The following is a 57,329-nucleotide window of genomic DNA, read 5'->3' as shown; positions in this document are numbered from 1 at the left end:
CCGGGAAGCAGCTGCGCGACGGCCTGCGCACCGTGCTGCCGGCGACGGTCGTCGGCCATCGGCCCTTCCTGCCCGGGGCGATGCTCGGCACCGTCGCCGCCCTCGAACGCGAGGTGAACCGATCGCGCGGTGGGCTCAGCGTGCGCCGGCTGCTCGAGAAGTTCGGCCCGGTGATCGCCGAGGTGACACCGTGCGTGCTGGTCAGCCCCGACTCGCTGGCCCGGTTCGTCCCGCCGGGCGCCGTGGACTTCGATCTGGTGGTCTTCGACGAGGCCTCACAGATCACCGTGGCCGACGCCGTGGGTGCCCTGGGCCGATCCGCCGCCGCGGTGATCGCCGGCGATTCCCAGCAGATGCCGCCCAGTTCCTTCGCCCGGGCCGACCACCCCGGCGACCCCGATCAGGTGGACGACGAGGTGAGCGATTACGTCATCGTCCCCGACGAGGAGAGCGTGCTCTCCGAGGCAGTCGCGGCAGGTCTGCCCCGGCTCTGGCTCAGCTGGCACTACCGCAGCCAGGACGAGTCGCTGATCGCCTTCAGCAACGGGCGGTACTACGAGGGCAAGCTGCAGTCCTTCCCGACCGTGCCGGGCCGCGCGCTCGACAGCGGGCTGAGCCTGACCCGGGTCGAGGGCACGTTCCACCGCTCGGCGCGACGCTCGGCCGACGGCGCCGACGAGGGGCTGCTGCGCACCAACCCGATCGAGGCCCGGGCCGTTGCCGACGAGGTGTTGCGCCGCTGGAGCGCCGGTGAACGCTCGCTGGGCGTGGTGACGTTCAACATCCAGCAACGCGCCCTGATCGAGCAGCTGCTGGTCGACGCCGGCCGGCCGGGGCTGGCCGAATCGCTGGACGACCGCCACGACGGCGTCTTCGTGAAGAACCTCGAGAACGTGCAGGGCGACGAGCGCGACGTGGTGCTGTTCTCGACCGCCTTCTCCCCCACCGCGAACGGCACCCTGCCGCTGAACTTCGGCCCGCTCAACCGGGTCGGCGGGCAGCGCCGGCTCAACGTGGCCATCACCCGTGCCCGGCGCCGGGTGATGGTGTTCTCCTCCTTCGATCCCGAGCACCTCCGGGTGGAGGCGACGTCCTCGATCGGCATCCGCGACCTGCGCGACTTCCTGGAGCAGGCCCGGGCGGGCGGCGACCGCACCCTCACGCCGGCCCGACCGGCTCCGGTGGATCGGCACCGCGACCAGATCGCCACCCGGCTGCGGGAGCGTGGCGTGCAGGTGCAGACCGGGCTGGGGTTGTCGGAGTTCCGGGTGGACCTGGCCGTCAGTGCCCCGGGAGCCCCGGACGGCGCGCCCGCGGTTCTCGCCGTCCTGCTCGATTCACCTGTCTGGGGCCGACGCCGCACCACCGCCGACCGCGACGCCCTGCCCGTCACCGTGCTGCGCGACATCATGGCCTGGCCGGACGTCGCCCGGATCTGGTTACCCGCCTGGTTACGCGATCCCGAACCGATCCTCGACCAGGTGATCGAGCAGGCGCGGCAGGCCGCCGGCCGGCCGATGCGCCGGCCGGAGCGGGTGATCACTCGGGTCAGCACCCTCACCGAGGCGAACCCCGCGCACCGCCTCGAACCCGAGGATCCGGCGCCGACCACGCCGATGACGACGACGGCTCCGACCGCTTCCCTCGGCGCCGGCTCACGCTGGGCCGAGCCGTTCGTGCCCTACGAACCCCCCATCGCCGGGCCGCCGTCGGTGCTGGCCCGGTTGGGCCCCGGGCGACGCGTCGAACCGGTCCTGGTCGCGATCCGCGAGGCGGTGTCCGCCGAGGGACCGATCTCACCGGCCCGGCTGGCGCGATCGGTGGTGCGCCGTTTCGGGGTGACCCGACTGCAACCGCAGCGACAGCAGGAGATCTCGGCCGCCGTCCCGCCGGACCTGGTCCGCGACGCAGAGGGGTTCATCTGGCCCCGCGAGCGCGATCCGCGCACCTGGCGGGGGTACCGCACATTCGACGGTCCGGCCCGGGACCGGCCGCTGGAGGACGTCGCGCTGCGTGAGCTCGCGAATGCATTGACCGACCTGGCGCAGGGGGCCATGGGCATCACCCCGGAGGACCTGTTCCGGGCCACTCACCGCATCTTCGGCGGGACTCGGCTGACCGAGGGGGCTCGGGCCCGCTGTCAGGATGCCTTTCGGCTGGCCGTCGCCGAGGATCGCCTGGACGTGGTTGCCGGGCTGGTCAAGGCCCGATGATGGATCGATGAGAGCGAGCCGAGCATGAGCCTGCTGGTGATCATGGGGTCGGGTGAGACCGCCCCGACCATGGTCAAGGCGCACCGTGCCGTCCTGGCGCGATCGGACGTGCCCGAGGCCGGACCGGCGGTGATGCTCGACACCACGTTCGGCTTCCAGATGAACGCCGAGGACCTGGTCACCAAGACCCGCACCTACTTCGCCGACTCGGTCGGCGTCGACGTCCAGCTGGCCACCTGGCGCACCCGCGAGATCGACCCGGTCGATCAGGAGCGGACGCTCGCGCTGCTGGCTCGCTCACGTTGGGCGTTCGCCGGCCCCGGTAGCCCGACCTATGCCCTGGCGCAATGGCGCGACACCGCCATCCCCCCGGCGCTGCTGGACGTCGCGGCGCGCGGCGGGACGCTGGTCTTCGGCTCCGCCGCAGCCTGCACCGTGGGCACCCACACCGTGCCGGTCTACGAGATCTACAAGGCCGGGGCCACCCCGTTCTGGCACGACGGGCTCGACGTGCTCGGCGCGCTGACCGGCATCCGCGCGGTCGTCATCCCTCACTTCGACAATGCCGAGGGCGGTGTCTACGACACTCGGTTCTGCTACCTGGGCGAGCCGAGACTCGCTGCGCTGGAAGCGATGTTGCCGGACGAGGTGGGCGTGCTCGGGATCGACGAACACACCGCGGTCGTGATCGACACCGAGGCCGGCACGGTCACCGTCGGCGGCAACGGCCGGGTGACCATCCGCCGCCGCGGCGCCGTCCGCACGCTGGTGGCCGGCGACCAGCTCTCGATCGCGTCCCTGGACGCCGCGCTGCGCGGAGTCGCCGACCCCACCACCGTGCCTCCCCCCGCGAGCCACGACTCCGACGAACCGGACCTTGACGACTCCGACGACTCCGACGACTCGGACGACTCGGACGACTCGGCCGATGCCGCCCAGGACGACGTACCCGAAGCGCCCGAACCCACCTCGCTCGCCGAACACACCGAACGGTCCCGCGAGGCGTTCGAGGCGGCGCTGGCCGCCCGGGACGTCGACGGGTGCGTGAGCGCGATCCTCGACCTGGACGCCGCCATCGTGGCCTGGAGCACCGACTCACTCCAGAGCGACGAGACCTCTCGTGCCCGACGCACCCTGCGCTCGATGGTCTTCCGGCTCGGCGACCTGGCCCGGGCCGGGGCCGGCGACCCCGCGGACGTCGTCCGGCCGTTCGTCGATCTGGCCCTCGACCTGCGCACGCAGGCCCGAACACACCGTGACTTCGCCACCGGCGACCTGATCCGCGACCGGTTGCTCGCCGCCGGGCTCGAGATCCGGGACACCCCCGCAGGGGTGACCTGGTCCCTGACGGAAACTCCTGATCGATCACCCACGCCATCACGAACGGGTTAGGCTCGATGACCGTGCTGGCTGCCTGGCCCCAACGCATGGTGAACCCGGTCCGAACCTACGACTGGGGATCCACCACTGCCCTCGCGCGTCTGCAGGGGCGCCACCCCTCCGGCGAGCCGGAGGCGGAACTGTGGATGGGCGCCCACAGCACGGCCCCGTCGTCGCTGGCCCAGGTCGACGGCACCGTCGTGCCGCTGGACAAGGCCATCAGCCAGCACCCCGGCACGATGCTCGGCGGTCACGTCCACGACCGCTTCGGGCCCCGGCTGCCCTACCTGCTCAAGGTGCTGGCCATCGCCCGGCCGTTGTCGTTGCAGGTGCACCCGTCGGCCGACCGAGCCAAGGCCGGCTATGACGGCGAGGTCGACGTCCTCGGTGACCACGATTACGTCGACCCCTTCCCCAAGCCCGAGATGCTCTACGCGCTCGAGCCGGTCGACGCGTTGTGCGGTTTCCGCCCGGCGGACGTGGCCGGCCGGCTGCTGAACCTGTTGGGCACCGACCGCGCCGGCCTGCTCGCCGGGCTGCTGATCGGTCACGGCAGCGAACAGCATCTGCTCGAGAACGTGATGCGCCACCTGGTGACCTGGCCGGACGACGATCGCCAGGGCTTCGTCGAGGAGGTCGGCCGCGAGTCGCGTCGCCTGCTCGCGCAGGCCGGTCCGCACGCCGAGTCCGTGCTGTCACCCGATGACCGCCGTGCCCTGACCTGGGCCAGCCGGCTGGTGCAGCAGCACCCCCACGACCCGATGGTCGCGGCGCCGTTGCTGCTCGACCTGATCCGGCTGGAGCCGGGCGAGGTGATGTTCATCCCCTCCGGCGCCCCGCACGCCTACCTGTACGGGCTCGGTGTCGAGATCATGGGCAACTCCGACAACGTGCTACGGGCCGGATTGACCCACAAGCACGTCGCCGTCGACGAGATGCTCCACATCGTGGACGGCGACAGCCGGCCGGTGCGGGACGTTCCGTTCACCTGGCTCAGCCCGTACGAGGTGGCCTGGGTGCCGGACGCCGCGGAGTTCCAGCTCAGCCGCATCTGGGTGACCGATGTCGCGCCGGTCGCGCTCTACCCGGGCATCGCCGGGCCACAGATCCTGTTGTGTACCTCCGGGCCGGTCACCGTCACCTGTCCCGGCACCGCGCTGACCTTGCAGCCGGGCCAATCGGCCTTCGTCGGCGCCAGCGGCGGCGGCACCATCTCGATCAGCGGGCCCGGTGAGGTGTTCCGCGCCAGCGCGGGCGGTCAGCGGCTACCCGGGCTCTGAAGCGCCGTCAGCGCCGCGCCGTCCAGCCGATAGCGGGTCCACTCGTCCTGCGCCCGCGCGCCGATGGACTCGTAGAAGGCGATGCTCGGCGCGTTCCAGTCCAGCACCCACCATTCGAGCCGGTGGTAGCCGCGCTCGGTACAGATGCCGGCCAGCGTCGCGAGGAGGTCACGGCCCAAGCCCAGGCCACGGAACTCGGGGCGCACGAACAGGTCCTCGAGCCAGATGCCGTTGGTGCCGGTCCAGGTCGAGAACGACAGGAACCACACCGCCAGGCCCACCACCTGCTCCTCGCCGTCCTCGCTCACGCACGCGACGTGACAGAACGCCGTGGGCGCCGCGTCGTCCGGGAACAGCGCGGCACGAAAGTGCGCCTCGGTGGCGTGGACGGCGTCCGGCTCGCGCTCGTAGGCCGCCAGGTCACGGACCAAGTGCACGATGTCGGGCAGGTCACCGGGACGCGCAGGGCGAAGGGACGTCGTCACGCGCCGATCGTAGGCACCCGCGACGGCTCGGCCTCACCGGGGTGGGTCGACCGACACCAGGGCGGCGTGACCGCGCGAGTCGACCCTGATGGTCGCCACGGCCGAGCTGTTCTGCAGCGCGAGTTGCAGACTGAGCGCCTGGTCCTGCGGCAGGAACAGGTGCTCGATCCCGCAGCGCGGTCGGACGTCCCGCTCGCAGCGCAGGTACGGCCCCGAGGCCGGTCGCGAGCTGCCCCTGGTACCGGCCCGGCTGATGCCGTCCTGGGTCACCAAGGTGACGTAGACCTGCCCCGAGGACCCGTCGGTGACGACGTCGGGTGGGAACAGCTCGGGATAGCTGAGCTCGACGTAGGCGCCGCGGAACGGGTCGATCGGGTCGTACGCCGCCACCCGCAACCGGTAGTCCTGCCCGAGCACCCGGGCCGACAGCTGACCCGAGACCGCCACCACCAGGATCGCCACCTGAGCCAGGACGACGAGCGCCACCCGGCGCCGACGCGTGGCGAGCAGACCGCCTGAGCCGGTCGTGCCGGTCATGCCGGTCATGACTGGTCACCTCCCTGCGCCAGCTCGGCCACCAGTCGCCGGCGGGCCCGGTCGAAGCCGTAGCCGCTGGCCAGCAACACTGCACCCACGATCAGGAACAGCGTGGCCCCGGTGATGATCCGTGCGAACACGGCGAAGCTCTGCACCGTGGTGAACACGATCAGGGCGGCGGTGGCCAGCCCGGTCAAGGCGGGTAGATCTCGGCGGGTTCCGATCACCGCCAGAGCGCCGGCCACCACGAGGTAGACCAGGACCGCGACCACGGCCCGCAGTGCATCAGGAGTGCTGAGTTCGTCGCCGCTGCTGCTGTCGACCCAGGTCAGCAGGCCGATCCCCGCCGCAGCGGCCGCCACGATCGCGCCCACCTCCGCTCGGTCGAGACGGTCGCCGACGAGCCCGGCCAGCGGGGCGGCGAGCCCGGCGAGCACCGCCACGACGATCGTCGTGGTCGTCCAGGGATGATCACGAGTCTCGAACCAGGGCAGGGCGGCGATGAACAAGCCGACCAGCACCAGTGTCGAACCGGCCAGCCGCCAGGGCGTGGCGTCGTGAGCCCGCCACCGTGCTGCGTGCCCGACCGCGGTGGCCGTCGCCACAACGGCTCCCAGCAGCAGCGCGAGCGCGAAGCCCCGCACCCCGTCGGCGGCTGCGGCGCTCTGCCAGGCGAACCACACTGCGGCGGTGAGAACGCCCAGGATCAGGGGCGCCACGCCGTCCACCGCATAGGCGTACAGCAAGGCGCCGAGTGCCCACCAGCCGATCAACGAGGCGGAGTAGGCCGGGACCTGCAGGCTCTGGGCGGCTTGGAAGATCACCGCACCGAACGCTGCCGTCCCCAGCAACCGGGCACCACCGACCAGGGGCGAGGCCTGCTCACCGGTGTGGCGTTCGGCGAGCAGCTCGGCGGCGATCACCAGGCCGAGCCACAACATCACCACCAGGGCGAACCGCACCAGGGGTGAGAGCTGATCGAGATTGGCGGCGACCAACCAGATCACTCCGACGGAGACGAAGGCCGCTCCCAGACTCACCACCACCGTGATGAGCGAGAGCCGGCGTCCGGCGACATATCGCGAGCGGATGGCGGTGGCGGCCTCATCGGTCACCAGACCGTCAGACCGCCAGCCGACGATTTCCTCCTCCAGCCAGGCGAGTTGCCTGGGTGACACCGTGACCATGACCCCAGTCTGGACCTGGATCAAGCACTGTGACCATGGTAGAAGGACCCGCGGGCCCTACCTCCCGAGCAACCTACGACAGCGTAGGTTACGCTAGCGTAGGTATTGTGGATCACCCATTCCGCGGTGGTCGCGTCGAGAGGTGATCCCGTGAGTCCAGCCACGCCGTCCACACCCCCCAGCTCAGGCGCGCGACCTGAGCGATCGGACGCCCTGCCGCAGATCATCCAGGGCGGCATGGGCGTCGCCGTCTCCGACTGGGGGCTGGCCCGGGCGGTGTCGTTGACCGGCCAACTCGGGGTCGTCTCGGGCACCGCGCTCGACGTGCTGTGCACCCGGCGGTTGCAGCACGGCGACCCGGGTGGGCACGTCCGGCGGGCACTGGCCGCCTTCCCGGTACCCGAGGTGGCGCAGTGGATCCTGGACGCCTACTTCGTCGAGGGCGGCATCGCCCCGGACGCGCTCTACCGGCAGGTTCCCCGCCACACCATCGAGTCCGGACGCCGCACGGTGCAGCTCACCACCGCCGCCAACTTCGTCGAGGTGTTCCTGGCCAAGGAGGGCCACGACGGCGTGGTCGGCGTCAACTACCTGCGCAAGATCGAGCTGCCGCTGCCGTCGGCGCTGTACGGCGCGATGCTCGCCGGGGTCGACTACGTGCTGGTCGGCGCCGGCAGCCCGGCCGAGATCCCCGAGCTGACCCGGACCCTGGCCCGGCACGCGCCGGTCGCCTTCTCGATCAAGGTGCAGGGAGCACGGTCCAGCGACGGCCTGGGCGACGTTCGGTTCGACCCGGCGCAGGTGCGCCCGGACGCCGCCACCGCCCTGGCACCGCTGGCTCTGCCTCGAGTACTGGCCATCGTCGCCTCGACGGACCTGGCCACCGCCCTGGCCGAGAACCCCGACACCCGCCCCAGCGGTTTCGTGGTCGAGGGGCCGAGCGCCGGTGGCCACAACGCCCCACCGCGCGGGCCACGCCGGCTCGACCCGATCGGGCAGCCGGTCTACGACGACCGCGACGTGGTCGACCTGCCCACCCTCGCCGCTCTCGGCCTGCCGTACTGGCTGGCCGGTTCGTACGGCAGCCCGGAACGGTTCCGCGAGGCCCTGGCCTCCGGCGCCGCGGGGATTCAGGTCGGCACCGTCTTCGCCTACTGCGACGACTCGGGCTTCGACCCCGAGCTGGTGGCCATGGTGCGCGCCCGGGTGCTGGCCGGTGACCTGCAGGTGCGCGCCGACTGGCGGGCCTCACCGACCGGTTTCCCGTTCCGCGTGGTCGAGTTGCCCGGAACCCTCACCGAGGCGGCCGTGCACGAGGCACGTCAGCCGGTGTGCGACCTGGGTGCACTGCGCTCGGCATTTCGTCGCGAGGACGGCGGCGTCGACTATCGCTGCCCCGCCGAACCCCTGCGGGCCTACACCCGCAAGGGAGGCCGCGAGGCCAACACCGAGGGCCGGATCTGCCTGTGCAATGCCTTGTTCGCCAGCGCCGGGCTGGGGCAACGACGTCCGGGCGGGTTGATCGAGCCTCCCCTGGTGACCTCCGGTGAGGATCTCTCCGGCGTGGCGGCACTGCTCACGGCCGCTCGAGGCGGCACGGTGGATTCGGGCGAATTCGGCTACACCGCGCGTGATGTGGTCGACTACCTGCTCAGTTGACCCGTGATCGAGGACAGCCATGCGCCTGGAACTGCGTCCCACCACCTCCGCCGACCTCTACGCGGTCTCCCGCCTGGAGCAATCGGCGGAGGTCTCGCGCCACCTCGGCACCACCGGGATCGCCTGGCACCGTGAGGTTCTCGCCGATCCGACGAGCCATCACCTCGTGGTGACACACGACGGGCGGGTGGCGGGTTTCGTGGTGTTGGCGCCCGGGCCGCGACGCAGCCTGGAACTGCGCCGGATCGTCGTCCGGCCGGAGCTGAAGGGTCGCGGCGTCGGGCGTGCCCTGCTGCGGGTCACACTGGCCCATGCCCGCGAGCGAGGGCAGCGACGCATCGTGCTGGATGTCGCCAGGGGCAATTCGCGTGCTCGAAAGTTCTACGTGGCCAACGGTTTCACCGATCTCGACCTGCCGTCGCCCTTCGTCGGCTTCTGCCGTGACGCGCGGCTTTCGCGTCATGTCACGCACCGTCGGGCGGGCTCAGCAGAAGTCCACCTCGTAGTCGACCACCACCGGCGCATGGTCACTCCAGCGCTCGGCGTAGCTCGGTGCCCGGTCGATCTCGGCCGACAGCACCGTGGCGGAGAGATCAGGGGTGGCGATCTGATAGTCGATGCGCCAGCCGGAGTCGTTGTCGAACGCCTTGCCGCGCCAGGACCACCACGAATACGGCCCGGCCACCTCTTCGGTGACGTGACGCACCACGTCGACCCAGCCGGCCGCGAACAACGCATCGAACCAGGCGCGCTCGGCGGGCAGGAAGCCGGCCTTGGTCAGGTTGCCCTTCCAGTTCTTCAGGTCCGCCTCGCGATGAGCGACGTTGAGGTCTCCGGTCAGCACCACGGCCCGGCCCTCACCCCGCAGCGTGTCGAGGCGGGCGCGGGCGGCGTCCAGGAAGCGATGCTTCTCGTCCTGGCGCGGCGTGCCCGCCTCACCGGTGTGTACGTAGGCGCTGATCGCCGTCAGCAGCCCGGACTTCAACCCGGTGATCGCATAGTCGGCCTCGACCCAGCGCCCGGCGCCCTCGAACTCGGCAGGCCCCACCCCCTGCCGGACGGCGCGCGCCGGTACCCGGCCCAGCACCGCCACCCCGGCGCGTCCCTTGGCGGCCCCCTCTTCGTGGACGCCGTGCCACCCGGCGCCCAGGGCCTCGTGCAACAGCTCGTCGGTGGCCCGGATCTCTTGCAGGCACAGCACATCCGGGCTGCGTTTGGCCTGCCAGGCGGGCATGCCGCGGCGGACGGCGGCGCGCACACCGTTGACATTGACACTCGCCACGCGGATCACCTGAGCGACGCTACCGGGCGTTGCATGGTCACAATGACGGATGAGCATCCTCGACGACGCCCGAGCGCTGGTGGGTGAGCTGACGGCGCTGCGCCATCGGCTGCACCGTCACCCCGAGGTCGGCCTCGACCTGCCGCGCACCCAGCAGGCGGTGCTCGAGGCACTCGAACCGCTGCAGCTCGAGGTCACCACCGGCACGTCCTGTAGTTCGGTGACCGCAGTGCTGCGCGGCGGTGCTGCCGTCACCGGCCCGAAACCGGGCGAGGGCAGGGACCGCCGCGGTGAGGGCGGTGCGCCGCGGCGCCCCGTCGTCCTGCTGCGGGCCGACATGGATGCGCTGCCGGTGACCGAGGACGCCGACGTCGAGTACCGCTCGCGGGTGGACGGGGTGATGCACGCCTGCGGCCACGACCTGCACACCGCGATGCTGGTGGGTGCCGCCCGACTGCTCACCGCGCGGCGCGACCAGCTGGCCGCCGATGTGGTGCTGATGTTCCAGCCCGGTGAGGAGGGCTACGACGGGGCCGGGCACATGATCGCCGACGGCGTGCTGCACGCCGCGGGACGCCTGCCCGATGCGGCCTACGCGCTGCACGTGCTCAGCAACCAGAGCCCGCGCGGCACGGTGACCTCGCGGGCCGGCGCGATGATGGCCGCCAGTGACGCGTTGCGGGTGAGCGTGCACGGCCGCGGGGGGCACGCGGCATCCCCGCATCTGGCCGCCGACCCGATCCCGGCCGCCTGCGAGATGGTGCTGGCGCTGCAGACCGCGCTGTCACGATCGGTGGATGCGTTCGCGCCGGCGGTGCTCACGGTCGGCACGTTCCACGCCGGCACCAAGCGCAACATCATCCCCGAGGTGGCGAGCTTCGAGGCCACCGTGCGCACCATCGACCCGGCGACCTCAGCGCTGATCGCCGAGGTCGCACGACGCACGTGTGAGGGCATCGCCGCGGCACACGGGGTGAGGGTCGAGGTCGACCACCAGAGCGAGTACCCGGTGACGGTCAACGACGCGGACGCCGTCGACCGGGCGATGTCGGTCGCCGCCGAGTTGTTCGGCGCGAAGGCCTGCGTACGCATGCCACAGCCGATCGCCGGGTCGGAGGACTTCTCACGGATTCTCGCCCAGGTGCCCGGTGCGATGGTGTTCCTGGGGGCCATGGTGGACGGCGCTGCGCCGGGTCGGGCGCCCGGCAATCACTCGCCCCAGGCGCGGTTCGACGACCGGGTACTACCGGACGGCGCGGCGCTGTTGGCCGAGCTCGCCCTCCGGTCGGCCTAATCGGCTCAGCGTCGAATCCGTTGCGTGACCAAAGGTTTTGGTCACCATGCGTCCAGACGGGCGTACTGCGGGTTACATGCCTTGACCTGAGCGAGGTCGAAGTTCAGGGTGAGTCACCCCGCACCCTCAGGAGAACGACCATGACCGTCACACACCGTCGACCATTGCACTTCGCCGTGTCATTCATTCGGCGCCGTCGAGCGATGGCGATCGGCGCCGCAACGTTGGCAGCTGCCACGATGCTCACCGCCGCCGCCCCGGCTCAGGCGCACGCGAACCCCACGGTGCGGGTGATGACCCGCAATCTCTATCTCGGGGCGAGTCTGACCCCGGCGCTGACCGCCACCGATACGCCGTCCTTCCTCGGCGCGGTCGCGAAGATCTACGGGACCGCGCAGTTCACCGACTTCCCGACGCGGGCCGAGGCCCTTGGCGGACGAGATCAAAGCGACTCGGCCGCAACTGATCGGGCTGCAGGAGGTGAGCGTCTGGGAGACGTCGGGGCCCGGCGTCCCGGCGACCCTGGACTTCCTGACAACGCTGCAGTCGGCGCTGGTCGCGCGCGGGCTGAACTACCGGGTGGCGGCCACCTCGGCCAACGCGAACATCGGCCCGGTGCCCTTGGTGTCCCCGTGGGTCGACCGTGGTGGGCGCCTGCCTGGTGACCCTGAAGGACCGGGACGTGATCCTGGCGGATGCCGGTGACCGGCGGCTGCGGTGGTGGGGAGCAAAGAGCGGCAACTACACCGCACAGCAGACGTTCACCCCGCCGGTGCCCGGCAGCTCGCCGGTGTCGTTCGACCGGGGGTGGGCCTCGATCGAGGGATCGTATGCGGGAGAGCGCTTCCGGATGGTGAACACCCACCTCGAGACCGAGGACTTCGCCGCCGTTCAGGAGGCCCAGACGGCCGAGTTCCTGGCCGGGCCGGCCCGCTCGCGCGGCGCGGTGATCGCCACCGGCGACTTCAACTCCGCCGCCGACGGGTCGACCACCCGCAGTTACGCGCTGTTGACCGCCTCGTTCCGCGACGCCTGGAATCCTGCGACGCTCGGCACCGGACTGTCGTGCTGCCAGAACGAGACCCTGACCAACGGCACATCGCAGGCGGCGACGCGCATCGATCTGCGTGCTCGGTCGGCACGGGGTGCGCCCGGTGACCTCACGGCTCGTGGGTGGTGTCCCGTTCCGGACGACGGCGGCGCCGCTGTGGGCCTCGGATCACGCGGGGGTGGTGGCCACGCTGCGGCTCGACGGCTGACCCCCGGCGGCGTCCGTTCCCTGCTCGCGGAACGGACGCCGCATCGTCCGGGGCCGAACGTCCCGGCGAGTCCAGACCCGGAACAGGACATCCTCCAACCATCCCCTTTGACCAGCCATCCCGAAGATCGGCGTCCTGCACTGTTGCCCGACCTGCGAGCGGAGTCCTCGGCATGACCATCGATCGGCAGCGCCCATCGCGCCGTCGATCTGGGTCGGGCCCGTCGGCGCGGCGGCACCAGGGCCGCCATCCACTCGGCGGGCTCCTCGCTCTCCTGATCTTCCTGCTGGCCGGGGCCGGCGCCGGATCGACTCAGGCGGCGCCGACAGCGCCGGCTCGGGGCGCGTCACCGTCCTGCAGGTGGCCGACGCGGCCGACGCCGCGACGACAGCCATGACGACGCCACAGCAGGCAGCCGTCGGACGCCGGGATCTGCCCGTGCGATCCCTGGCACTGGCGCCGCGCCCCAGCGACCTGATCTACGCCGTTCACCACTCCCAGCGCCTGCTGGCCGCTGCCTCCCGCCAGCACCTGACGCACTCGCGGGTTCAGGACCGTCCGCTGCTCCTGGGCCTGGCCCTGGTCGTCCTGCTGGCCACCCTCGCCGGCACCCGATCAGCGGCTGGTGCTGCCCTCATCGGTGGTCGTGCCCGCTACGGGGCCGATGTCACGCCCGCCCGGGCGCCCCCGCCGCTCATCTGAGTTCGTCCGCCAACCAGTGCACAGTCCCACTGGGCACGCCCTGGCGTGAGCCGCTACAGGGCTCACCAGCTCCGCCCAGGGTTCTCGCTCTCTTCCGGCATGCCCGAGGCCAGGTGGCCGATCTGCGTGATCGATGCCATCCGCGCCGCGCTGCCGCCTGCCATCGACACCAGGACGGTCGATCATGTCTGTCTCTTCTCATGCCCCGCCCACCCGTGACCACGGCTCGCTCCGAACCCTGCTCACCGAACTCGCCCACGACGTTCGCGACAGCGGGCGCGATCTACTACCCATCGTTCTCGTGGTCGCGTTCTTCCAAGCCGTCGTGCTGCGGCAACGGTTACCCCACCTGGAGCAGATCCTGACCGGCGCGGTGATGGTGGTGCTCGGCCTCGCCTTGTTCCTTCGCGGCCTGCAACTCGGCCTGTTCCCGATCGGCGAGACCATGGCCCACGGATTCGCCCGCAAGGGCAACATCTACTGGCTCGCCGCGTTCGCGTTCGCCCTCGGATTCACCACCACCGTCGCGGAGCCTGCGCTGATCGCCATCGCCGGCGAAGCGGCGCGCGTCGCGGCCGAGGGCTCGGTGATTCAGCAGACGGCCGAGGCCCGAGCCGGCTACGCCTTCGGCCTGCGGCTGACCGTCGCACTGTCGGTCGGCTCGGCGATCGTGCTCGGCGTCGTCCGGATCATCAAGGGCTGGCCGGTGCAGCGCTTGGTCATCGGTGGGTATCTCGGCGTCGTGGCCGCGACGTTCTTCGCCCCGCCCGAGATCATCGGCATCGCCTACGACGCCGGGGGCGTGACCACATCAACCGTGACCGTTCCGCTGGTCACCGCTCTCGGGGTCGGCCTGGCCTCCTCGATCAAGGGCCGCAACCCGATGATCGACGGGTTCGGGCTCATCGCGTTCGCATCCCTGACGCCGATGATCTTCGTCATGGGCTACGGGATGGTGGCGAGATGATGCAGTTCGTGCACGAGTTGGGCGTCGGCCTGCTCGGAACACTGCGAGACATCCTGCCGATCGCCACCGTCCTGCTCGGGTTCCAGCTGGTCGTGCTGCGGCGGCCGGTGCCACACCTGCGCCGTGTCCTGGTCGGATTCGCCCTCGTGCTGGTCGGCATGGTGCTGTTCCTGGCCGGTCTGGACGACGCCCTGTTCCCCCTCGGGCGGTTGATGGCCGAACAGCTCACGGACCCCACGTTGGTGAGCGGTGGCCGTCCGGGCCCGGTGACGTGGACGGACTACGGATGGGTCTACCTGTTCGCCGCCCTGATCGGCTTCTCGACCACGGTGGCCGAGCCAGCGTTGATGGCGGTGGCCCTCAAGGCCGAACACGTCTCCGGCGGAACGATCAGCGCCGTGGCGTTGCGGGTCGCCGTGGCCCTGGGGGTGGCGATCGGCATCAGCCTGGGCGCCTTCCGGATCGTGACCGGAACCCCACTGCCGTTCTACATCATCACCGGCTACGTGCTGGTCTCCCTCCAGACCTTGTTCGCGCCCCGTTCGATCATCGCCCTGGCCTACGACACCGGAGGGGTGACCACCTCGACCGTGACCGTGCCGCTGGTGGCTGCCCTGGGATTGGGGTTGGCCAGTACCGTGCCTGGACGCAATCCGGTGCTGGACGGGTTCGGGCTCATCGCCTTTGCGAGTCTGTTCCCCATGATGACGGTGATGGCCTACGCGCAACTGGGCCACTGGCGTGCGCAACGAGGCAGGTCGTCGGGTGCCAACGGAACGGGAACGAGCAGACTGGCTCCGGCGCTGCGGCCGCCCCGTTCGCGACCCATCCCCCACCCCGTGTTCCGGCCCGCCCCGATTCCACAGCCGGAACGCATCTCTCAGCCCCCCGCCACCCCCGAGAACAGGACGGTATGACGTTCACTTCAAACTGATCATCGCGATGGTCGAGGACGAGCACACGGATCGCGTGCTGACCGCGGCCCGCGGGGCCGGGCCACGGGGGCCACGGTGGTGGAACAGGCGCGAGGCGAAGGACTCGAGCCGGCCAAGACCTTCTTCGGCCTCGACCTGGACAGCAACCGAGACCTGATCCTGCTCTTGGTCGAGGAGCACCTGAGTCGCCGGATCCTCGAGCACATCGCCCGGGTGGGCCGCTTCGAGGAAGAGCCGGGTAACGGCATCGCCATTCAGATCGACGTCGAGGACGCCGTCGGTGTCACCCATCAGACCCAGAAGCTCCGTTACACCGTGGAGGACGAACTGTGAGCACTCACCCCGTGATCCGGGTCAACGACGTGATGAAGCGGCACGTCGACATCGTGCAGGGCCAGACCAGCGTCGCCGACGCCTTGCGCACCATGAAGCACGTCGACACCAAGTGCCTGATCATCGACAAACGCCACCCCGAGGACGAGTACGGCATCGTGCTGCTGTCCGACATCGCCCGCCACGTGTTGGCCACGAATCGGTCACCGGAGCGAGTGGACATCTACGAGATCATGTCCAAGCCGGTGCTGACCGTCTCACCCACGATGGACATTCGCTACTGCGCCAGGCTGTTCGACAAGTTCGGCCTGTCCCGGGCGCCCGTGGCGCAGCGGGGCGAGATCATCGGCCTGGTCAGCTATACCGATCTGGTCTTCAAGGGCATGCTGCGCACCCTGTGACCCGCACACAATCCAGGACGGCCGGACACCCGACGCGCCGAGTGCGCCACTGTTGACCCGTGACCTCGTCGACCCCTGTCGTCCGCATCGCCACCCGGCGGGCCAAGCCGGGGTGCGCCCCCGCCTACGAGGCGTTGCTGGCCGGCATGTTCGAGGACGTCAACAGCACCCGGGCTTCGTCGGCGCCCAGATCATTCCGCCGGCCGAGGTCTCGGGCGAGTACCAGGTGGTGCTGCAGTTCGAGTCCGAGGCGGGCATCGACAGCTGGAACCGTTCCGCCGAGCGGGCGCAGTGACACGCCCGGCTGGACATGGTGGCCGAGGGCGCACCGGAACACCGCCACTCGAGCGGACTCGAGGCCTGGTGCGCGGTTTCCGGCGCTGGCTCACCCCGTGACGCCGCGCAGCCTCGCATCGAAGAACTGCTCCACCTGCTGCCGGTAGGCGTCGCTCTCCAGCCCGCTCAAGGCGGCGTGATCGAGGTCGGGCACCCACCACACCTGGGTCCCCTTCGGTGCCGCTGCCACCATGGCCTCGGTGTCGGCCGGCGGCGTGTGGACATCGTCGAGCCCGCCGATCACCAGGAACGACGAGTGAGCCCCGGCGATCACCGTCACGGGTGACAACCGCCCTGGGGCGACCCCGAGGCGCGGGTAGGACTGATAGCTCAACGTGGGTTCGAGCGCCGTCGCCAGCACTGGCCCCAGCACGGAACGCAGGCGATGGGCCGTGGCCTGGCGCAGTTCGGGGTAGACCGCCTGCAGCACGATGGCCGGCGCCGGGATCGGCCCCTCGTCGCCGATCAGGGTGGCCGCCCCACCGAGCGAGACCCCGACGATGCCCACCGGCGCTCCGTTCTGACGTTGCTGCAGCCAGCGGTAGCCGGCCCAGGCATCACGCGACTCCAGCAGGCCGAAGGAGTGCTCGGCCGCCGCGGACTCGCCGTGACCCCGCAGGTCGATCGTCAGGACGGCGTACCCCTGGCGGGCGAACCAGGCCGCGTTGCCCGCCATCACCGCCCGCGAGGAGTTGTTGCCGTGCAGCAACAGCAGCCCCGGGGCCGCCGCGCCGGCACCGGACCGATTGCCGGACCGATCGCCGGGCCAGTAGGTGCCGGCGAGGGACAGCCCGTCCGCCGACCGCAACCGCACGTCCTGAGTCGGTGCGACGGCAGCGGGCACGTCCGAGGTGGTGGACCGGGTCAGCACGCTGCCCGCCACCCACGGCCCGCCCACACCACCGAGCAACACCAGGACGGCGAGCAGCCGCCGGATCGTCCTCCCCGAGGCACCCTCACGTGTCGTCCTCCGACGTCCCGCTCAGGCCTGGCGCTCGGCGGCCTCGACCACGTTGCTGATCAGCATCGCCCGGGTCATCGGGCCGACCCCGCCGGGCATCGGCGCCACCCAGGCGGCGACCTCCCGGACGGCGGGCGCGACGTCCCCGACCAGGCTGGCCCCGCCGTCGCGCTCGACCCGGGTGATGCCGACGTCCAGCACCGCCGCCCCCGGCTTGACCATGTCGGCCGTGATGATGCCCGGCACACCTGCCGCGGCGACCACGACGTCGGCCTTGGCCACGTGCGCGGCGAGGTCCGTCGTCCCGGTGTGGCACAAAGGTCACGGTGGCGTTGACGTCTCGGCGGGTGAGCAACAACCCCAGCGGGCGGCCCACGGTGACGCCGCGGCCCACGACACACCTCGGCGCCCTTCAGCGACACCCCGTGCCGGGTCAGCAGTTCGACGATGCCGCGCGGCGTGCACGGCAGCGGCGAGGCCATCGGCCGGCTCACGTTGAGCACCAGGCGGCCGAGGTTGGTCGGGTGCAGCCCGTCGGCGTCCTTGTCGGGATCCATCAGCTCCCAGCACGGCGTCCGCATCGAGCCCCTTCGGCAGCGGCAGCTGCACGATGTAGCCGGTGCACGCGGGGTCGGCGTTGAGCCGGGCGACGGCCTGCTCGACGTCCGCCTGGGTGGCTGTGGCCGGGAGGTCGACCCGGATCGAGGCGATGCCCACCTCGGAACAGTCGCGGTGCTTGCCCGCGACGTAGGCGTGGCTGCCTGGGTCCTCCCCGACCAGCACAGTACCCAGCCCGGGCCGGATGCCGCGCTCGGCGAGCGCGGCAACCCGTTGGGCGAGTTCGGCTTTGACGGCCTTCGCGGTCGCCTTGCCGTCGAGGATGCGAGCGGTCATCGCGTCACCACTTCTCGAGGTCGGCGTACAGCGGGAACGCCTCGACCAGCTTGTCGACCCGAGACCGCAGCGCCGCGACGTCGCAGGTCGGCTGCAGCGCGGCGGCGATGATGTCGGCCACCTCGGTGAACTCGCCGTCGCCGAAGCCGCGGGTCGCCAGTGCCGGCGTCCCGATCCGCAGCCCGGAGGTCACCATCGGCGGTCGGGGGTCGAACGGCACCGCGTTGCGGTTGACCGTGATGCCGACCTCGTGCAGCCGATCCTCGGCCTGCTGGCCGTCCAGGGTGGAGTTGCGCAGGTCGACCAACACCAGGTGGACGTCGGTGCCACCGGTGAGCACCGAGACGCCGGCCTGCTGGGCATCGCCCGCGCTGAGTCGCTCGGCGAGGATCTGCGCGCCGCGGATCGTGCGCTGCTGCCGTTCGGCGAACTCGGGCGTGCCCGCCACCCCGAACGCCGCCGCCTTGGCCGCGATCACGTGCATCAACGGTCCGCCCTGCTGGCCGGGGAAGACCGCCGACTGGAACACCTTGGCGTGGTCCTCGGTGCCCGACAGGATCATGCCGCCCCGCGGCCGGCCAACGTCTTGTGCGTGGTCGAGGTGGTGACGTGGGCGTGCGGCACCGGGTTGGGGTGCAGGCCCGCCGCCACCAGCCCGGAGAAGTGCGCCATGTCGACCATGAGCAGCGCGCCCACCTCGTCGGCGATCGCGCGGAAGGCCGCGAAGTCGAGCTGCCGCGGGTAGGCCGACCAGCCGGCGATGATCAGCTTGGGCCGGTGCTCGAGCGCCTTGGCCCGCACCACGTCCATGTCGATCCGGAAGGTCTGCGGGTCGACGCCGTAGGAGGCGACGGTGTAGAGCCGGCCGCTGAAGTTGATCTTCATGCCGTGCGTCAGGTGCCCACCGTGGGCCAACTCCAGGCCGAGGATGCCGTCACCGGGCCGGATCAGGGCGTGCATCGCCGCGGCGTTGGCCTGCGCACCGGAGTGCGGCTGCACGTTGGCGTAGGCGGCTCCGTAGAGGGCCTTGACCCGGGCGACGGCCAGCCGCTCGGCCTTGTCGACCTCTTCGCAGCCGCCGTAGTACCGCTTGCCCCCGGGTACCCCTCGGCGTACTTGTTCGTCAACACGCTGCCCTGGGCCTCGAGCACGGCGCGCGGCGCGAAGTTCTCGCTCGCGATCATCTCGAGCGTGCCGCGCTGACGGGACAGTTCACCGTCGAGGATGGCAGCGAGTTCGGGGTCGATCTCGGACAGCGGCGCAACGGTGTGCGAGACGGAAGTGGCGACGTGCTGGTCCGGCATGGGGAGCTCCTCGTGACATCGAACCTCGGCGGGCAACAGTTCACGGCCCGGGCCCAGGCGGACGACCCTCGGACACGACACGCGCCGCTCCCCGGTGGTGGCCCACCTACGCCAGTCGCGGCACGCGCGAGTCTAACCCGCCGTGGCACTCGAGCACGGATCCCGGTGTTGCTCCCGAGCACAGTGCACCAGGGGCGAGGCTCCTCGTCCACCCCAGACGTTGTGTCCATCGCAATCCGTCTCGCGATACGCAACAGGTCAGCCAAGCAGCTCTGCCGGATCTCGTCGGCCAGGTTCGACATGCCCACCACCGTGAAGGCCGGCGCGCCGGCACCTGCTGCGCGTTCCACGCCGAGCAGCACGGCCGGCGAGCGCGCCCGGGCGCAGTCCGTGGCGACGTCCAGCATCGCCGAGGCGACGTCGACCGAGCGCTGGCGCATCCCGCCCGGTTGGCGCCACCAGGGCCGGGCCATCATCCGCGCGACCGCCCCGAAGGTCGGGTCGACGACGTCCACGCTGCGGGCGGTGTAGATCTGGTGCGAGATGTCCTGAGCCACCCGGTCACCGGCCTTGTAGCGCCAGTACCCGGTAGCCGGGTCATACCCCCGACGCAGCCCCGAGCGCAGCGCGGCGATCAGGGCATCGACCTCGCCGGCGCGGTGGGTGGACAGTGCCCGAGCCTGCACCAGGAACGCCGCCGCCCCGTGGGACACGTTGTAGACACAGGGTTTCGCCCGGTCGTACCGCGAGTTCGAGTACGCCAGGCAGCGCCCTGATCGAGTCGCGGCATCGCCAGCAGGGCATCGATGGCCCCGTTCAACGCACCGCCGTCCGCATCGTTCTTGCGCGCCTCGAGCAGCACCCAGCCCACGTGTCCGGCGGTGGTCACGGTGTAGGTCGTGGACGCCGGGTTGCGGGTGCCGTCGCCGAAGGCGTCCCAGGCCGTCCCGAGGCCGTACCCCCCTGCTGCCACACCTGAGCGGCCGCGTTCGCGGCCGTGGGGGTGAACGCCGCCGCCGTCACGTAGCCGGCACCCTGAGCCCTGACCGTCGTCGCCGCCTGACCGTCGTCGCCGCCGGGGCCGCCGCTGCGCGCAGCCGGGCCACGACGGCACTCCACCGAGCTGCGGCGACCTGGTCGGCCAGGGCCGGGCCGTCGCTCAGCGCCAGGCTGGGCCGACCGGTTCGGTGGACCGTTTGATCCGGCCGGCGTCCACGCGGTCGAGGGTGACCCGCACGGCACCGGCCAGCGCGGGCACCGTCGCCGCCGCAGGCGTCGCGGCACACGACCGAGAGCCGGGACCGGCCGGCCGGGACCACGCCCGACCGGTGCAGGTCTGCCGACCCAGAGTCAGAGAGATGCTGCCCTGGGTGGCCCGCGGCACCCGGACGAAGGCCATCGCGGTCACCGTGGACCGTGCCCCGAGCCGCGGCGTGCCGTACAGCACCGCCGCCTCGATGACGCCGGCCGAACCGGGCGTCGTCCCGGCGGTCCGTGCCGAGGACGGCGGCGCCAGGGCCACCGACGAACCGGCCGCCACGATCACCAGGGCGGCCGCGGCCGTCGTCCGGCTGAGCCTCACCTGTGGGGCATCGGGCGTTGTCGCGCTCGGCTGGATGGGCCTGTCAGGGGAACTGTCGGCTCACAGCACTGCGGCCCCGGTCGGGTGACCGGGGCCGCAGGGTGATTCAGCTGATCAGATCAGACCCAGCTTGGCGACCGCGTCGCGCTCCTCGGCCAACTCGGCCACGGAGGCGTCGATCCGGCCACGGGAGAACTCGGAGATCTCGAGCCCTGCACGATCTGCCACTCGCCGTTGACGGAGCGGCACGGGAACGAGGAGATCAGACCCTCCGGCACGCCGTACGAACCGTCTGACGCGATGGCGGCCGAGGTCCAGCTGTCGTCCGGGGTGCCGAGCACCCAGTCGTGCACGTGGTCGATCGCCGAGGACGCCGCCGAGGCCGCGGACGACGCCCCGCGGGCCTCGATGATCGCCGCGCCGCGCTTGGCCACGGTCGGGATGAAGGTGCTCTCGAGCCACGCCTGGTCGTTGATGACCTCGGCGGCCGGGCGGCCGTCGATGGTGGCGTGGAACACGTCCGGGTACTGGGTCGCCGAGTGGTTGCCCCAGATGGTCATGTTCTTGATCGCCGTCACCGGAGCACCGGTGCGCTCGGACAACTGGGCCAGTGCCCGGTTGTGGTCGAGCCGGGTCATCGCGGTGAACCGCGTGTTCGGCACGTCGGGTGCCGAGGCCGCAGCGATCAGCGCGTTGGTGTTGGCCGGATTGCCCACCACCAGCACCCGGATGTCATCGGCAGCACCATCGTTGATGGCCTTGCCCTGTGGGCCGAAGATGCCACCGTTGGCCTCGAGCAGGTCGCCCCGCTCCATGCCGGCGGTACGCGGCCGGGCGCCGACCAGCAGGCCGACGTTGGCACCCTCGAACCCCGCGGTCGGGTTGTCGAAGATGTCGATCGAACTCAACAGCGGGAAGGCGCAGTCGTTCAGTTCCATCGCGGTGCCCTCGGCCGCCTTCACGGCCTGCGGGATCTCCAGCAGCCGCAGGGCGACCGGGGTGTCCGGGCCGAGCAGCGCGCCGGAGGCGATCCGGAACAGCAACGCGTAACCGATCTGACCGGCAGCGCCGGTGACCGTGACCTTGACGGGGGCCTTGCTCATCAGAACTCCTTCGTTCACGGGTGGTACAGACGTCAGGGGGCATCGACCGCGGGCAGGTCGACCGAAGGGCGTGCCGCAGCGATCAGGACGAGGCCTGCAGGTTCTCGTCCAGCGCCGCCAGGAAGCCCTCGGTGGTCAGGAAGGCCTGGTCGGGACCGACCAGCAGCGCGAGGTCCTTGGTCATCTTGCCGCTCTCGACGGTCTCGATGCAGACCCGCTCCAGCCGCTCGGCGAACGCGGTGACCTCGGGTGTGCCGTCCAGCTTGCCGCGGTGCTTCAGGCCACCGGTCCAGGCGTAGATCGAGGCGATCGGGTTGGTCGAGGTCGGCTTGCCCTGCTGGTGCTGGCGGAAGTGCCGGGTGACCGTGCCGTGGGCGGCCTCGGCCTCGACGGTCTTGCCGTCCGGGGTCATCAGCACGCTGGTCATCAGACCGAGCGAGCCGAAGCCCTGCGCCACGGTGTCGGACTGCACGTCACCGTCGTAGTTCTTGCAGGCCCAGACGTAGCCGCCCTCCCACTTCATCGCCGCAGCGACCATGTCGTCGATCAGGCGGTGCTCGTAGGTCAGGCCGGCCGCGTCGTACTCGGCCTTGAAGTCGGCGTCGAACACCTGCTGGAAGATGTCCTTGAAGGCGCCGTCGTACGCCTTGAGGATCGTGTTCTTGGTCGACAGGTACACCGGGTAGCCGCGCTGCAGGCCGTAGGCGAAGGACGCCCGGGCGAAGTCCTCGATGGACTTGTTGAAGTTGTACATGCCCATCGCGACACCACCGTCGGGGCCGTAGTTCGCCACGACGTGCTGGATCGGCTCGGAGCCGTCCTCGGGGGTGAAGGTGATGGTCAGCTGACCCGCACCGGGCACCTTGAAGTTGGTGGCCTTGTACTGGTCACCGTGGGCGTGACGACCGATGACGATGGGCTTGGTCCAGCCCGGCACCAGCCGCGGGATGTTGCTGATGATGATCGGCTCACGGAACACCACACCACCGAGGATGTTGCGGATCGTGCCGTTGGGGCTGACCCACATCTTCTTGAGCTTGAACTCCTCGACGCGGGCCTCGTCCGGGGTGATGGTCGCGCACTTGACCCCGACGCCGTACTGCTTGATGGCGTTGGCCGAGTCGATGGTGACCTGGTCGTCCGTGGCGTCCCGGTGTTCGATGCCCAGGTCGTAGTACTTCAGGTCGATGTCGAGGTACGGGTGGATCAGCCGGTCCTTGATGAACTGCCAGATGATGCGGGTCATCTCGTCGCCATCGAGCTCGACGACTGGGTTGGCGACCTTGATCTTGGCCACGGGCGGCTCTCCTTCGGGCACACTTGGCGGGACGCACTTGTCGGTGGGGTGCAGCCTAGCCAGCGGGTCGATCCGCGAGCCGATACCGGGTGTGCGTTTGCGCACGTGCGGCCCGGATGTCGCCGAACGGCGGCGATCCTGCCGCACGACCACCCCAAAGAGGATCACACTGGGGCCGATGACTCACCCGGCCCACTGTCACTGATTCGAGAGGGGATCCCGATGACCACGACACCCGCCTTGTCATCGCGTCTGGGCGCCGAGTTCCTGGGGACGTTCTGGCTGGTCTTCGGCGGGTGCGGCACGGCCGTGCTCGCCGCGGCCTTCCCCGACGTGGGCGTCGGCCTGCTCGGCGTGTCGATCGCCTTCGGCTTGAGCGTGCTGACGATGGCCTACGCCGTCGGCCACGTCTCGGGCGGCCACTTCAATCCCGCCGTCACCGTCGGTCTGGCCATGGCCAGGCGCTTCGGGTGGAAGGACGTTCCGGCCTACGTCATCACCCAGGTGATCGCGGGCTCGACCGCTGCCGGCGCACTCTGGGTGGTGGCGAGCCAGCAGACCGGCTTCGACCGGGCTGCCGTCCGGGCTGCCGGCTTCGCGGCCAACGGTTTCGGCGACCACTCCCCGGGCAAGTACTCCATGCTGGCGGCGCTCGTGATCGAGATCGTGCTCACGGCGTTCTTCCTCTACGTGATCCTGGGCGCCACCGACGGGCGCGCCCCGGTGGGCTTCGCCCCATCGCCATCGGTCTGGCGCTGACGCTCATCCACCTGATCTCGATCCCGGTGACCAACACCTCGGTGAACCCGGCGCGCAGCACCGGTGTGGCGCTGTTTGCTGACCCATGGGCGCTGCAGCAACTGTGGCTGTTCTGGGTGGCCCCGTCGTCGGTGCCGTGATCGCCGGCGCCACCTACGGCCTGATCACCGGCGAGGCACAACGTGGTCAAGATCGAGGGCAAGACCCGCAGGTAATCCCTTCCACCCGTCAACGGCGGGATTCGGTGTCGCCAGAGCGCACGGAATCCCGCCGTTGTCAGTCGGGCACCCTGGGGAGGCGGCAGGTGGGGCCACACCGGTGAGGGTGACCGGTCCAGCCGCCCACCTGGAGGGCGGCCCCGACCTGACCGCCACCGTGCACGGCTGCCCGCCCACCTCGCGCCAGCCGTAGCGCAGTGTCCGATCACCGCTGATCACGAGGTCGTTGTCTCGTCGACGATCCAGCCAGGCGTCCTCTGCCGGGTGAGCCCGCGCGCCGTCCAAGTCGACGACCAGGTGGTGGGCTCGATAGCGGACATCGCGGTACCGGCGGGTCGACCCGGACGAGCCGTCGGCGACAACGGTCTCGGCGACGTTGCGCTCCCCGCGCGGCAGACCGTGACGACGCTCCACGTCACGCCGAAAGCAGTACTCGAGCCGAGATTGGACGCCGTCCGCAGCCTCTTCGGTCAGGTCGAGGATCAGCGACCGCCACCGTTGCCGTTGCCGCTCGGCGAGGGCGGCCCGCAGCCGCTGTGGGGTCGTGACGCGGCGTTGTAGCACCTGGAGCACCAGACCGACCACCGCGTCGACACTCGTCAGTGCACCGACTTCGGCCAGCAGCGCGTCCTCGGCCGCCAGACGCGGCGGGCAGGCAGCCGGACGCGGCCGAGTGCCCAGGCATCGACTGCCGACGATCAGGACGCCGGGGACCTGGACCACCGACCGGCCATGGGGAACGCCGATGCGGATGGGCTGCGGCGGCCCGTCCAAGGCCCCGGCGAGCCACAGCGCACTTGCACCCGCCACCACGGCATCGCGCCCGGAATACAGGATCGCTGCCCACAGGCGGCTCATGGTCGGCAGTGGGCCGGTGAAGGTCGCGTAGACGCCCGGGTGGACACGCTGCCATCGGCTGGAGTCGAGGAATGCCCGGACCATGCCGGGGGTCATCCCGAGGTCGAGGGCCTGTGCCCGACCGATGACACCGGCCTGGTCAGCGGCCAGACGGGTCACGACCATCCGCAGCCGCTCATCGCCCACACCCCGAACCCTGCCCGAACCACCCCGAGGCCGGGCGGCTCGCCGGAGCGCCTGTGGACAGTGGGACGACGCGCACGCAGCTGTGGATAACCAGCCGACCGTCAACGGCGGGATTCGGTGTCGCCAGAGCGCACGAAATCCCGCCGTTGTCCGCTTGTCGGGGTTGTCGGGGTTGTCGGGGTGCGACCGGTCAGGCGGGTGGGGTCCAGGCGGGGTTGCGGCCGGCGAAGCCGAGCAGACGGTGCAGCGCGGGGGCGTCGTCCGGAACCGGTACCTCGGGAGCGAAGAATCCGCCACCGCCGTCCTCGGAGCGGTACTCGGGCGCGATCATGCCCTCGAAGAACTCGCGGGCGGCATCGCACGCCGCATCGGATGGTGCCCAGTGGCGGCCGCTGGCCACCGACAGGTCCCAGCCGTGGATCAGGTACTCCCCCAGCGCCATCGCCGCCACGGCCGACCCGTCCATGCGCGAGGTCGACATCACCACCTGGCGGCCCAGCACGTCACCCACGAGGGCAGCCTCGAGGCGGGCGGCGCTCTCGCGGACCACCTCGGCGGGAGCCCGCTCGTCATCGGTGGCGCGGTAGGCATCGGCATCCGACCGGGGCGAGGTGCGGTCGGGATCGGACAACGCCACCGCGAAGTGCTGCAGCCAGCCCAACACGTGGTCGCGCAGACCGGCCACGGTGAACGAGGCGCACGGGGTCGGGGCGGGCAGCGCGGCGTCCGGCACCTCGACCGCCTCGGCCAGGTCTGCCAGAACGGGCCGGAACAGAGCGGCGGTCGCCGCCCCATCGGTGAAGACGGCCGGAGCGATGGCCGGAAAGTACGGGATCTCGTCGGTCGCATTGGTCATGCCCCCACCGTAGGCAGCACCCGGACCGACCGGATTGAAGGTTCGCGACAACCTCGCCGCCGTTAGGTTGGGGGCGATGACCGACTCGCCACCACCCCGGCTGCCGGCCGACACCCGGGGCATCGTCGACCCGGCGACCATGGCCCGCTACGTCACCCTGCACCGCTACCCCGCCGGCGTGGTGCTCGAGGGTCTGGTGGAGTGGTTCTGGGCGGTGAGCTGGCAGTTGCCCGACGGTCACGAGCACGTGCAGCAGGTGTTGAACCACCCCAGTGGCCACATCAGCGTCGGCACCACGGACGAGACGGGAGCCAGCGCCGAGCGACCCGCCGGCCGGGTCTACGGGCTCATCACCAGGATGTCGCAGCGGCACCTGGTGGGTGAGGGGTGGACGGTGGCCGCCAAGACCACCACCGGAGGGTTGGGGGCTCTGATCGATCGCTCGGCGCGCGCCGTCACGGACCACCAACTCACCCTGGACGACGCGTTGCGCCTCGACGGCGGGTCGCTGGTGGCGCGCATCGTCGACGCCGGCATCGAACCGGACCGGATCGACCTGCTGCGCGAGGCCCTGGAGTCGGTGGTGCGCCGACGTGATCCGCAGCGCGTGGCCCAAGCCCGCGAGGTGGCGCGGGTGGCGCGCATCGCCGAGACCGACCGGCGCGTGATGCGGGTCGAGCAGCTCGCCGCCGAGGCCGGGGTGAGCGTGCGCACCCTGCAGCGACTGTTCGGTGAGTTCGTCGGCGCCGGGCCGGCCTGGGTGATCCGGCGTTGGCGGATCATCGAGGCCGCCGAGCGCGCCGGTGGCTCCTCGCTCGCGACGCCCGGGCCGGGCTGGGCGGGCTGGGCCGAGCTGGCCGCCGAACTCGGCTACAGCGACCAGGCGCACCTCACGCGCGACGTCCGGGCGCACCTCGGGATGCCGCCGGGCCGGTACCGCGCCCGTCAGTCGAACCCGGCGTCAGCGGCCGATGTCCGCCCCGATCTCCCACGGGGCCACCGGGGAGTGGTCGAGCACCCAGGTCTCGACGTCCTGCATCAGCCCGGTCACCACCAGCACCCCGACCACGACGAACAGCACACCGAGTCCCCGCCGCCACGGTGAGTGCGGATCGGCCGCCCAGCGCAGCCGGCGCACCGCCCGCTGCCCGAGCAGCGCGACCAGCAGCAGGACGGCGACCAGCCCACTCACGTAGGTGGCCAACAGCACCAGGCCCCGCACGGGTTCGGCGGGAAGCACCGTCACCACGACATAGGCGTACAGCGGGCTGCACGAGGTGAACACCGGCCCGAGCGCGGCCCCGGTGAGCACCGCCCCGACCAGGCCGCCACGCCGGTGCGCCGCCGCCAACCCCCCGGCGCTGCGCGACCCCAGACCGGTGACCACCGTGATCCGGCTCCAGACGTCGGGCAGCAGCTCGGCCAGCCCGAGGGCGATCAGCAGGCCGCCGCTGAGCCACCGCCACGCCGAGACCGGGACGTCGATGAGGGCCGTGGAAGCCTTGAGCAGCAGGGTGAAGGCGGCAACCGACGCCCCCAGTGAGACGGTGATGACCAGTGCTCTGCGGACGGCGCGCGCGTCGGCCGCGCCGGACACGGCCCCGCCGACGATCACCGGCAGCAGCGAGAGTGCGCACGGGGCCAGCACGGTCAGCGCCCCCGCCACCAGCGCCCCGACCAACGCGGTGGGTACCTCCATCAGAGGGTCTTGGCCTTGATCGCCTCACCGGTCTTGGTGCCGGTCCACTTCGCCAGCTGTGCGCCGTCCGGGCCGATCTGGACGAAGGTGTGCTGCTGGGTGATGCCGTAGGTCTTGCGCAGGTCGGTGGCGGTGTCGTAGTCGACCTTGACCACGGTCAACCCGGCCGGTACTCCATCGGCGGTCAACGAGGCCTCGGTGGCTCGGCAATCGGGGCACCAGGAGGCATGGAAGAAGTACACGACCTTCGTGCCGGCGCGGCTCGCGGCGTCCTTGTCGTAGTCGGCCTGGGCCAGGTAGGCCCCGGCCGGCATCGCCGAGGCGGCAGGTGAGGGTGCCGCCGCGGCCGCCGACGTGGCCGCCGATGTGGCGCTCGCCGACGCCGCCGGGGACGTCTCGGCGGTCGATCCGCAGGCGGCCAGGGACAGGGTGGCGGCCAGCATCAGGGGTAGCACGGTGATCCGCACGGGCTCTTCTCCTCACAAGGGGGGACAGGTTCGGTGTCCCCAGGGAACGCGCAAAGCCGCCGATCCCCCAGCGCTACGGCTGATCCGTCATCACCTCGTAAGAGGTCAGGTGTCGCCAGCGGGCAGGCGCAGGGTGAACGTGCAGCCGGAGCCGTCGTCCCGGTTGGCCACGCTCACCGTCCCCTGATGGGCACCGGCCACCTCGGCGACGATGGCCAACCCCAGGCCCAGCCCACCACCGCCCCAGGCCAGGGGCAGCGATGGGCTGGTGCCGCCGCGGGCAGGATCACCTCGCCAGCCGGCCTCGAACACCCGGGGCAGGTCCGCCTCGGGGATCCCGCCGCACCCATCGTCGACCACGATGTCGATCCAGGGCCCGGTGCGGTGAGTGCTGACCGTGACCAGTGCACCGGCGGTGCCGTGCCGCACCGCGGCGCGGGCGCTGTGCTGCACCGCATTGCGCACCAGGTTGATCACCGCCCGGGTCACCGAGGCGACGTCGAGATCGGCGCCGGCGCCGCACAGGGCACCTGCCTCGACACCGACCCCGGCGGCATCGGCGAGCGGCATGACGGACTCGACCGCATCGGAGACCAGATCGTCGACGCGCACCCGTTCGCGGGGGCGCACCGGGCCGCCGGCCAGGTCGTGCATCCCGTGCATCCGGGACAGCTCGGCGATGTCGTCGACCATGGCGTTGAGCCGGTCGACCTCGCGCACGATCCGCTCCCCGGTGCTCGTCGGATCGTCGATCACGTTCTCCTGCAACGATTCAGCGAGCGCCCGAACCCCAGCCAGAGGGGTCCGCAGGTCGTGCGACAGCCAGCCGATGAGCTCCCGCCGGCTCTCCTCGACCTGCTCGGCGCGCAGCCGATCGGCCCGCTCGCGGGCAGCATGTTCCTCCATCGCCGAGACTCGCCGAGCGAGCAGGACGCCGATCAGCGCCGCCAGGGGCGCACCGGCGGCGAGCACGAACAGCACGGTGCGGTAGTCGTCCTCGGCGACCACCATGGCCCGGGTGGCCACCGCGACCCCGGCGGCCAGTGCCGCCACGACCACAGCGGGGGCCGCCCGAGCCGCGGCGGCCGGGCGCCCGAAGGCCAGGCGCCACAGCCCGAACGCCCCGGCCGAGGCGACGGCCGCGGTGGTTCCTGCGGAGACCAGGACGGCGCTCAGCTCGGGTCGCATCGCATCCGCCTCACGCGTCGCCGCCTCACGCGTCACCGTCCCAGCGATAGCCGCGCCCGAAGACGGTGACCAGGAGGGACGGCCGGGACGGGTCCGGCTCGATCTTCTCCCGCAGCCGCCGCACGTGCACGGTCACCGTGGACTCGTCCCCCACGTCCCAACCCCACACCTCACGGATCAGCTGGTCCCGCCCCGCCACCACGCCCGGGTGACGTACCAGCCAGGCCAGAAGATCGAACTCGCGAGAGGTCAGGGCCAGCTCCGCACCCTCGCGCAGCACCCGACGTCCGGCCAGGTCGACGGTCAGGTCTCCCGAGGTGACCACGACGTCCACCGGGTGCGGGGAGGGCGCACTGCGGCGCAGCACCGAACGCACCCGCAGCTCGAGCTCGCGCAGGCTGAACGGTTTGGTGACGTAGTCGTCGGCCCCGACCTGCAGGCCCTGGACGCGTTCGTGTTCCTGGCCACGGGCGGTGAGCATGATCACGGGTGTCTCGCGTCGGAGTGCCCGCACCCGGCGAAGCACGTCGAAGCCGCCCAGCTGCGGCAACATCAGGTCGAGCAACACCAGGTCGGCTCCGCGGGCCGCGAATTCCTCGACCGCCGACGCGCCGTCGGCGACGCAGCGCACCTCGTACCCGGCCCGGCGCAGGTAGACGCCGACCGTCTCGCGGACGGTCGCGTCGTCCTCGACCAGCAGGATGCTCGTCACTGCACGAGCCTAGGTCGCGCGGCCCCACCGCGGGCCGTGCCCCGGCCGTCCCGTAAGAAGCCGGTAAGGAGCCACCACAGGTGGGGCACGTCAGCCGGCGGTGCGCTCCGCAGGCGAGGCCTTGCGCACCACGAGCCGGCTCCAGGCGCCCAGGTAGATCCGGCCGTCGTCGGTCAGCTCGACCCGCCCCGAGACCGGGTCGGTGGGCAGTGGCTGGCCGGCGCCACCCACGTAGGTGCCGTTGGCCGAGCCCAGGTCCTCGATCCACCAGCGCAGCCCGTCGGTGGTGAGCTGCGCGTGCCGACGCGAGACCCCGGTGTCACCGGTGACATCGACCTCCGGGTGGATGTTGCGGCTGGTCGAGGTCCGCCCGATCAGCACGCTGCGCTGGCGCAGGGGTACCACCACGGGCATCCCGGCGGACGGACACGGGTCGTCGACGTCCTGGGCGGCGTGCCAGTCGGGGTCGACCCAGACCTCCACCACCCACTCGATACCGTCCGGGGGCTGTGCGGTCGGCGGCAGCTGGGCCGGAGCCGGATCGCTCGGCGGTGGCTGCACCGTCACGGCAGGGTCGGACGACCCGGCGTCGACTGCCTGCGGAGCGGGCGGAGCGCCATCCGGCGGAGCCAGCGGCCGGGGCATCTGCCCGGTCACGAAGTCGTAGCCGCAGCTCTCGCAGAACAGGGCGGCCGCCGGCTGCGTCGAGGCACAGTTCGGACACTCCTGATCGGTCGCCGCGACCGAGGCGGGCGGGGCGGCCGGAGCAGCGGAATCCAGGTCGAGGCTGGACCCGGCGGCGGCCGCGCCGGGCAGGCTGGGCGGGGCCGCGCTCGGCGCGGCGGCACCCGGAGCGGCAGGGCCGATCGGCGCCCCGCAGACGTCGCAGTAGTCGCTCGCCGCCGAGGTGTGCCCGTCCGGGCAGGTGTAGGTGCTCATCCGTGCGTGTCCCTCCGTGTCCTGCCGTGTTCCACCGTGTCCACCGTGTCCAGCCCGCTGTCTGCTTCTCGCCCGGCTACTTCTTGACCCGGGTGGTCTTGGTCGAGCTGGTGTCCAGCGCCATCTCGTCGAGCCGGTCGACGTTGCGCTTCAACGCCACCTTGCCGGTCACCGCGTCCTCGACGTCGACCACCTTCTTCAACCGGGTGGTGGCCTCGGCATTGCCGGTGGCCTCGGCCAGCTGGACGGCGCGACCGAGCTTGAGCCGGGCCGTCGCCTCGTCGCCGGCGGACCGCGCCGCCAGACCTGCCTGGATGGCCTCGGCCAGCTCGGCCTGACCGGTGTAGTGCGCCACCTCCGGGTTGATCCGGGTGGTCAGCGCGTCGTTGTCGGACCAGAGGGCCTTCACCAGCGAACTGGCCACCACCTGGTCACGCACCACGAGCTGCACCCGGGCCGCGAGCTGCTCGGACCCGATGGGCTTGGCCGGCAACCGCACAGCGACGTGGTAATCGCGGGACTCGTCACCCCAGGCGCCGGTCGGGAACCCCGCGGTGAGCGCATTGACGTCGATCCGGCGGCCGGTCAGGTCCTCGACCTGCGGCGCGACCTGCCGGACGAACAGCACCTGAGCGCCCTGTGGCGCCCAGACCCGCAGCTGGGCATCGGCCACGCCGCGGCTCATCGCCTGCTGCATCAGCTCGGCGAACACCCTCGGCATGGACGCCGAGTCCGGGATCAGGTCGACGGTGCCCAGCAGGGCGGTGGCCACGCCCCGCAGTTCGGCGACGTCCCAGTCGACCCCGGCGCCGCGGCAGTCGCATTGGAACACGCCCTGCGCATCGCGCACCGAGGCGGCCAGCACCTCGGGCTGCTCGCTCTGGTTGCGACCGTCGGTGAGCAGGATGGCGTGCCGCTGGGTCGCCCGCGGCATGCTCTCGAAGATTCGTTTGGCCAGCCGCAACCACGACCCCATGGCGGTACCACCACCGGCGACCAGCCGACCGACGGCCCGCTTGGCCTCGGCGCGGGCGCCGGGCTCCATCATCACCATCGCGGTCTCGGCGTTGGGGTAGGGGAACACCCGATTGGCGCCGTCGGTACCGGCCACGATCGCGAACCAGGTGCCGTCCAGGATCTGCTCGACAGCGGCCGCCGCCGCGGTCTGGGCCGCGATGATCTTGTCGCCCTGCATCGAGCCGGAGGTGTCGACGATGATGATCTCGGCGGCCTCGCCGCCCTCACCGCGCCCCGCCTCACCGGCGCCCGAGCAGGTGACGGTGACCACGGCGTGCACGTCCGTGCCGCCATCGGGCAGGAACTCGTTCTGGAACACGTCGGCGGTGAATTCGGCCACGTCAGCTACCTCGCTATCCCCTCGATACCCAGATCAGACCATGCAGGTACGACAACGAACATCCGATCACACCGTGCCCGGATCCGGGGGTGTGAGCGTGCCCCAGGCCGGTGGTGGCACCTGAGCCGGCTCGGCCAGCGTGGCGGCCGGGTCGACCGATGGCGCCGCGTCGTCCGGCGCAGGGACGGCGGCCGGCGCCGAGCGGTCGACCAACGGGTACAGGGGTGCCGGCGCGGGCACCACCTCGGTCGGCGCGTTCGGGTCGTGCCGCGCCAGCGCAGCGGTGATGTTGTCGTGGCCACCCTGCGCGATCGCCCAGGCGACGAGTTCCTCGGCCAGCGGGGCCGGGTCATCGGCGGGGGCACCATCGCCGGCCCGGGCAGCGATCGTGGTGTGCACCAGGTCGGCCAGCGCACTGGCCTCGGAGGCGTAGTTCCACAGCCCGTCCGAGCACACCAGCAACCAGCCCGGGCCGTCGAGGGCCTGGACGGCGGTGCGCGGCACCGGGTCCGGCGCGTCCAACCCGAGCCAGCGGGTGATCGCGTGCGCCTGCGGCATGGTCTCGGCCTCGGCCCGCGGTACGCCCTGAGCCATCGCCTCGGCGGCCCAGGAGTCGTCGACGCTCAGCTGCAGCGCGGGGCCGTCGTCGGGGATCCAATAGGCCCTGCTGTCGCCGACCCAGCCGACGACCGCCAATCCGGGGGCGTCGCCGGGCGAGCGTTCGATCAGGGCCGCCACGAAGGTGCAGGACGGCGGGTTCGCGCTGGCCGCCACGGCCGAGGCCGCGGCTGCGGCCTGCGCCTGAGCGGCAGCTCCGGCGGCGATGAGCCGCTGGGTGAACTCCCCGGCGCGGGCGATCTGGGCCCCGGTGCGCCCTCCGGGCAGGGCGGCGTCCGAGCGCGCGGTCAGTCCCTCGACCAGGGCGTCGCGCGCCGCGCGGGCGGCGGCCAGGCTGGCCCGATCGGAGTCGGTGGCCATCGAGACCCCGTCGCAGACCACCAGGGCGCCCAGACTGCCGGGAACCAGGGCCGCCGCGACGGCCATGGCGTCCTCGTTGCGGGTGTGCCGGACGCCGCGGTCACAGACCGCGGCCAGCCAGGCGGCCGGCTGATCGCGCCAGTGGTCACGCAACCGCGGTGCCGCGGTGCCGCACTGCTCGCAGTACCCGTCGGGCGCCACCGTGCCGCTGCACGCAGCACAGACCGGCGGCGTGAGCGTGAGGTCGGCGTCGGCGATCTGGATCGCCTCGGTCGGTGGGACGGGGTGCCGTGCCCGGTCGGTCGCGGCGACGGTGAGGTCGTCCAGCAGGGTGCCGTCGTGCACCGAGCCGCCCGGCACCGGGGCCACCGTCGGCTCGGGCGTCGCCGTCGCGGGGGCCGGCACGGACGGCGCCGTGGGTCCAGACGGCACAGACGGCGCGGCGGGCACGGACGGCACCGCGGCGGCGGGGGCGAACGGGTTGTCGGCACCGCACGCCTCGCAGAACTTGGCATCGGCCGCGAGCAGTTCGCCGCAGCGTGAGCAGGGCACCGACGCCGGGGACTCGCCCTCGGTGGGGGTCATCGCAGCGTCCACCGCCGCACGCCGTTGGCCGCATCGACGAGCCGGACCCGTTCGTCCGTATCGCCTTCCATCGCCGCCAGCCGACGGTAGGCCGCCTCGACGGCGTCCCGCAGCGAGGCCTCCCGCGCGGGGTGGCCGCCCACCGAGATCGCTTCCTGCGGGCCGTTTTTCACCACCTCGTCCAGCGCAGCGCCCAGCACGTTGACCTCCAGCCGAGCCCGGTCGAGCGGCTCGATGGTCACCGAGGCCACGCTGTCCAGGGCCTCGGCCAACCCGGGCAGACCACGCCCCGAGCCCGCCAGCAGACCGGCGCGCTGCCGCCGTGCCTCGACGAAGGCCCGGCTGGTCGAGGGCACCAGGTCGAGAGCGGCCACGGCGCCGTCCACATCGCCTCGGCCGAGCCGGATCCGGGCCAGGCCGAAGGCCGACGGCGCGGTGTAGTTGGCGTCGGTGCGGGCACAGGTCAGGTAGAGCGCCTCGGCAACCTCGCCCTCACCGCTGAGTTCACACGACAGGGCCAGGGCGAGCTTGGGCGCCAGCTCACCCGGGATCTGGCCGTAGACGGCGTTGAACGCCGCCCGGGCGGCCGAGGGGTTGCCGGCATCGAGGGCGCTCAGACCGTTCATCCAGACCGCACGCCATTCCCAGGCGTCGGCCTTCAGCGTCTCTTGCACCACGCCGTCCGCCAGGTCGTGCCGCCCGGCCTCGAGCGCGGCCCGGATCATCGCCAGGCGCACCTCGACGGTCGGAGCGACCTGCTTGGCCAGCTCGGTCCAGCGGGCGGTCGGCTCGGTCACCGACAACCCGGCGAGCCAGGCGGCCTTGGGGTCGGAGGCATCGACCTTCAGCACCGGCAACTCGGACCACTCCAGGGTGTCACCCGAGACCACGGGCACCTCGAACAGCACCGAGGCCGTGGAGTGCTGCGCCACCCCGGAATCCGGTCGGTCGAGGGCCACGATCTCGCGCAGCACCCCGAGCAGCTGCACCCGCAGTTCGTCCGCCGACTGGAAGCGGTCGTTCGGATCGGGCGCGCAGGCCTTGGCCAGCAACCGGTAGAGCGAGTCGTAGCGCTGGAACAGTGGCACCTCGGCCACCGGGGGCAGCGAGGTGGCGTAGGTCGACTGGTAGCCACGGAACTCCATGACCAGCACCGCCAGGGTGCGGCCGATGGTGTAGATGTCCGAGCTGATCGAGGGGCCGATGGTGGGCACCTCGGGGGCCTGGTAGCCGACGGTGCCGTAGATCGCCGACTCCAGGTCGTCGATCCGCCGGACGCCGCCCATGTCGATCAGCTTGACCGCGTCGCCGACCTGAATGATGTTGTCGGGCTTGAAGTCGCAGTAGAGCAGGCCGAGATCGTGCAGGTAGCTGAACGCCGGCAGGATCTCGAGGACGTACGCGATCGCCTGGTCGACCGGGATCGGGTCGTAGCGTCCGGCGCGCTGCATCCGTTGCTTGAGAAGGTCTTTCAGCGAGGTGCCGCCGACGTACTCCATGACGATGTAGCCGGCGCCCTCGTGCTGGGCGAAGTTGAAGATCTCGACGATGAGCGGGTGTTCGACCTTGGCCAGGAACTCGCGTTCGGCGACCGCGGCGGCGTAGGCGTCGGCGTCCCCGGAGTTGAGCAGGCCCTTGAGCACCACCCACCGCGAGGCGAGGACGACGTCGCGCGCCAGGTAGATCCAGCCCAGGCCGCCGTGGGCCAGGCAACCCACCACCTTGTACTGCCCGCCCACCAGGTCGCCGGGCTGCAGCTTCGGGGTGAACGAGAACGGGTTACGACACTGGGCGCAGAACCCCTGGGTCCGTCCGGGCTGCCCGTCGCGCGAGCGACCGACCGCCGAACCGCAGCTGGGGCAGAACCGACGGTCCTCGGGGACCATCGGATCCTTCATGATCGCGGCCTGGGGGTCGATCGCCGGCACCGGCGGCACCATGGTCAGGCCCGCACCGAGGCGCACCCCCCGCAATCGGGTCGAGCCGGTGCCGACGGTGCGCGTCACCCGGCTGCCACCGGCGCGGGCGGAACCGATCGGGATGCTCTCCAACCGGTTCGAGGAGGTGATCTTGCTGGCCGTGGAGGCGGACCCCGCCGCCGCACCGCCGGCCGTGCCGGTGCCGCCGGCCGCGGGCGCCGCGATCACCGGGGCTCCGGCGGGGGTGCCACAGATGTCGCAGTACCCGTCCTGGATGGTGCCGCCGCAACCGGGCTGGGTGCAGGCCGCGCCGTTGGGAACCGTCATCGCCGGTGTCATGCCGTCGCCCCCGTTGCCGCTGGATCCGGTGGTCCGATCTGTGTCTGGGATGCGCTCGCGGCGGCCGCCGCGACCGCCACGCCGGAGGCGACCGGCGCGGGCGTGCGGACCAGTTCGCGGAACGTGGTCACGGCCAGTCGCGCTGCCGCCACGTCGCACGGTGTCGCGGCGAGCGTCTGCTCGGCCTGCGCGAGCGCCCGGCTCACGGCCGGGTCGTTGCCTCGGGCGAGCCGCGCGACCATGGTGCGATAGCCGGTGAGCAGCCCGATCAGCTCCTCCCGCTCGCTCAGTGGGTCACCGTAGGCATCCTCGAGCAGGTCCATGGCACGCACCACGGTGTCGAGGCGTCGGGTATAGGCATCGAGGGCGTCCCGTTCGGCCGGTACCGGTCCGAGCGCCGCCACGTCGGGGACGGCGTAGCGCGGCGCCGGGGTGATCTCGGCGACGCAGCGCTCGACCAGGGCGAGCAGCCGGGTGCGGCGGTGTTCGAGCGCCGCGACCTCGCTGGCGGCTCGGGTGCGATCGGCGGACAGCGCGGCGGCCCGGGCATCGGCCGAGCGGGCCTCCTTCAGCTTGGTCGCGGTGGTGACCACCAGGTCGCGCTCGGCCCGGGCGGAGTCGACCTCGAGCGTGTGCAGCACCCCGTCGATGTCGCCGCCCCGAGCGGCGCGCACCGCGACGTCGTCCACCCGGTTCGACAGCAGATCGACCTGCGCCGACCAGGTGGGTTCTTGTTTGACGAGTTCACGCAACCGCTCGACGCTCGCCCGGAGTGAGGCCACCCGGACGGCGGCGTCACTGGCTCGCGGGTCGAACGACAGCCGGGCCCGTAGCTGAGCGGCCAGTGCGTCCGAGAGCCGACAGGCCTCGACCACGCTGAGCGTCAGCCCACCCGTCGCCCCACCACTGGCCAGTCGCCCCCAGATCACCTGCGACATCTGCTCGCGGGTGATCGCCGTGGCCCGCCCGGAGTCCCACAACGTGTCCAAGCTGAGGCAGCGATCGCTGACCGACTGCCACAGCGCCATCGAGAGTGTGACGTCGCCGGTGTAGTCGTCGGGGTCGGCCGAGCGCTGGGCCGCGGCGTCGATGCCGTCCAACTCCCGCTTGCGCTGGGCCACCCAGTCGCGCAACTCGCGCAGGTAGGCCAGCAGGGCAGCCGGGTCGGCGGCCTCGCCGAGCTTGCCGGGCGGGGTCGGTGCGATGGCGAGCCCACGCGAGGCACCGGAGGCGCCCGAACGGGACGACGGGCTGGTCACGACAGCGGCCGCCCGTAACTCGGCTCGGGTTGGACGCCGGCTCCCAGCGAACTCTTCAGATAGGCGTCGTACGCCTTCTGCCACGCCCCGCTGGTGCGGGCCTCGGCGAGCACCTGGTTGACGTAGGCGGCGAAGTCCTTGTACTTGGCGTTCACGCCGAGACCGTAGGGCTCGTTGCTGAGCTCGATGCCGTCGACCACGATCGTGGTCGGGTCCTGGGCCTTGAACCCGGCGAGGATGGCGTCGTCCCCGGTGATCGCATCGACCTTGCCCTGTTGCAGTAGCACCAGGCAGTCGGTGTGGTTGGCCACGCCCCGGGTCTTCACGGACGGCACCTTGGCCTTGATGTTGTCCAGGCTGGTGGAACCCACGGGGGCACAGACGGTCTTGCCCGGCAGCGCGGCCAACGAGGTCAGCGTCGAGCGCGCGGGCACCATCAACCCCTGATGCGCCAGGAAGTACACCGCCGAGAACGAGACGTCCCTCCACCGGGCGCAGTTCATGGTGAAGGCCCGCGCAACCAGGTCGACCCCGCCGTCGGCAACCTCCTTCTTCAACTGATTGATCCGGTCGGCCGTGGTGATCACCTTGAACCGCACGTTCACGCCGAGCTTGGCGGCCACCAGCTTGGCCATCTCGATGTCGAAGCCCGCGAAGACGTCGGGATTGTTCGGGTCGACGGCGCCGAGCTGACGGGTGTCGGCCGAGACCCCGACCACCAGGTAGCCCCGCGCCTTGATCACGTTGGCGTAGGCGCTGGAGGCGGCCGGGGTGTAGGACTGCGTGGCATTGGCGCACACCACGGGCGCGGCCGGCGCCGCCGGTGAGGCGGCAGCCGAGGACGGCGCCGCAGCCGGCGTGGGGGGTGCCGTGACACACCCGGCCAGCCCGGCCAGGGCCAGCCCGGCCGCCACCAGCCCTGCGCTGCGCGCGAGCAGAGACCGGCTCATCGGTACTCCCCCAACCGCTGCGAGAACCCGGTATAGGCCGCCCCGGCCGCGACCAACCCGCAGGCCAACACGAGCCAACCCATGATGATCAAGGAGGTTCGCGCGCTGCCCAGCTCGCCCTCGACGGTGGCGGCGTGGCCGTCCAACTCCGATTTGGAGGCCTGGTCGAACGCGTTGAACACCTCGGTGGAGGTGGTGAGCGCCAGGTCACGCGCCGCCACCCAGGAACCCTTGTCGTCCGCAGCACGCACCGCACCGTGGGCCTTCACCCAGGCGGTGAAGTTCAGGGTCGACTCATCGGCAGCCTTGCCGGCCTTCAGGTTCGCCTCCGCCGTGGCGATGCGCTTGACGGCGATGTCCTCGGCGGCCTTGGCGTTGCCCCGGGCGATCAGCCCGAAGGCCTCCTGAGCCTTGGCGTCGAAGGCCGCGGTGCGGGCCGACGCCATACTCACCGCGCTGGCATAGCTGCCCGACGCCACGGTCCGGGCGACTCCGGCGGCATTGTTCAGCGCCGCCCATCCACCGAGCGTGGCCGCCAGCACGGCCAGGGTGGCCACGGCCAGCGGCAGGTTGATCACTCGGTGGGTGCGCCGAGCCAACCACAGCTGCGTCCCGAGCAGCAGGACCAGCGCCACCACGGCCGAGGCGATCAGGCGCACCGTGGCGCCGTTCGCCGCGTCGTAGGCCGCCGACACCCGGCGCTGGTCGGCCGCCGAGACCTGCTCCAGTGCCGGCACGATCTGGCTGCGCAGCACCTCGCCCGCCTGGCGCTGATAGGCCGCCCCCACCTGCAGGCCGAATCGGTTGTTCACCTGCGCCTGCGCCACCAGGGCGGTGTAGCGGGTCAGCCCTTCGACCACCTGCTCGAGCGCGGCCGTGTCCGCCGAGGGCGAGGGTTGCGCGAGGCGGCGTGAGGCCTCGGTGATGGCCTGGTCGTACAGCGCCTGGTTCGGCACGGTCTTGCTGCCACCGGTCAGGTAGTTGGTGGCTGCGGTGGCGTCGGCCTTGACCAGGTCGTTCTGAATGGTCTGGATCCGCACCAACTGGGCGGCGTTGGTGCGGGCGTCGTCCAGGGCGCTGCCCCACGCCTGGAAGGCCGAGCCGCCCAGCAATCCGAAGATCAACGCACCCAGGACGGCGAGCGCTGCCGCGATCCGCATCCGCCCGGGGGTTCCGGACAGCGCCCGGGCGGCTGCCTCGCGGCGTCCGGACGGCGCCGGGCGGGCGGGCGCGGTCGGGTCGACGGCCGTGCCCGGCACCGGGGCGGGCAACCCGACCGGGACGCCGATCGGTGGGGCGGTACTCACGGACGCTCACCTCCTGCAGCGTTGGCATCCTGGCCGACGGGATCGCCGGTGTCGACCGGCGCGCTCACCACGGGTTCCCCCGGCTCCCCCGCGGGCACGTCGGCCGGCGGGTCGACCAGGTCGTGCGGAGCCAGCTCGCGCAGTTGCTCGATGGTCGGCTGCTCAACGTCCCGTAGCCGCCAGGCGTGCCGTCCGATGGCGGCCTCGAGCACGTTGCGCGCGTAGCGGCCGTTGCCGAAGGACTCGTCGTGCACCACGCCGGCCAGCATCGCCCGGAAGGCAGCGAGCACGGCCGGGCCGGCGGTGTAGTCGGCCTTGACGGCCATCTGTCCGAAGATGTCGACCAACTCGTCGTCGGTGTAGTCGGCGAAGGTCAAGATGGTGCGGAACCGGCTCGCCAGCCCCGGGTTGGTGTCGATGAAGTCGGCCATCGGTCCCGGATACCCGGCGACCACGACGACCAGGTCGTCGCGGTGGTCCTCCATCTCCTTGACCAGGGTGTCGATGGCCTCCTGGCCGTACTGGTCACCGGCCAGGCTGTAGGCCTCGTCGATGAACAGCACCCCGCCGATGGCCTTGGCGACGATCTCGGCGGTCTTGATCGCGGTCTGGCCGAGGTAGCCGGCCACCAGCTCGGATCGATCGACCTCGATCAACTGGCCCTTGCTCAGGAGGCCGAGAGCTCGGTAGATGCCGGACACCAGCCGCGCCACCGTGGTCTTGCCGGTGCCCGGGTTGCCCACGAACACCAGGTGCCGGGTGATGGTGGCCTTGGCCATGCCGGCCTCAGCACGCAGCTTCTCGACCCGCAGTACCGCGGTCTGCCGGTGGATCTCGGTCTTGACCGCGGCCAGGCCGGTGAGGTCGTCGAGTTCGGCGAGCAGTTCCTCGAGGGTCTTCGGCGGCGGCTCGGGGGCGGCCTCGGGCGCCGCGGGGTCGGACGGCGCGGGCTGGGTGGCCGCGGGGGCTCCGCCTGCCGTGCCCGGCACTGTCCCCTCCGGCACTGGTCCCTCTGGCACTGTTCCGTCCGGCGAGGTGCCGGGGGTCTGCGTGCCCTGGACGCCGGGTGGCAGCGTGATGCCGTGGGTGATCCGCAGTTGGTCCAGCAGGCGGGGGTCGACCGGCAACCTGGTGCCCTCCCCCGGCGTCGCGGCCGGCGGCGCCGCCGGACCGGGCGATGAGGCGCCCGGGGTGACCGCCCGCAACTGGGCGGCCGCGGACGTCGATGCGTTGAGCACCACCTGCAGGTTGGACTCGCCCAGGGTGCACGCCGCCGTGGTCAGCTCGACCAGGGCCTCGGCGTAGGCCTTCGCCTGCGCCGAATCGGCGGCGATCAGGGCGAGCAGGCCCGCGGTCGGGGACGTGCGATAGCGGCGAGCCCGACTGGCGGCATCGAAGAAGGCCGTGGTGTCCGCGCCGTCCCCGAGCGCAGCGGCCCAGGCGGCCGGCGCACCGATTGCCGACTCGGCCAGGGTGGCGGCGAGCGAGGCACCCTCGGCGCGCACGTCGTCCGCGTTCAGCCCGGCGCCCACGCCGACCCCGACCAGGGAGGCCAGGGCCTTCGCCAGGTCCGCGCCCGCTGCGCTCACGACGACCCTCCGGCCAGGCCGAGATCGAGCGTGCCGCCGTCCGCGGAGTGACCGAACTTGTCCGCCAGGAACTGCCCGTGCGCCACCAGGGCCTGCACGTCGCGGCGCGTCGCGGCGTCCAGGATCTTGTCCATGGTCAGCGACAACAGGTCGAGCTGGTCGACCAGCACCATCAGCGAGGTCTTGCCCCCGGCGACGGGCCGGGTGTCGGCGTAGGTGCGGGGCAGGCGTAGGTAGGTGCCCAGCGCCTCGGGCAGGTAACTGGTCACCGTCGACATCACCGAGTGCGCGTCCCGGGTGCCACCACCGAGCTGGTTCAGCCGGGGAATGATGTCGCGCGCGGTGCTGCAGATGTCGTGCACCCGCACCGCCACCACTCCGGAGATCCGCTCGGTGCGGGCCTTCTCGGCGATGTCGGCCTCGAGCGCTGTCAGCTGGGTCAACAACTCATCGCCCGTGGGCACCCGCGGGATGTCGATCGGCGCCGCTCCCTCGGCGGCGCGCGCGGCCTCGCGGGGACGGCCGAACAGCCCTCCCCACCAGTCCTTCACAGACACCCCAGTGCCGTCCCTTCGTCCGTCATGTCCTCGTGTGCCGACAGGTCAGCGTCGCGCGTCCCCGATGTCGAGCGATCCGGCGGCGATCCGCTCGTCCCGCTTCTTGACCCGCTCGAGGTAGTCGCGCGACTTGGTGACCTCGGTCTCGAGCGTGCCGATCGTGGTCGCCATGGTGTCCAGCGCCTGCACCTTGAACGTGTCGATGGCGTCCATGGTGGCGTAGATGTTCTGGAACGCCGCCTGCAGCTGGGGCAGGCCGATGGTGGCCGAGGCGGCCTGTTCCTGGATCTGCACCGAGTTGTCGCGCAGCATCTCGCTGGTGCGCTGGATCATGTCGGAGGTGGTGCTGTTCAGCGCCGTGATCTGGTCGAGCACCAGCTTCTGGTTACCGAGGGCCTGGGCCACGATGACCGCGGTGCGCAGCGCCGAGACGGTGGTGGTCGAGGCCCGGTCAACGCCCTTGATCAGCTCGATGTTGTTCTTGATCACAATGTCGATCGCCAGGTAGTTCTGGATCGAGACCGCGAGCTGGGTGAGCAGGTCCTGGTGCTTCTGGCGGACGTAGAAGAGCACGTCCTGCTGCAGCGCCTTGGCCTGTTCGGGGTCGCTGACCTGCAGCTCGCTGATGCCGGCGGCCAGCCGGGCGTCGAGCCGCTCGGCGATGTAGACGTACTGGTTGAGCCGGCCCATGGTGTCCCACAGGTTCTTCTTCTCGGCGTTCAGGGCGGCGTTGTCCTTGCGCAGCTCGTCCTGGCCGGAGTACAGCGCGTTCAAGATCGCATCGAGGTGGCTCTGCGCGCTCTGGTACTTACGGAAGTAGTCCTCGATCTTGTCGCCCATGGGCAGGATGCCGAACAGCTTGCGACTGCCCTTGGCCCCGGCCGGGTCGAGATCCTCGACGGTGCGGCGCAGCTCGATCAGCGTCTTGCCGATCTTCGACCCCTCGCTCAGACCGCCCTCCTGCAGCGCCTTGACCGGCGACTTGAGCAGGGTGTTCGACGTCTCTGCCGCGCGGCGGATGTCGGCGTCGCCCATGGTGCGCACGTCGTTGGCCTTGGCGGTGAAGTTCGGCGAGTTGGGCGCCTCCTTCAGCAAGGCGTCGAGGTAGGCCTCCACCTTGGCGTCCAGACCGGGCACCGCGGCCGCCTCGACCTGCGGGGCGATCTTCGGCGCCTGGGTCGTCGCGACGGCCTTGGGCGGCTCGGGCGCGGTGAGCGTGAGCGTGGCCTCGGCGGGCGGGGCAAGGGGCGTCGGCTCGGTCATCGGGCCTCTCCTCGGGAATGTCCGGGCCACACGTCGTCCCCGAGGTGGCCGGTAGGCAGGGTGCACATGGTGCAGTGGTGACGCGTCGTCAATCTACGCGGTTCCCCCACCGAGCGCTGCGCTGGTCAGGGGAGAATCAGGGCAATCCCAGGGAAGATCGTTCATCGGCCCGGCCACGGTGCTCGGCTGAGGTCACTGTGCTGTCGGTGTGCCGGGGGGACACTGACCTGCCGCAGGGTCAGTGCCCTCGAATGAGCGTCAGTCGAGGCGTCCTCCTCCAGACTCATCGATATGGACCACCTGCCGCGTCCTCAGGGCATGGTCGACCACACGTCGCCGGAGGTCGCGGATCCCCTGCCACGCGCCGGAGATCCGCGGCAGCGCGCCGATGAGGAGTTCACCGCCTTCGTCCGCGCGAGCTACCCGCGGCTGGTGCGCATGGGGTATCTGCTGACCAGTGATGCCGGGTTGGCCGAAGACCTGGTGCAGACGGTGTTGGCGCGCCTCTACCTGCGGTGGGACCGACTCGACGAGGTACGCGACCGGGGCGCCTTGAGCGCCTATGCGCGTACCGCGCTGACACGTCAGGCCACGTCATGGTGGCGACGGGCATGGCGTGCCGAGCGGCCCAGCGCCACCTTGCCCGAGCCCCCTGCGACGCTCGGCGCCACCGACCCGTCAGCAACGGTCGAGGTTCGGGACGAACTCATCCAGGCGCTGCGCCGGCTGCCCCCGCGTCAACGCGCCGCCGTCGTCCTCCGGTACTTCGAGGACCTGACCGAAACCGCCACAGCGCAAGTCATGGGCTGCAGCGTCGGCACCGTGCGGGCTCACACCTCTCGCGGCGTCGCCCGACTGCGCGAACTCGTGACCGAGCCCGATGCCGGCCCCACCGCCAGGACGGGAGGCACCCGATGATCAGCTTCGAGGACCGGCTGCCCGCTTCACTGGCAGAAACCGCTGAACGGATGCCCGGGCTGGATCGCGTCGACCCCGACCGAGCGGCCCGGCAGATCCTCGGGAACGCACGCCGTCGCCGCCTGCGGCGGCGGATCATCGGCGCCGCATCGGCCCTGACCGCCACCGCCCTGGCAACGGCTGTCGCCGTGGCCGTCTTCGCATCGGGGCCGGGGACCACCCGGACGACGCCCGAGCCGATGCTGCCGGCTCCCGCCACCAGCCCGAGTCCGGTCACCGGCTGGCTCGCGACCCTGCCCCGGCTCAGCGACGATCCGGGAATGTGGGTCCTGAGCGGATCACCGCCGCAACTGACCCTGCGCGGTCGCTCCGTCGAGGCACCCGAGGGCCTGGAAACGGTGTCGAGCATGCATGTCACCCCGCACGGCCTGCTGATGGTCGGTTTCATCCGCCCGGGAACGCCGGACGAGCGCACCCTCCTGCTGCTGCTCTCCAGTGCCGGCCCGTTGCAGACGGCGTTCGCACCCCAGCATGCGGAAGTTGTGGCGCTCAATGCCGTCTCCGCCGACGGCGGATCGGCCTACTTCACCCTCATCCCGCGCACCGCTCGGCCCGACCAGGTGCGATACGGCGTCCTCGAGCTGGTGACCGGGTCGGTGACACTGCACGAGCCGCCGACCGAGGTGCCGGTGGCGGATGGCCAGCTGTGGGGACCGGCGGGGTTGATCTCGATCTCGATGAACCGGTCACCGAGGGGCGTGACGATCTGGCGCCCCGAGGGACCACGCCGCTTCGTCCCCCTGCCGGCCATCGGGGGGACGGCCGCACAGTGGCCGAGCATCATCGCCGAGGACGGCACGGCCGTCCTGATCACCACCACGCACCCATCGGCGATCACCCAGACTGCCCCGGGTCGGGCCTGCTTCGCCGTCCTCGACGTGACCGACCTGACCACGTCGGATCCGGTGCTGTGTGGCACGGCGGCCGAGCTACAGGACGTCGCGATCGGCCCTGGCGGAGGCTGGTTGCTCGACGGGGTGATCCCCATCGAGGTGGCCACCGGACGACGTGGTGACCGGCTGGTGCCGAAGGGGCAGCAGCTCGCAGACCGATGGGCTTGGCAGGACGCCACCACAGTGCGCAATCGGCTCGTATCCGGTGGCACCGTGCAGTGCACCGTCACGGACAGCAGGTGCAGCCAGGTGACGTTCGATACCTGGACGCCACCGTCCTGACTCAGGCGGGTAGCACAGCCGTGGCCGCCACCAGGGCCACGGCGAAGGTGGCGGCGGTGACCACGTCGAAGGTCCGAGTGCGCACCAGCAGACCCAGGCAGTACTTCTCGGGCAGCATCGCGCGCATGGTCGCGGCCATGGCCATGGCCAGGGCCAACAGGTAGCCACCGAGGCGCACGTGACCCAGTCCCGCGGTGAGCACCGAGATCAGCATCACGCTCAGGACCAGCACGAACGCGAACCGCCGGGTCGGCGGCACCTCCCACTGGATCACTGGAACTCCCGTTCGACATGGTTCGCTGCCACGATCCTGCCATTTGGGCGTGAGGTCGCCGACACGGCGAACCGGACCGCCCGCGAGACGGCCCGGAGGGGCGGTAGACCCGCGTGCCGGGTCACCGCGTTCTCCCAGGTGTGCATCGCGACACGGACCCCCGAATCCAGGATTTCTGTGCGGTCGAAGTCGGCGTATGGCACCACTCTTGCCGCACACAATCCGCGAATCGGAATCTGCCGCGACCCAGCCGTCGTCGTCAGTGGGCGAAGTGCCGCGCCCCGGTCAGGTACATCGTGACCCCGGCCGCCTGGGCTGCCGCGATGACCTCCGCGTCACGCACCGACCCACCCGGCTGGACGACGGCGCGCACCCCGGCGTCCAGCAGCACCTGCAGGCCGTCGGCGAACGGGAAGAAGGCATCGGAGGCAGCCACCGCTCCGCGGGCGCGGTCCTCACCGGCCCGGGAGACGGCCAACCGGCAGGAGTCGACCCGGTTCACCTGGCCCATGCCGATACCGACCGTGGCGCCGTCCCGGGCCAGCAGGATCGCGTTCGACTTGGCCGCGCGTACCGCCCGCCAGGCGAAGGCCAACTCGGCCAGGGTCGCGTCGTCCGCCGGTTCACCCGCGGCCAGGCTCCAGCTCGACGGGTCGTCGCCGGCCGCATCGAGCCGGTCACTGACCTGCACCAGCATGCCGCCGGACACCTGACGCAGCTCGACCGCGTCCCGGACGTACCCGTCCGCCAGCTCGAGCAACCGCACGTTCTTCTTCTGCGACAGCAGGTTCAGGGCCTCGGGCTCGAACCCGGGGGCGATGACCACCTCGGTGAAGATCTCCGCCAGCCGCGTGGCCATGCCGATCGAGACCGGACGGTTCGCCGCGACGACGCCGCCGTATGCCGAGACCGGGTCGCACTCATGGGCTTTGGCGTGCGCATCGGCGATCGGGTCGGCCACCCCGGGTGAGGCCACGGCGAGGCCACACGGATTGGCATGCTTGATGATCGCCACCGCCGGCGCCTCGAAATCGTAGGCCGCCCGCAGCGCCGCGTCGGCGTCCACGTAGTTGTTGTACGACATCTCCTTGCCGTGCAGCTGCGTCGCCTGCGCGATACCCGGTGCGGCCGTGGGACTTCCGGGCGAGACCGCCTGGTCGACGTACAGTGCGGCGGCCTGGTGCGGGTTCTCGCCGTAGCGCAATACCGCCGCGCGCTCCAACGCCACCCCGGCATACGCCGGCCAGGCGCCGTCCGCGACGGACTCACCGGCCAGGTGTGTCGCCGTCCACTGCGCCACGGCGGTGTCGTAGGACGCCGTGTGTGCGAAGGCCCGCGCTGCGAGCCGGCGCCGGGTGGCCAGGTCGAACCCGCCGTCCGCCAACGCCTCGATCACCAGCGGGTAGTCACCCGGGTCGGTGACCACGGCGACACTCGGGTGATTCTTGGCCGCGGCGCGCACCATCGACGGGCCGCCGATGTCGATCTGCTCGACGCACTCGTCGACGCCGGCCCCCGAGGCCACGGTGGCCCGGAACGGGTAGAGGTTGCTGACCACCAGGTCGAACGGCTCGACCCCGAGCTCGGCCAACTGGGCCACGTGCGTGGGCAGCCGGCGGTCGGCGAGAATGCCCGCGTGCACCGTCGGGTGCAGCGTCTTGACTCGCCCGTCCAGACATTCCGGGAACCCGGTCAGCGCCTCGACCGCCGTCACCGGCACCCCGGCCGCAGCGATCCGGGCAGCCGTCGAGCCGGTCGAGACCAGCGCCACCCCGGCGGCGTGCAGCGCGAGGGCGAGGTCCTCCAGCCCGGTCTTGTCGTAGACCGACAGCAACGCCCGTCGGATCACGACCTTGTCACCGGACAGGTCGCCGGACAGGTCGCCCGACACCGCACCAGACACCGAGACCTCACTCACCGAATGCTCATTCACCGAACCGCACGCTCCTGCCCTCGACGCTCCACCCGACACCGGTCATGCGACGCACGACCTCGACCAGCAACTCCCGCTCGACCACCTTGATCCGCTCGTGCAGGCTCGCCTCGTCGTCCCCGGGCAGCACCTCGACGGCGCGCTGGGCAACCACCGGCCCGGAGTCCACCCCGGCGTCCAGCAGGATCACGCTGGTGCCGGTCACCGTGACGCCGTACGCCAGCGCGTCGCGGACGGCATGTGCCCCCGGGAAGGCGGGCAACAGGGCCGGATGTGAGTTGATGGTGCGATCGGCGAACCGGCTCAGGTAGGCCTCACCCAGCAGCCGCATGAAACCGGCCAACACCACCAGATCGGGGGTGAACACCTCGACCGCCTTGGCCACCGCCAGGTCCCAGGTCGCCCGGTCGGGGAAGTCGCCCGGACGCACCACGGCCGTGGGCACCCCCGCGTCCCGTGCCCGCTGCAGGCCGTAGGCGTCGTCCCGATCGCTGATCACCGCCGCGACGCCGAACGGCGCGGACTCCCCCGCAGCACAGGCGTCGTCCAGCAGGGCCTGCAACAGGGTTCCCGATCCGGAGACCAGGACGACGACGCGCGCGGGACGGCTCACGAGTCCCGACGATATCCACCCCGGCGGCCGGGCAACGCACCGGCCAGGCCACTGGCCAACCCACTGACCAGTCGCGGTGCCAGCTGCCCGATCACCAGCATCACCGCTGCCCCGATCATCACCTCGATCGCGAAGACCCCGGCCACCAGCCAGGGCGTGGGGCCGACCTGGCTCATCCGACCCGGTCCGGCCGGTCCCCCGCTGAGCCAGGCGAGGACGCCGAACACCACGCCGCTGCCGAACGCGAGCAGCACGAGGTCCTGCAGACCATCCAGCAGCGGTGAGCGCCGCTCCAGCTCACCCTCGCGCCACAGGAACAGCCCCCCGACGGCACCGGCCAACACGCCGCACACCACCACCGCGACCGCGAATCCGGGCATCGGCCCGGGGTCCGGCAGAGCGCCCAGCGCCGGGACCGCGGGCAGCGGCCCCAACGTGCTGGTCAGCGGGGACACCTCGGTGCCGACGCCGACGGCGAACCCCGGCCCGGCCAGCGCGCTGGCCGCCCAGATGGCCAGGTTGGGCAGCAACAGCAGCTGCAGCAGGGTCACCATGACCGCGCCGAACACACCACCGCCGAGAGCTCCGTACAGGTCGGCCACCCGACCGGCGCCCAGGACCAGTGCCACCCCGACCGCGACCAGGCCGGCGAGGAGCTGGAGGGCCACCGTGGCGCCGATCGGCGTCAGATAGCGCCGGGCGTGGTCGGGCAGGGCATCGGCGAGCGCGGCCAGACCGGCCCGCAACGTGCCCCCGTGGGCGTATCCGAGACTGCCCAGAGCGCCCCCCGCAGCCGCGACGAGGGTCGTGGCGAGCGTGGCCTGCCACAGGATCGGACGGGCCAGGTCGGTCACCGACACCGTGGCTGCCAATGCCCCGAGGGCGCCGTGGGTCAGCGCCATGGTGATCAGTGCGCTGCGGGGGGCCGCTGAGGGCCGTGCCCGGCTGGCCCCGGCAGCGATCTTGTCGGCCTTGGGGTCCAGGCTGCGGGCGAGCCGCATCCCGGCGTACGAGCAGGCCAGTAGCGGCACCACCGCGGTGCCGAGTGGAACCAGACCGAGATGCCCACCGGTCACGGCCAGACCGGTGTGCTGGGCCAGCAGCCACAGCGCCGTACCGACCTGCACCACCTCGACCCAGGATGCCGAACCGCCCCCACTGGCCACCCAGGTGAGCACCACCGGCACCAGGACGACGGCCAACGACGCCGCCGCGGCCTGCGCGGCGGCCAACGCCCCGGCCACCGGGGCCATCGGCAGCACCGCGACCCCCGCCACCGACAGGCCGGGGGTGGCCGAGCCGGTGGCGGGCGGTGCGGTGGTGCGGGCGGGGTTCATCCGTTCATGCTCACCCGGGCGGCAGCCCCGGCTGCGCGCGACGCGCCGACGAGCGGGACACAGCCCACGGCGTCCGGCAGGATGCGCACCGTGAACTCAGGCGGTGGATCGACCTCTCCCGGCGCCTCGACGGGTCCCAGCCGGCGCACGATCGGGTTTTGGCTGGCGGGGGCGGTGGCCTCCGGCGTGCTCGCCGGGGGCGTCATGACGGTGGTGCGACCGCCGGCACCGCGCACGGTGGCCGCGGCCGCGGGCGCCTCCACCACCTCGGCCTCGGCCGCACCCGCCTCGGTCTCGCCGTCCGGATCGGTGACCCGCAGCCCGTCACCGTCGGCGTCGCCGCCGCCCGCCGAGCCGGCGACACTGGTCGAGAAGCCGTGGGATGACAAGGCCCTGGAGTTGTCGGAGCTGAAGTCGGTCAAGCGCTCCACCGGCGATGCCATCGTGATCACCGTTGACCGGCTCACCTTCTACGTCGGCGCCAAGGCAGCCGACTACTACAAGAAGCACCCCGACCTCGAGCCCGCCGAGTACGCCATCGCCAACCAGTCGCCCCGGATCTACACCTTCACCCTGGCGCCCGGGACCCCGATCTTCCTCGGCCCGATGATCGGGCAGACCGACCCACCGCAACCCGCGGACGCCGCCCGGCTCCTCGACGGTTTCGCCCGAGCGAAGGCCTCGGGCACCAAGACCCATGTGTGGTTGAAGCACGACGGCAAGGACCGCGGCTGGGTGACCTACCTCGCCGAGCAGTACCTCCCCTGAGGCTGCTCATCGTCCGGCCGTGCCGCGAAAGGTCGTGCGGTAGGCCGTCGGTGAGACCCCGAGCGCCCTGACGAAGTGCTGGCGCAGTGTCACCCCGGCACCGAATCCCACCCGGTCGGCCACCTGCTCGACGGGTAGGTCCGTCAGCTCCAGCAATCGCTGCGCCTCGGCGACCCGTTGCCCGATCAGCCACTGGGCCGGCGTCGTCCCGGTCTCTGCCCGGAACCGCCGAGCGAAGGTCCGCGAGCTACACCGAGCGTGCCGGGCCAACCGCTCGACGCTCCAGGGCTCGGCCAGCCGCTGCAGCACCCACTCCCGCGTGGCCGCCAGCCCGGCGTCCGGCTCATCGGGTACCGGTCGTTCGATGAACTGGGCCTGGCCGCCGGCCCGGTGCGGGGCCACCACCAGGTGACGAGCCAGCGCCGTGGCCGCCGCTGCCCCCCGATCGCGACGCACGACGTGCAGGCACAGGTCGAGCCCGGCGGCCAAACCTGCCGAGGTGAGCACCTGTCCGTCGTCCACGAAGAGCACGTCGGGGTCGACCTCGACCAGCGGGAACTCACGCTGCAGCCGCGCTGCATATCGCCAATGCGTGGTGGCCCGACGGCCGTCGAGCACCCCCGCCGCGGCCAGCACGAAGGCACCGGTACAGATCGACACCAGCCGGACGCCGCGCGCCGCCGCCCGGCGCAGCGCCGCGAGCTCCGGTTCGGGCACCGGCCAACCGCTCCGGCCGAGGCCGGGGACGACGATCGTGTCGGCCGAGCGCAGCGCGCCCAGGCCACGGTCGACCCGCAGTTGCAGTCCGGTCTCGGTCGGCAGCATTCCGGGGACGTCGGTGCAGACGGTCCACGAGTAGCCGGGTGTCTCGCCGAACACTTGGTCGGCGATCGCCAGATCGAAGGTCACCACCTCGCCGGTCAGCAGCCCCACAACCCGGTGCACCATGGAGCTCAAGCTAGCTCGAGATGTGGCAGTAATCCATCGAATGACGTCGATCCAGCCACTCGTCGACAAGACCGAGGGCGGGCAATGCTGCTGGGTATGGACATGGAGATCGTTCTCTTCGATGGATTCGACGAACTCGACGCACTCGGCGCCTGGGAGGTGTTGTCCGGCGCCGCGAGCCTGATCGAGGACCTGACCGTGCGGTTGGTGACGCTCGACGGCGCCCGCGAGGTCCGGGCCGATCACGGGGCGGTGATCCGTTCTCAGGCAGCGCTGTCGCAGCGGCCGGACGTGCTGATCGTGCCCGGCGGTGGCTGGCTCGATCGCTCGGCCGAAGGCGCCTGGGGGCAGGCCGTGCGAGGCGAGTTACCCCAGGCGCTGGCCGAACGCCACGCCCGCGGCACCGTGATCGCCTCGGTGTGCACCGGCGCCCTGCTGCTGGCGGCGTCCGGCATCCTGGCCGGACGCCGCGCCACCACGAATCCCCGGGCTGTCGAGGAGTTGTCGGCCGCCGGCGCCCAGGTGGTCCGGGCCCGCGTCGTGGACGACGGCGACATCGTCACCGGCGGCGCCCCGGCGTGCAGCCTCGACGTCGCCATCCACCTGCTCGGCCGCTACTACGGACCCCAGGCCACCGCGGCCGCCACCCGCGCCCTGCAGTACGAACTACCCCCACCCGAGCACTACCTGCCCTGAAGCCACACCCTCCCAACCCGCTCATGCTCCGCAGCAAACGGCTCATGCTCCGCAGCGAGTGGACATTTCAGGGCATTTCACCCCCTGAGATCCACCGCTGCGGAGCATGAGCGGGTTTGGTGCTGGAGCGGGTTGGTGCGGGCTCAGCCGAGCGAGGTGATGATCTCGCGCATCAGCACCGCAGTCTCGGACGGCGTCTTGCCGACCTTGACCCCGACCGCCTCGAGGGCCTCCTTCTTGGCCTGGGCCGTACCCGAGGAACCCGACACGATGGCGCCGGCGTGGCCCATGGTCTTGCCCTCGGGAGCGGTGAACCCGGCCACGTAGCCCACCACCGGCTTGGTGATGTGGGCCTTGATGTAGTCGGCGGCGCGCTCTTCGGCGTCACCGCCGATCTCGCCGATCATCACGATGGCCTTGGTGTCGGGGTCGGCCTCGAATGCCGCCAGGCAGTCGATGTGCGTCGTCCCGATGACCGGGTCACCACCGATACCGACACCGGTGGTGAAGCCGATGTCCCGCAGCTCGTACATCATCTGATAGGTCAGCGTGCCGGACTTGCTGACCAGGCCGATCGGGCCACGCTTGGTGATGTTGGCCGGGATGATGCCGGCGTTGGACTGCCCGGGCGAGATGATGCCGGGGCAGTTCGGGCCGATCAGCCGCGTGGTACCCGAGTTCTGCGCGTACTGGAAGAACTCGGCGCTGTCGTGCACCGCGACACCCTCGGTGATCACCACGCCGAGCGGGATCTTGGCGTCGACCGCCTCGTGCACGGCGGCCTTGGTGAACTTGGCGGGCACGAAGATCACGCTCACGTTCGCGCCGGTGGCCTCGACGGCCTCGGCCACCGACCCGAACACCGGCACCTTCACGCCGTCGTCGAACTCCACACTCTGACCGGCCTTGCCGGGGGTTACTCCACCAACGACCTTGGTGCCGAAGTTGATCATCCGCTGGGTGTGCTTGCGCCCCTCGGAGCCGGTCATCCCCTGGACGATCACCCGGCTGTTGCTGTCGAGAAAAATCGCCACGGTCAGGCTCCCTTGCTGATCTCGATCGAGGCCAGTTCGGCGGCGCGGTGCGCGGCGCCGTCCATCGTGTCCAAGAGCTCCACGTTGGGCAGGTTCGCCCCGTCGAGGATCTGCCGCGCCACGTCGGCGTTGTTGCCGTCCAACCGCAGCACCAGCGGGTGGGTGACCGCCGAGCCGTGCGAGGCGAGCAGCTCGAAGGCCTGCACGATGCCGTCCGCCACCGTGTCACACGAGGTGATGCCGCCGAACACGTTGACGAACACGCTCTTGACCTGCGGGTCGGAAAGGATCAGCTCGAGCCCGTCGGCCATCACCTGGGCACTGGAGCCGCCCCCGAGGTCGAGGAAGTTCGCCGGCTTGACGCCGTACTCCTCACCGGCGTACGCAACGACGTCCAGGGTGGACATCACCAGGCCGGCGCCGTTGCCGATCACGCCGACCTCGCCGTCCAGCTTGACGTAGTTGAGACCCTTCGCCTTGGCCCTCGCCTCGAACGGGTCGGCCGCGCCGTGGTCGTGGTACTGCTCGTGGTCGGGGTGACGGAAGTCCGCGTTGGCATCGAGCGAGACCTTGCCGTCGAGCGCGATGATCGCGCCGTCCTCGGTCTTGACCAGCGGGTTGACCTCGACCAGCGTGGCGTCCTCGCCGACGAAGACTCCCCACAGCTTGACGATCACCGGGGCGATGGACGCCGCGAGGTCACCCTCGAAGCCCGCCTTGGCGACGATCTCGGCGGCCTTGGCGTCGTCGATGCCCGTGATCGCGTCGACAGGCACCTTGGCCAGGGCGTCGGGACGCTCGACCGCGAGGGTCTCGATGTCCATGCCGCCCTCACGCGAGCACATCGCCAGGTAGGTGCGGTTGGCCCGATCGAGCAGCACCGAGAAGTAGTACTCCTCGGCGATCTTGGCCCCTTGGGCGATCATCACCCGATGCACCGTGTGGCCCTTGATGTCCATGCCCAGGATCTCGCCGGCACGGGCCGCGGCCTCGTCAGGGTTGTGGGCGAGCTTGACGCCGCCCGCCTTGCCACGACCGCCTGTCTTGACCTGGGCCTTGACGACCACTGTGCCGCCACCGAGCTGCTCGGCGGCCGCGCGGGCCTCTTCCGGGGTGGTGGCGACGACGGCATCCAGTACCGGCACGCCATGGGCGGCGAACATGTCGCGCGCCTGGTATTCGAACAGATCCACTCTGCGTCCTCACCGTCGTTGGTTGCCGAACAGTCGCGAGTGCGCCCTGGCCGGCCGTCCGGCTCACCGTCAGAGATTTCCGGACGGCGGGACGACGCGACTCGGGGCGCGCGCGCCAGCCTAGTCGGGCCGTGCTCGGCAGGAATGCGTCGGCGCGTGCCTCGCGTCACGTTGACGCAAACCACGCGCCGGGCGGTGCACCAGGGTCGATGACCGCCTCAGGCCGGGACCCCGACGTTGGCGCGCACCCAATCGACGATCTCGTGCATCGGGGCGCCGGGCGTGAACACCTTGCGGACGCCGATCCGCTCCAACTCGGTCACGTCGGCGTCCGGGATGATGCCGCCACCGAAGACCACGATGTCGGCGGCATCCTTGGCCTTCAGCAGGTCCAGCACCCGGGCGAACAGTGTCAGGTGGGCGCCGGAGAGCACCGACAGGCCGACCGCGTCCGCGTCCTCCTGGATGGCGGTCTGCACGATCTGCTCGGGTGACTGGTGGAGACCGGTGTAGACGACCTCCATGCCGGCGTCGCGCAGGGCGCGGGCGACGACCTTCGCCCCCCGGTCGTGCCCGTCCAGGCCAGGCTTGGCGACAACGATCCGCAGCGGGGCCATAACGCTCCTCCAGGGGGCTCGAGCTTCGATCCTGCGGCGAGCCTAGAACGCGTGTGCCCCGCACGACCACGGACCTTGGGTGGCACAGCCCACAACCACTCCCCGGACTCATCCCATGCGGGCACCCGCCGGGTTACCCTCGGGTCAGGAGGCACCGTGGCCACACGAGGGCGTGAGGGCAGCTCCGGTACCCGTGCAGGGGGCATTCCGGCCCCCCGCGGCGGCCGTACCGGGCCGCGAGCTGCCCTGACGACGTCCGCTGAGGCCTCTGGCGTCGGTTCGGTGCACGGCAGCTCGGACGACGGACTGGCGCCGAGCCTGGCCGATCTGCCCCGCGACCTCTTGGCGCTGTTCTCGGTGCAGGCAATCCGCGGCGCACTCGTCGAGGCGGTGTGGAGCGCCACGCACCTCGCCCTCTACCCGTTCGGGGTGATCGCCGACCGGCACGACACCCGCGAGCGCTACCACCTGGGCGACCTCGCGCCGCACCAACGCGGCCTGGTGATGGGCGACGTCGAGGCCGCCGGGACGCCGATCCTGCTGGTGCACGGCATGGTCGACAACCGAATGATCTTCACGGTGCTCCGCCGCCGGTTGAGTCGACGCGGTTTCGGCCGGGTGTTCACCATCAACTACTCCCCTGCCACCAACGACATCCGGGCCGCGGCCCGTGACCTGTCCGGCGCCATCGAAGAGCTGGTGGCACGCACCGGCTACGAACGCATCCACGTGATCGGGCACAGCCTGGGCGGGCTGATCGCCCGGTACTACGTCCAGCGCCTCGGCGGTGACGAGCGAGTCCACACCCTGGTCACCCTCGGCACGCCGCACGCCGGGTCGCTGCTGGCCTACGGCCTGCCGGTCCGGTTGGGGCGCCAGCTCCGGCCCGGCAGCGATCTCTACGTCGAGCTGGCCCAGCCGGCGCCCGGCTGCCGCACCCGGTTCGTGGCCTACTACTCCGACCTCGATCAGGTCGTGATCCCCCACACCCATGGCCGGCTGGATCACCCCGACCTGATCACCCGCAACCTGCGGATCCACGCCACGGGCCACATGTCCTTGCCGATCCATGCTCGCGTGGTCCGCGAGATCGGCGCCATGCTCAGTCAGCTCGACACCCAGGGCGACACGGTCACCGCCGGGGTGAGCCAATTGCCGTTGGTCCCGCCGTCCGCCATGCCCGCCGGGTGAGTCGTCCGGCGAGTTGTCCACAGATCTGGTCGAGCCGTATCGCGTTCCTCGGCGAGGCGCCTAGGCTGCCCGGCATGGCGATGAGCGCAACCGAGATGGAGCGCAAGGTCTCCCAGCTCGACAACGACGTGTCCGAGATCTACACCATGATCGCGGACATCCAGAACACTCAACGACGTCACACGCATCGCTTCAACGAGATGGGTGTTCGGCTGGACCGGATGATCGACCAGCTGGGTACGAACGAGGCCCGTGTGGACCGGCTGGACCAGAAGGTCGACACCCTCGACACCAAGGTCGACGCTCTCGACACCAAGTTCAGTAGCCTCGACACCAAGGTCAGCAGCCTCGACACCAAGGTCGAGACGCTCACCGACCAGGTCGGCGCCATGGCCGGCGTCCTCGATCAGGTGGCCGCTGCCGTCCTGCCTCCTCGGCCCTGGTCGACGTAGTCCGGTCGGGCGCGGTCGGGCGCGGTCGGGAGCGGATCAGATCACCAGGAGCCGCAACGCGGGGACCGGCAGGGGTGAGATCCGAAACCGCTCGGTCTGCCCGTTGCCCTGGCCGGTGAGCGCATTCTGGAGTTCGGCGAACGGAGCGGATCGGAGGTCGTAGATCCGGATCTGGCCCCCCACCCGGCGCACCCTGTTCAGCTCGACGGCCCCGGCAGCCGGGTCCGCCCAGTGGTGCAGGCTCAGGGTCGAGACGATGACGTCGAACGCGCCGTCCGGGAACGGAAGCTCGCGGACGTCGGCCACGAGGACGGCGGCGCGCTCGCCGAACTCGGCCAGATGACCCCGCGCGGTCTCGACCATGTCCGGGGCCAGGTCGACGCCGGTGACCCGCACGTCGGGTCGGCGACGGGCGACCTCGACCAAGAGCCGCCCCGGGCCGGTGCCGACGTCCAGCAGGCCGGCTCCCGGCGGCAGCTGCTGCGCGAGATCTTCGGCGATCCGTCGGAAGGGTCGGCGCATCAGCCGTCCGGCGACGCGATCATAGGCGGCTGCCCTGCCGTGAAAGGGGTTGTCGTCGTGGCCGTCGTGACCGTGGTGAGGGTGCTGAGGGTGGATCCGCATGACGAGACTCCAGAGTTGTATGGTGCAACTGTCGGTCACGCTACGACCGACAGTTGTGCGATGCAACTTCAAGGGGGTGGCGGCATGGGCGGGGCGGACGACGACCTGCACGACGACCTG

The 57,329-nt window shown here is 71.2% G+C and carries 52 protein-coding genes and 8 pseudogenes (2 of these 60 running past the window's edge); 24 read left to right on the top strand and 36 right to left on the bottom strand.

The window, feature by feature from the left end:
- The 3 genes in view from IPK24_11030 to manA are tightly spaced (at most 35 nt apart) and all read left to right on the top strand, a layout consistent with a single transcriptional unit that may run on beyond the window.
- On the top strand, positions 1-2,213 hold the 3' portion of the coding sequence (locus tag IPK24_11030) for a DUF4011 domain-containing protein (protein MBK8076077.1). It extends 3,721 nt beyond the left edge of the window; the window shows 2,213 of its 5,934 coding nt (coding positions 3,722-5,934); its start codon lies off the left edge, out of view; the stop codon is at positions 2,211-2,213.
- 24 nt (positions 2,214-2,237) lie between these two features.
- Positions 2,238-3,605 (top strand): hypothetical protein, encoded by a 1,368-nt coding sequence (locus IPK24_11025; protein ID MBK8076076.1) that lies wholly within the window; start codon positions 2,238-2,240, stop codon positions 3,603-3,605.
- Positions 3,606-3,640: 35 nt separating this feature from the next.
- Entirely contained in the window at positions 3,641-4,873 is a 1,233-nt protein-coding gene (gene manA, locus IPK24_11020; protein ID MBK8076075.1) for a mannose-6-phosphate isomerase, class I, read from the top strand.
- Here manA and IPK24_11015 read toward each other — a convergent pair.
- Genes IPK24_11015 through IPK24_11005 form a run of 3 tightly spaced genes read right to left on the bottom strand, consistent with a single transcriptional unit; the run spans position 4,852 to position 7,082 of the window.
- Positions 4,852-5,358: a GNAT family N-acetyltransferase gene (locus IPK24_11015; protein MBK8076074.1), complete on the bottom strand. Its 507-nt coding sequence runs from the start codon at positions 5,356-5,358 to the stop codon at positions 4,852-4,854. The two genes, manA and IPK24_11015, sit on opposite strands and share 22 nt — an antisense overlap.
- Positions 5,359-5,391: 33 nt before the next feature.
- Positions 5,392-5,904, bottom strand: coding sequence for a GDYXXLXY domain-containing protein (locus IPK24_11010; GenBank protein MBK8076073.1), 513 nt, complete (start codon positions 5,902-5,904; stop codon positions 5,392-5,394).
- Positions 5,901-7,082 (bottom strand): DUF2157 domain-containing protein, encoded by a 1,182-nt coding sequence (locus IPK24_11005; protein MBK8076072.1) that lies wholly within the window; start codon positions 7,080-7,082, stop codon positions 5,901-5,903. The genes IPK24_11010 and IPK24_11005 overlap by 4 nt, the downstream gene beginning before the upstream one ends.
- 237 nt (positions 7,083-7,319) lie before the next feature.
- Between IPK24_11005 and IPK24_11000 the strand changes: the two genes are divergently transcribed.
- On the top strand, positions 7,320-8,741 hold the full coding sequence (locus IPK24_11000; GenBank protein ID MBK8076071.1) for a nitronate monooxygenase: 1,422 nt from the start codon (positions 7,320-7,322) through the stop codon (positions 8,739-8,741).
- 19 nt (positions 8,742-8,760) lie between these two features.
- Positions 8,761-9,159: pseudogene (locus tag IPK24_10995) on the top strand (GNAT family N-acetyltransferase).
- 66 nt (positions 9,160-9,225) lie between these two features.
- Here IPK24_10995 and xth read toward each other — a convergent pair.
- A complete protein-coding gene (gene xth, locus IPK24_10990) occupies positions 9,226-10,080 on the bottom strand; it encodes an exodeoxyribonuclease III (GenBank protein MBK8076070.1) in 855 nt (284 codons plus the stop codon).
- On the opposite strand from xth, the gene IPK24_10985 reads away from it, so the two are divergent.
- From IPK24_10985 to IPK24_10945, 9 genes and pseudogenes are all read left to right on the top strand, one after another.
- The gene (locus tag IPK24_10985; protein MBK8076069.1) at positions 10,073-11,317 is read left to right on the top strand and encodes an amidohydrolase; all 1,245 of its coding nucleotides are present in this window, start codon (positions 10,073-10,075) and stop codon (positions 11,315-11,317) included. The genes xth and IPK24_10985 overlap by 8 nt on opposite strands.
- Before the next feature lie 480 nt (positions 11,318-11,797).
- Positions 11,798-12,022 (top strand): hypothetical protein, encoded by a 225-nt coding sequence (locus IPK24_10980; GenBank protein MBK8076068.1) that lies wholly within the window; start codon positions 11,798-11,800, stop codon positions 12,020-12,022.
- Positions 12,000-12,752 carry a hypothetical protein gene (locus IPK24_10975; GenBank protein MBK8076067.1) on the top strand — a complete coding sequence of 251 codons (753 nt, stop codon included), beginning with the start codon at positions 12,000-12,002 and terminating at the stop codon, positions 12,750-12,752. Before IPK24_10980 ends, IPK24_10975 begins: the two co-directional genes overlap by 23 nt.
- A 184-nt stretch (positions 12,753-12,936) precedes the next feature.
- Positions 12,937-13,278, top strand: a complete 342-nt coding sequence (locus IPK24_10970) for a hypothetical protein (GenBank protein MBK8076066.1) — start codon at positions 12,937-12,939, stop codon at positions 13,276-13,278.
- 184 nt (positions 13,279-13,462) lie between these two features.
- Positions 13,463-14,245 carry a DUF1538 domain-containing protein gene (locus tag IPK24_10965; protein MBK8076065.1) on the top strand — a complete coding sequence of 261 codons (783 nt, stop codon included), beginning with the start codon at positions 13,463-13,465 and terminating at the stop codon, positions 14,243-14,245.
- A complete protein-coding gene (locus IPK24_10960; GenBank protein ID MBK8076064.1) occupies positions 14,245-15,162 on the top strand; it encodes a DUF1538 domain-containing protein in 918 nt (305 codons plus the stop codon). The genes IPK24_10965 and IPK24_10960 overlap by 1 nt, the downstream gene beginning before the upstream one ends.
- Before the next feature lie 25 nt (positions 15,163-15,187).
- Positions 15,188-15,513, top strand: a pseudogene (locus IPK24_10955) (P-II family nitrogen regulator).
- Positions 15,510-15,914: a CBS domain-containing protein gene (locus tag IPK24_10950; protein ID MBK8076063.1), complete on the top strand. Its 405-nt coding sequence runs from the start codon at positions 15,510-15,512 to the stop codon at positions 15,912-15,914. Before IPK24_10955 ends, IPK24_10950 begins: the two are co-directional and overlap by 4 nt.
- Before the next feature lie 52 nt (positions 15,915-15,966).
- Positions 15,967-16,209 carry a hypothetical protein gene (locus IPK24_10945; GenBank protein ID MBK8076062.1) on the top strand — a complete coding sequence of 81 codons (243 nt, stop codon included), beginning with the start codon at positions 15,967-15,969 and terminating at the stop codon, positions 16,207-16,209.
- 90 nt (positions 16,210-16,299) lie between these two features.
- On the opposite strand, the gene IPK24_10940 is transcribed toward IPK24_10945, so the two are convergent.
- The 3 genes and pseudogenes from IPK24_10940 to IPK24_10930 all read right to left on the bottom strand — a co-directional run bounded on the left by IPK24_10940 (position 16,300) and on the right by IPK24_10930 (position 19,409).
- Positions 16,300-17,121, bottom strand: coding sequence for an alpha/beta fold hydrolase (locus IPK24_10940; GenBank protein MBK8076061.1), 822 nt, complete (start codon positions 17,119-17,121; stop codon positions 16,300-16,302).
- A 111-nt stretch (positions 17,122-17,232) separates the two neighbouring features.
- Positions 17,233-18,105, bottom strand: a pseudogene (locus IPK24_10935) (bifunctional methylenetetrahydrofolate dehydrogenase/methenyltetrahydrofolate cyclohydrolase).
- A gap of 4 nt (positions 18,106-18,109) precedes the next feature.
- A pseudogene (locus IPK24_10930) lies at positions 18,110-19,409 on the bottom strand (serine hydroxymethyltransferase).
- A 300-nt stretch (positions 19,410-19,709) separates the two neighbouring features.
- Between IPK24_10930 and IPK24_10925 the strand changes: the two are divergent.
- Complete coding sequence (locus tag IPK24_10925; GenBank protein MBK8076060.1) at positions 19,710-19,940, top strand: hypothetical protein; 231 nt, start codon at positions 19,710-19,712, stop codon at positions 19,938-19,940.
- 103 nt (positions 19,941-20,043) lie between these two features.
- Here IPK24_10925 and IPK24_10920 read toward each other — a convergent pair whose 3' ends face one another.
- The 4 genes and pseudogenes from IPK24_10920 to IPK24_10905 form a co-directional block, all read right to left on the bottom strand.
- On the bottom strand, positions 20,044-20,382 hold the full coding sequence (locus tag IPK24_10920; protein ID MBK8076059.1) for a hypothetical protein: 339 nt from the start codon (positions 20,380-20,382) through the stop codon (positions 20,044-20,046).
- 186 nt (positions 20,383-20,568) lie between these two features.
- Positions 20,569-20,991 carry a hypothetical protein gene (locus IPK24_10915; GenBank protein ID MBK8076058.1) on the bottom strand — a complete coding sequence of 141 codons (423 nt, stop codon included), beginning with the start codon at positions 20,989-20,991 and terminating at the stop codon, positions 20,569-20,571.
- Positions 20,992-21,105: 114 nt separating this feature from the next.
- Positions 21,106-22,094: pseudogene (locus IPK24_10910) on the bottom strand (malate dehydrogenase).
- A gap of 82 nt (positions 22,095-22,176) precedes the next feature.
- Positions 22,177-23,391: an NADP-dependent isocitrate dehydrogenase gene (locus IPK24_10905; GenBank protein MBK8076057.1), complete on the bottom strand. Its 1,215-nt coding sequence runs from the start codon at positions 23,389-23,391 to the stop codon at positions 22,177-22,179.
- A gap of 222 nt (positions 23,392-23,613) precedes the next feature.
- On the opposite strand from IPK24_10905, the pseudogene aqpZ reads away from it, so the two are divergent.
- Positions 23,614-24,472 (top strand): annotated as a pseudogene (gene aqpZ / locus IPK24_10900) (aquaporin Z).
- A gap of 1,130 nt (positions 24,473-25,602) precedes the next feature.
- On the opposite strand, the gene IPK24_10895 reads toward aqpZ, so the two are convergent.
- The gene (locus tag IPK24_10895) at positions 25,603-26,268 is read right to left on the bottom strand and encodes a TIGR03086 family protein (protein MBK8076056.1); all 666 of its coding nucleotides are present in this window, start codon (positions 26,266-26,268) and stop codon (positions 25,603-25,605) included.
- Between the two features lie 667 nt (positions 26,269-26,935).
- Here IPK24_10895 and IPK24_10890 point away from each other — a divergent pair.
- Positions 26,936-27,211: pseudogene (locus IPK24_10890) on the top strand (helix-turn-helix transcriptional regulator).
- Positions 27,212-27,229: 18 nt separating this feature from the next.
- Here the strand turns inward: IPK24_10890 and IPK24_10885 are convergent.
- From IPK24_10885 to IPK24_10820, 14 genes and pseudogenes are all read right to left on the bottom strand, one after another.
- Entirely contained in the window at positions 27,230-27,967 is a 738-nt protein-coding gene (locus tag IPK24_10885) for a cytochrome C biogenesis protein (protein MBK8076055.1), read from the bottom strand.
- The gene (locus tag IPK24_10880) at positions 27,967-28,410 is read right to left on the bottom strand and encodes a thioredoxin family protein (protein ID MBK8076054.1); all 444 of its coding nucleotides are present in this window, start codon (positions 28,408-28,410) and stop codon (positions 27,967-27,969) included. Before IPK24_10880 ends, IPK24_10885 begins: the two co-directional genes overlap by 1 nt.
- Positions 28,411-28,539: 129 nt before the next feature.
- A complete protein-coding gene (locus IPK24_10875; protein ID MBK8076053.1) occupies positions 28,540-29,658 on the bottom strand; it encodes a HAMP domain-containing histidine kinase in 1,119 nt (372 codons plus the stop codon).
- Positions 29,648-30,334 carry a response regulator transcription factor gene (locus tag IPK24_10870; GenBank protein ID MBK8076052.1) on the bottom strand — a complete coding sequence of 229 codons (687 nt, stop codon included), beginning with the start codon at positions 30,332-30,334 and terminating at the stop codon, positions 29,648-29,650. The genes IPK24_10875 and IPK24_10870 overlap by 11 nt, the downstream gene beginning before the upstream one ends.
- Before the next feature lie 90 nt (positions 30,335-30,424).
- Positions 30,425-31,273 carry an FHA domain-containing protein gene (locus tag IPK24_10865; GenBank protein ID MBK8076051.1) on the bottom strand — a complete coding sequence of 283 codons (849 nt, stop codon included), beginning with the start codon at positions 31,271-31,273 and terminating at the stop codon, positions 30,425-30,427.
- 76 nt (positions 31,274-31,349) lie between these two features.
- Complete coding sequence (locus tag IPK24_10860) at positions 31,350-32,630, bottom strand: VWA domain-containing protein (GenBank protein ID MBK8076050.1); 1,281 nt, start codon at positions 32,628-32,630, stop codon at positions 31,350-31,352.
- Positions 32,631-32,897: 267 nt separating this feature from the next.
- A pseudogene (locus tag IPK24_10855) lies at positions 32,898-34,193 on the bottom strand (protein phosphatase 2C domain-containing protein).
- Entirely contained in the window at positions 34,190-36,439 is a 2,250-nt protein-coding gene (locus tag IPK24_10850) for a protein kinase (protein ID MBK8076049.1), read from the bottom strand. Before IPK24_10850 ends, IPK24_10855 begins: the two are co-directional and overlap by 4 nt.
- 8 nt (positions 36,440-36,447) lie before the next feature.
- A complete protein-coding gene (locus IPK24_10845) occupies positions 36,448-37,710 on the bottom strand; it encodes a hypothetical protein (protein MBK8076048.1) in 1,263 nt (420 codons plus the stop codon).
- Positions 37,707-38,660, bottom strand: a complete 954-nt coding sequence (locus tag IPK24_10840; protein ID MBK8076047.1) for a glutamate ABC transporter substrate-binding protein — start codon at positions 38,658-38,660, stop codon at positions 37,707-37,709. The genes IPK24_10845 and IPK24_10840 overlap by 4 nt, the downstream gene beginning before the upstream one ends.
- A complete protein-coding gene (locus IPK24_10835) occupies positions 38,657-39,967 on the bottom strand; it encodes a hypothetical protein (GenBank protein ID MBK8076046.1) in 1,311 nt (436 codons plus the stop codon). The genes IPK24_10840 and IPK24_10835 overlap by 4 nt, the downstream gene beginning before the upstream one ends.
- Positions 39,964-41,439 (bottom strand): AAA family ATPase, encoded by a 1,476-nt coding sequence (locus IPK24_10830; protein ID MBK8076045.1) that lies wholly within the window; start codon positions 41,437-41,439, stop codon positions 39,964-39,966. Before IPK24_10830 ends, IPK24_10835 begins: the two co-directional genes overlap by 4 nt.
- 113 nt (positions 41,440-41,552) lie before the next feature.
- A complete protein-coding gene (locus tag IPK24_10825) occupies positions 41,553-42,113 on the bottom strand; it encodes a hypothetical protein (GenBank protein MBK8076044.1) in 561 nt (186 codons plus the stop codon).
- Between the two features lie 45 nt (positions 42,114-42,158).
- The gene (locus tag IPK24_10820) at positions 42,159-43,376 is read right to left on the bottom strand and encodes a toxic anion resistance protein (protein ID MBK8076043.1); all 1,218 of its coding nucleotides are present in this window, start codon (positions 43,374-43,376) and stop codon (positions 42,159-42,161) included.
- Between the two features lie 318 nt (positions 43,377-43,694).
- Between IPK24_10820 and IPK24_10815 the strand changes: the two genes are divergently transcribed.
- Positions 43,695-44,294, top strand: coding sequence for a SigE family RNA polymerase sigma factor (locus tag IPK24_10815; protein MBK8076042.1), 600 nt, complete (start codon positions 43,695-43,697; stop codon positions 44,292-44,294).
- Complete coding sequence (locus IPK24_10810) at positions 44,291-45,529, top strand: hypothetical protein (protein MBK8076041.1); 1,239 nt, start codon at positions 44,291-44,293, stop codon at positions 45,527-45,529. The genes IPK24_10815 and IPK24_10810 overlap by 4 nt, the downstream gene beginning before the upstream one ends.
- A gap of 1 nt (position 45,530) precedes the next feature.
- Here IPK24_10810 and IPK24_10805 read toward each other — a convergent pair whose 3' ends face one another.
- The 5 genes from IPK24_10805 to IPK24_10785 all read right to left on the bottom strand — a co-directional run bounded on the left by IPK24_10805 (position 45,531) and on the right by IPK24_10785 (position 50,129).
- The gene (locus IPK24_10805) at positions 45,531-45,803 is read right to left on the bottom strand and encodes a DUF3017 domain-containing protein (GenBank protein MBK8076040.1); all 273 of its coding nucleotides are present in this window, start codon (positions 45,801-45,803) and stop codon (positions 45,531-45,533) included.
- Positions 45,804-46,062: 259 nt separating this feature from the next.
- Positions 46,063-47,670 (bottom strand): bifunctional phosphoribosylaminoimidazolecarboxamide formyltransferase/IMP cyclohydrolase, encoded by a 1,608-nt coding sequence (gene purH, locus IPK24_10800; GenBank protein MBK8076039.1) that lies wholly within the window; start codon positions 47,668-47,670, stop codon positions 46,063-46,065.
- A gap of 58 nt (positions 47,671-47,728) precedes the next feature.
- Positions 47,729-48,364: a phosphoribosylglycinamide formyltransferase gene (locus IPK24_10795; GenBank protein ID MBK8076038.1), complete on the bottom strand. Its 636-nt coding sequence runs from the start codon at positions 48,362-48,364 to the stop codon at positions 47,729-47,731.
- A complete protein-coding gene (locus IPK24_10790; GenBank protein ID MBK8076037.1) occupies positions 48,346-49,686 on the bottom strand; it encodes a hypothetical protein in 1,341 nt (446 codons plus the stop codon). The genes IPK24_10795 and IPK24_10790 overlap by 19 nt, the downstream gene beginning before the upstream one ends.
- On the bottom strand, positions 49,683-50,129 hold the full coding sequence (locus IPK24_10785) for a hypothetical protein (GenBank protein ID MBK8076036.1): 447 nt from the start codon (positions 50,127-50,129) through the stop codon (positions 49,683-49,685). The genes IPK24_10790 and IPK24_10785 overlap by 4 nt, the downstream gene beginning before the upstream one ends.
- A 1-nt stretch (position 50,130) precedes the next feature.
- Between IPK24_10785 and IPK24_10780 the strand changes: the two genes are divergently transcribed.
- Complete coding sequence (locus IPK24_10780; protein ID MBK8076035.1) at positions 50,131-50,454, top strand: hypothetical protein; 324 nt, start codon at positions 50,131-50,133, stop codon at positions 50,452-50,454.
- A gap of 6 nt (positions 50,455-50,460) precedes the next feature.
- On the opposite strand, the gene IPK24_10775 is transcribed toward IPK24_10780, so the two are convergent.
- On the bottom strand, positions 50,461-51,402 hold the full coding sequence (locus tag IPK24_10775; GenBank protein MBK8076034.1) for a helix-turn-helix domain-containing protein: 942 nt from the start codon (positions 51,400-51,402) through the stop codon (positions 50,461-50,463).
- A 102-nt stretch (positions 51,403-51,504) separates the two neighbouring features.
- Here IPK24_10775 and IPK24_10770 point away from each other — a divergent pair, with 102 nt between their 5' ends.
- Positions 51,505-52,098, top strand: a complete 594-nt coding sequence (locus IPK24_10770) for a DJ-1/PfpI family protein (GenBank protein ID MBK8076033.1) — start codon at positions 51,505-51,507, stop codon at positions 52,096-52,098.
- 143 nt (positions 52,099-52,241) lie between these two features.
- Here the strand turns inward: IPK24_10770 and sucD are convergent, their stop codons facing one another.
- The 3 genes from sucD to IPK24_10755 all read right to left on the bottom strand — a co-directional run bounded on the left by sucD (position 52,242) and on the right by IPK24_10755 (position 54,942).
- On the bottom strand, positions 52,242-53,132 hold the full coding sequence (gene sucD, locus IPK24_10765) for a succinate--CoA ligase subunit alpha (GenBank protein ID MBK8076032.1): 891 nt from the start codon (positions 53,130-53,132) through the stop codon (positions 52,242-52,244).
- Positions 53,133-53,134: 2 nt separating this feature from the next.
- Positions 53,135-54,325 (bottom strand): ADP-forming succinate--CoA ligase subunit beta, encoded by a 1,191-nt coding sequence (sucC, locus tag IPK24_10760; protein ID MBK8076031.1) that lies wholly within the window; start codon positions 54,323-54,325, stop codon positions 53,135-53,137.
- Positions 54,326-54,543: 218 nt separating this feature from the next.
- The gene (locus tag IPK24_10755) at positions 54,544-54,942 is read right to left on the bottom strand and encodes a cobalamin B12-binding domain-containing protein (GenBank protein ID MBK8076030.1); all 399 of its coding nucleotides are present in this window, start codon (positions 54,940-54,942) and stop codon (positions 54,544-54,546) included.
- A gap of 348 nt (positions 54,943-55,290) precedes the next feature.
- Here IPK24_10755 and IPK24_10750 point away from each other — a divergent pair, with 348 nt between their 5' ends.
- Positions 55,291-56,133, top strand: coding sequence for an alpha/beta fold hydrolase (locus IPK24_10750; GenBank protein ID MBK8076029.1), 843 nt, complete (start codon positions 55,291-55,293; stop codon positions 56,131-56,133).
- Between the two features lie 74 nt (positions 56,134-56,207).
- The gene (locus tag IPK24_10745) at positions 56,208-56,585 is read left to right on the top strand and encodes a hypothetical protein (protein ID MBK8076028.1); all 378 of its coding nucleotides are present in this window, start codon (positions 56,208-56,210) and stop codon (positions 56,583-56,585) included.
- A 36-nt stretch (positions 56,586-56,621) separates the two neighbouring features.
- Here the strand turns inward: IPK24_10745 and IPK24_10740 are convergent, their stop codons facing one another.
- Positions 56,622-57,209 carry a class I SAM-dependent methyltransferase gene (locus IPK24_10740; GenBank protein MBK8076027.1) on the bottom strand — a complete coding sequence of 196 codons (588 nt, stop codon included), beginning with the start codon at positions 57,207-57,209 and terminating at the stop codon, positions 56,622-56,624.
- A gap of 60 nt (positions 57,210-57,269) precedes the next feature.
- Between IPK24_10740 and IPK24_10735 the strand changes: the two genes are divergently transcribed.
- Positions 57,270-57,329, top strand: partial view of a MarR family transcriptional regulator gene (locus IPK24_10735; protein MBK8076026.1) — the 5' end (the start) only. 417 nt of this gene lie beyond the right edge of the window; only the first 60 of its 477 coding nucleotides appear in the window; the start codon lies at positions 57,270-57,272; the stop codon falls past the right edge of the window.

The organism is Kineosporiaceae bacterium, from assembly GCA_016713225.1.
In the GTDB taxonomy this organism is placed as follows: domain Bacteria; phylum Actinomycetota; class Actinomycetes; order Actinomycetales; family Kineosporiaceae; genus JADJPO01.
The sequence above is the reverse complement of the archived record's forward strand: the minus strand, read 5'-3'. Positions and strand labels throughout refer to the sequence as shown.

Bases quoted from the DNA above. Each gene is read 5' to 3' on its own strand.
- IPK24_10745 (MBK8076028.1), top strand. From the start codon at position 56,208: ATGGCGATGAGCGCAACCGAGATGGAGCGCAAGGTCTCCCAGCTCGAC.
- IPK24_11005 (MBK8076072.1), bottom strand. From the start codon at position 7,082: ATGGTCACGGTGTCACCCAGGCAACTCGCCTGGCTGGAGGAGGAAATC.
- IPK24_10740 (MBK8076027.1), bottom strand. From the start codon at position 57,209: ATGCGGATCCACCCTCAGCACCCTCACCACGGTCACGACGGCCACGAC.
- IPK24_10810 (MBK8076041.1), top strand. From the start codon at position 44,291: ATGATCAGCTTCGAGGACCGGCTGCCCGCTTCACTGGCAGAAACCGCT.
- IPK24_10785 (MBK8076036.1), bottom strand. From the start codon at position 50,129: ATGGCATCGCCGGTGGAGCGCTTGACCGACTTCAGCTCCGACAACTCC.
- xth (MBK8076070.1), bottom strand. From the start codon at position 10,080: ATGCTCATCCGTCATTGTGACCATGCAACGCCCGGTAGCGTCGCTCAG.
- IPK24_11000 (MBK8076071.1), top strand. From the start codon at position 7,320: ATGGGCGTCGCCGTCTCCGACTGGGGGCTGGCCCGGGCGGTGTCGTTG.
- IPK24_11010 (MBK8076073.1), bottom strand. From the start codon at position 5,904: ATGACCGGCATGACCGGCACGACCGGCTCAGGCGGTCTGCTCGCCACG.
- IPK24_10865 (MBK8076051.1), bottom strand. From the start codon at position 31,273: ATGAGCACCTACACCTGCCCGGACGGGCACACCTCGGCGGCGAGCGAC.
- IPK24_10925 (MBK8076060.1), top strand. From the start codon at position 19,710: ATGCCCACCACCGTGAAGGCCGGCGCGCCGGCACCTGCTGCGCGTTCC.
- IPK24_10895 (MBK8076056.1), bottom strand. From the start codon at position 26,268: ATGACCAATGCGACCGACGAGATCCCGTACTTTCCGGCCATCGCTCCG.
- IPK24_11025 (MBK8076076.1), top strand. From the start codon at position 2,238: ATGAGCCTGCTGGTGATCATGGGGTCGGGTGAGACCGCCCCGACCATG.
- manA (MBK8076075.1), top strand. From the start codon at position 3,641: ATGGTGAACCCGGTCCGAACCTACGACTGGGGATCCACCACTGCCCTC.
- IPK24_10820 (MBK8076043.1), bottom strand. From the start codon at position 43,376: ATGACCGAGCCGACGCCCCTTGCCCCGCCCGCCGAGGCCACGCTCACG.
- IPK24_10775 (MBK8076034.1), bottom strand. From the start codon at position 51,402: ATGGTGCACCGGGTTGTGGGGCTGCTGACCGGCGAGGTGGTGACCTTC.
- IPK24_10755 (MBK8076030.1), bottom strand. From the start codon at position 54,942: ATGGCCCCGCTGCGGATCGTTGTCGCCAAGCCTGGCCTGGACGGGCAC.
- IPK24_10850 (MBK8076049.1), bottom strand. From the start codon at position 36,439: ATGACGGTTCCCAACGGCGCGGCCTGCACCCAGCCCGGTTGCGGCGGC.
- IPK24_10960 (MBK8076064.1), top strand. From the start codon at position 14,245: ATGCAGTTCGTGCACGAGTTGGGCGTCGGCCTGCTCGGAACACTGCGA.
- IPK24_10790 (MBK8076037.1), bottom strand. From the start codon at position 49,686: ATGAACCCCGCCCGCACCACCGCACCGCCCGCCACCGGCTCGGCCACC.
- IPK24_10965 (MBK8076065.1), top strand. From the start codon at position 13,463: ATGTCTGTCTCTTCTCATGCCCCGCCCACCCGTGACCACGGCTCGCTC.
- IPK24_10840 (MBK8076047.1), bottom strand. From the start codon at position 38,660: ATGAGCCGGTCTCTGCTCGCGCGCAGCGCAGGGCTGGTGGCGGCCGGG.
- IPK24_10985 (MBK8076069.1), top strand. From the start codon at position 10,073: ATGAGCATCCTCGACGACGCCCGAGCGCTGGTGGGTGAGCTGACGGCG.
- IPK24_10770 (MBK8076033.1), top strand. From the start codon at position 51,505: ATGGAGATCGTTCTCTTCGATGGATTCGACGAACTCGACGCACTCGGC.
- IPK24_10885 (MBK8076055.1), bottom strand. From the start codon at position 27,967: ATGGAGGTACCCACCGCGTTGGTCGGGGCGCTGGTGGCGGGGGCGCTG.
- IPK24_10815 (MBK8076042.1), top strand. From the start codon at position 43,695: ATGGTCGACCACACGTCGCCGGAGGTCGCGGATCCCCTGCCACGCGCC.
- IPK24_10880 (MBK8076054.1), bottom strand. From the start codon at position 28,410: ATGCTGGCCGCCACCCTGTCCCTGGCCGCCTGCGGATCGACCGCCGAG.